At 62.0% G+C, this 56,458-nt stretch carries 51 protein-coding genes, 3 tRNA genes and 1 riboswitch (1 of these 55 only partly in view); of the genes, 14 read left to right on the forward strand and 40 right to left on the reverse strand.

Features of this window, described 5'->3' with window-relative positions:
* From ACB033_RS14075 to ACB033_RS14090, 4 genes are all read left to right on the forward strand, one after another.
* On the forward strand, positions 1-195 hold the end of the coding sequence (locus ACB033_RS14075; protein ID WP_017787710.1) for a PAS domain-containing hybrid sensor histidine kinase/response regulator. Its footprint begins 3,306 nt before the window's first position; 195 of the gene's 3,501 nt are visible here — the last part of the coding sequence; its start codon lies off the left edge, out of view; it ends in the stop codon at positions 193-195.
* Between the two features lie 174 nt (positions 196-369).
* Positions 370-457, forward strand: a riboswitch (cyclic di-GMP riboswitch).
* Positions 458-567: 110 nt separating this feature from the next.
* Positions 568-3,177, forward strand: a complete 2,610-nt coding sequence (locus ACB033_RS14080; RefSeq protein ID WP_139725268.1) for a glycosyl hydrolase family 18 protein — start codon at positions 568-570, stop codon at positions 3,175-3,177.
* Positions 3,178-3,245: 68 nt separating this feature from the next.
* On the forward strand, positions 3,246-5,624 hold the full coding sequence (locus ACB033_RS14085) for a M66 family metalloprotease (RefSeq protein WP_139725270.1): 2,379 nt from the start codon (positions 3,246-3,248) through the stop codon (positions 5,622-5,624).
* A 75-nt stretch (positions 5,625-5,699) separates the two neighbouring features.
* A complete protein-coding gene (locus ACB033_RS14090; protein WP_338325301.1) occupies positions 5,700-7,622 on the forward strand; it encodes a glycoside hydrolase family 19 protein in 1,923 nt (640 codons plus the stop codon).
* Between the two features lie 59 nt (positions 7,623-7,681).
* Here ACB033_RS14090 and ACB033_RS14095 read toward each other — a convergent pair whose 3' ends face one another.
* Together ACB033_RS14095 and crp are read right to left on the reverse strand one after the other, a co-directional pair.
* Complete coding sequence (locus ACB033_RS14095) at positions 7,682-8,482, reverse strand: putative RNA methyltransferase (RefSeq protein ID WP_005304051.1); 801 nt, start codon at positions 8,480-8,482, stop codon at positions 7,682-7,684.
* A gap of 126 nt (positions 8,483-8,608) precedes the next feature.
* Positions 8,609-9,247 carry a cAMP-activated global transcriptional regulator CRP gene (gene crp / locus ACB033_RS14100; RefSeq protein ID WP_005304048.1) on the reverse strand — a complete coding sequence of 213 codons (639 nt, stop codon included), beginning with the start codon at positions 9,245-9,247 and terminating at the stop codon, positions 8,609-8,611.
* A 311-nt stretch (positions 9,248-9,558) separates the two neighbouring features.
* Between crp and ACB033_RS14105 the strand changes: the two genes are divergently transcribed.
* Both ACB033_RS14105 and ACB033_RS14110 read left to right on the forward strand, forming a co-directional pair.
* Positions 9,559-9,963 carry an OsmC family protein gene (locus ACB033_RS14105; RefSeq protein ID WP_005304045.1) on the forward strand — a complete coding sequence of 135 codons (405 nt, stop codon included), beginning with the start codon at positions 9,559-9,561 and terminating at the stop codon, positions 9,961-9,963.
* Between the two features lie 49 nt (positions 9,964-10,012).
* The gene (locus ACB033_RS14110) at positions 10,013-10,309 is read left to right on the forward strand and encodes an MliC family protein (RefSeq protein WP_017763891.1); all 297 of its coding nucleotides are present in this window, start codon (positions 10,013-10,015) and stop codon (positions 10,307-10,309) included.
* A 62-nt stretch (positions 10,310-10,371) separates the two neighbouring features.
* On the opposite strand, the gene ACB033_RS14115 is transcribed toward ACB033_RS14110, so the two are convergent.
* From ACB033_RS14115 to arnB, 9 genes are all read right to left on the reverse strand, one after another.
* The gene (locus ACB033_RS14115) at positions 10,372-10,905 is read right to left on the reverse strand and encodes a DUF4136 domain-containing protein (protein ID WP_010634906.1); all 534 of its coding nucleotides are present in this window, start codon (positions 10,903-10,905) and stop codon (positions 10,372-10,374) included.
* Between the two features lie 15 nt (positions 10,906-10,920).
* A complete protein-coding gene (locus ACB033_RS14120; protein WP_019840217.1) occupies positions 10,921-11,790 on the reverse strand; it encodes a phosphoribulokinase in 870 nt (289 codons plus the stop codon).
* 166 nt (positions 11,791-11,956) lie between these two features.
* Entirely contained in the window at positions 11,957-12,370 is a 414-nt protein-coding gene (gene arnF / locus ACB033_RS14125) for a 4-amino-4-deoxy-L-arabinose-phosphoundecaprenol flippase subunit ArnF (protein WP_017779161.1), read from the reverse strand.
* Entirely contained in the window at positions 12,367-12,711 is a 345-nt protein-coding gene (locus ACB033_RS14130; protein ID WP_139725272.1) for an EamA family transporter, read from the reverse strand. The genes arnF and ACB033_RS14130 overlap by 4 nt, the downstream gene beginning before the upstream one ends.
* The gene (gene arnT / locus ACB033_RS14135; RefSeq protein WP_139725274.1) at positions 12,711-14,354 is read right to left on the reverse strand and encodes a lipid IV(A) 4-amino-4-deoxy-L-arabinosyltransferase; all 1,644 of its coding nucleotides are present in this window, start codon (positions 14,352-14,354) and stop codon (positions 12,711-12,713) included. The genes ACB033_RS14130 and arnT overlap by 1 nt, the downstream gene beginning before the upstream one ends.
* An 87-nt stretch (positions 14,355-14,441) precedes the next feature.
* Entirely contained in the window at positions 14,442-15,341 is a 900-nt protein-coding gene (gene arnD, locus ACB033_RS14140; protein WP_139725276.1) for a 4-deoxy-4-formamido-L-arabinose-phosphoundecaprenol deformylase, read from the reverse strand.
* Positions 15,334-17,325, reverse strand: a complete 1,992-nt coding sequence (gene arnA / locus ACB033_RS14145) for a bifunctional UDP-4-amino-4-deoxy-L-arabinose formyltransferase/UDP-glucuronic acid oxidase ArnA (RefSeq protein ID WP_139725278.1) — start codon at positions 17,323-17,325, stop codon at positions 15,334-15,336. The genes arnD and arnA overlap by 8 nt, the downstream gene beginning before the upstream one ends.
* Positions 17,322-18,302, reverse strand: a complete 981-nt coding sequence (arnC, locus tag ACB033_RS14150; protein WP_025202153.1) for an undecaprenyl-phosphate 4-deoxy-4-formamido-L-arabinose transferase — start codon at positions 18,300-18,302, stop codon at positions 17,322-17,324. Before arnC ends, arnA begins: the two co-directional genes overlap by 4 nt.
* A gap of 6 nt (positions 18,303-18,308) precedes the next feature.
* Positions 18,309-19,445 (reverse strand): UDP-4-amino-4-deoxy-L-arabinose aminotransferase, encoded by a 1,137-nt coding sequence (gene arnB / locus ACB033_RS14155; protein ID WP_139725280.1) that lies wholly within the window; start codon positions 19,443-19,445, stop codon positions 18,309-18,311.
* Positions 19,446-19,666: 221 nt separating this feature from the next.
* Between arnB and ACB033_RS14160 the strand changes: the two genes are divergently transcribed.
* The gene (locus ACB033_RS14160) at positions 19,667-21,013 is read left to right on the forward strand and encodes a UDP-glucose/GDP-mannose dehydrogenase family protein (RefSeq protein ID WP_010634898.1); all 1,347 of its coding nucleotides are present in this window, start codon (positions 19,667-19,669) and stop codon (positions 21,011-21,013) included.
* Between the two features lie 422 nt (positions 21,014-21,435).
* Here the strand turns inward: ACB033_RS14160 and ACB033_RS14165 are convergent, their stop codons facing one another.
* From ACB033_RS14165 to ACB033_RS14180, 4 genes are all read right to left on the reverse strand, one after another.
* Entirely contained in the window at positions 21,436-21,678 is a 243-nt protein-coding gene (locus ACB033_RS14165) for a YheU family protein (protein WP_017779166.1), read from the reverse strand.
* Positions 21,679-21,785: 107 nt separating this feature from the next.
* Positions 21,786-22,769, reverse strand: coding sequence for a hydrolase (locus ACB033_RS14170; protein WP_024943057.1), 984 nt, complete (start codon positions 22,767-22,769; stop codon positions 21,786-21,788).
* A gap of 56 nt (positions 22,770-22,825) precedes the next feature.
* Entirely contained in the window at positions 22,826-23,725 is a 900-nt protein-coding gene (locus ACB033_RS14175) for a chemotaxis protein (RefSeq protein WP_005304001.1), read from the reverse strand.
* A gap of 182 nt (positions 23,726-23,907) precedes the next feature.
* Entirely contained in the window at positions 23,908-24,594 is a 687-nt protein-coding gene (locus ACB033_RS14180) for a hypothetical protein (protein WP_139398212.1), read from the reverse strand.
* A 39-nt stretch (positions 24,595-24,633) separates the two neighbouring features.
* Between ACB033_RS14180 and ACB033_RS14185 the strand changes: the two genes are divergently transcribed.
* Both ACB033_RS14185 and ACB033_RS14190 read left to right on the forward strand, forming a co-directional pair.
* Complete coding sequence (locus ACB033_RS14185; protein WP_005303994.1) at positions 24,634-24,840, forward strand: YheV family putative zinc ribbon protein; 207 nt, start codon at positions 24,634-24,636, stop codon at positions 24,838-24,840.
* A 232-nt stretch (positions 24,841-25,072) separates the two neighbouring features.
* Positions 25,073-25,711, forward strand: a complete 639-nt coding sequence (locus ACB033_RS14190; RefSeq protein WP_005303992.1) for a peptidylprolyl isomerase — start codon at positions 25,073-25,075, stop codon at positions 25,709-25,711.
* Positions 25,712-25,771: 60 nt separating this feature from the next.
* Here the strand turns inward: ACB033_RS14190 and ACB033_RS14195 are convergent, their stop codons facing one another.
* Positions 25,772-25,987, reverse strand: a complete 216-nt coding sequence (locus ACB033_RS14195; RefSeq protein WP_005303987.1) for a SlyX family protein — start codon at positions 25,985-25,987, stop codon at positions 25,772-25,774.
* Positions 25,988-26,001: 14 nt separating this feature from the next.
* On the reverse strand, positions 26,002-26,970 hold the full coding sequence (locus ACB033_RS14200; protein ID WP_017784365.1) for a WD40 repeat domain-containing protein: 969 nt from the start codon (positions 26,968-26,970) through the stop codon (positions 26,002-26,004).
* A 119-nt stretch (positions 26,971-27,089) separates the two neighbouring features.
* Between ACB033_RS14200 and fkpA the strand changes: the two genes are divergently transcribed.
* Both fkpA and ACB033_RS14210 read left to right on the forward strand, forming a co-directional pair.
* Positions 27,090-27,896, forward strand: coding sequence for an FKBP-type peptidyl-prolyl cis-trans isomerase (fkpA, locus tag ACB033_RS14205; protein WP_005303977.1), 807 nt, complete (start codon positions 27,090-27,092; stop codon positions 27,894-27,896).
* A gap of 140 nt (positions 27,897-28,036) precedes the next feature.
* Positions 28,037-29,443, forward strand: a complete 1,407-nt coding sequence (locus ACB033_RS14210; RefSeq protein ID WP_042009157.1) for a sigma-54 dependent transcriptional regulator — start codon at positions 28,037-28,039, stop codon at positions 29,441-29,443.
* A gap of 81 nt (positions 29,444-29,524) precedes the next feature.
* On the opposite strand, the gene ACB033_RS14215 is transcribed toward ACB033_RS14210, so the two are convergent.
* From ACB033_RS14215 to ACB033_RS14240, 6 genes are all read right to left on the reverse strand, one after another.
* On the reverse strand, positions 29,525-30,394 hold the full coding sequence (locus ACB033_RS14215; protein ID WP_139725281.1) for a tetratricopeptide repeat protein: 870 nt from the start codon (positions 30,392-30,394) through the stop codon (positions 29,525-29,527).
* A gap of 113 nt (positions 30,395-30,507) precedes the next feature.
* Positions 30,508-30,843, reverse strand: a complete 336-nt coding sequence (locus tag ACB033_RS14220) for a hypothetical protein (RefSeq protein WP_005303968.1) — start codon at positions 30,841-30,843, stop codon at positions 30,508-30,510.
* Between the two features lie 126 nt (positions 30,844-30,969).
* Positions 30,970-31,311, reverse strand: a complete 342-nt coding sequence (locus tag ACB033_RS14225; RefSeq protein ID WP_139725283.1) for a DUF2956 domain-containing protein — start codon at positions 31,309-31,311, stop codon at positions 30,970-30,972.
* A gap of 86 nt (positions 31,312-31,397) precedes the next feature.
* Positions 31,398-33,236 (reverse strand): bifunctional UDP-sugar hydrolase/5'-nucleotidase, encoded by a 1,839-nt coding sequence (locus ACB033_RS14230; protein WP_005303962.1) that lies wholly within the window; start codon positions 33,234-33,236, stop codon positions 31,398-31,400.
* Between the two features lie 233 nt (positions 33,237-33,469).
* Positions 33,470-35,011, reverse strand: a complete 1,542-nt coding sequence (locus ACB033_RS14235; protein ID WP_371140565.1) for an EAL domain-containing protein — start codon at positions 35,009-35,011, stop codon at positions 33,470-33,472.
* A 158-nt stretch (positions 35,012-35,169) separates the two neighbouring features.
* Positions 35,170-36,030: a Tim44 domain-containing protein gene (locus ACB033_RS14240; protein ID WP_005303956.1), complete on the reverse strand. Its 861-nt coding sequence runs from the start codon at positions 36,028-36,030 to the stop codon at positions 35,170-35,172.
* A gap of 445 nt (positions 36,031-36,475) precedes the next feature.
* Here ACB033_RS14240 and dnaB point away from each other — a divergent pair, with 445 nt between their 5' ends.
* Positions 36,476-37,870, forward strand: a complete 1,395-nt coding sequence (dnaB, locus tag ACB033_RS14245) for a replicative DNA helicase (RefSeq protein ID WP_039040054.1) — start codon at positions 36,476-36,478, stop codon at positions 37,868-37,870.
* A gap of 150 nt (positions 37,871-38,020) precedes the next feature.
* Positions 38,021-39,094 carry an alanine racemase gene (gene alr / locus ACB033_RS14250; RefSeq protein ID WP_139725287.1) on the forward strand — a complete coding sequence of 358 codons (1,074 nt, stop codon included), beginning with the start codon at positions 38,021-38,023 and terminating at the stop codon, positions 39,092-39,094.
* A 78-nt stretch (positions 39,095-39,172) separates the two neighbouring features.
* On the opposite strand, the gene ACB033_RS14255 is transcribed toward alr, so the two are convergent.
* The 7 genes from ACB033_RS14255 to ACB033_RS14285 all read right to left on the reverse strand — a co-directional run bounded on the left by ACB033_RS14255 (position 39,173) and on the right by ACB033_RS14285 (position 43,212).
* Entirely contained in the window at positions 39,173-39,421 is a 249-nt protein-coding gene (locus ACB033_RS14255; protein ID WP_005303946.1) for a YfhL family 4Fe-4S dicluster ferredoxin, read from the reverse strand.
* Between the two features lies 1 nt (position 39,422).
* Entirely contained in the window at positions 39,423-40,787 is a 1,365-nt protein-coding gene (gene yegQ / locus ACB033_RS14260; protein WP_042024772.1) for a tRNA 5-hydroxyuridine modification protein YegQ, read from the reverse strand.
* Positions 40,788-41,006: 219 nt separating this feature from the next.
* Positions 41,007-41,744, reverse strand: a complete 738-nt coding sequence (locus tag ACB033_RS14265) for an EAL domain-containing protein (protein ID WP_139725289.1) — start codon at positions 41,742-41,744, stop codon at positions 41,007-41,009.
* A gap of 744 nt (positions 41,745-42,488) precedes the next feature.
* Positions 42,489-42,761 carry a hypothetical protein gene (locus tag ACB033_RS14270; RefSeq protein WP_005303800.1) on the reverse strand — a complete coding sequence of 91 codons (273 nt, stop codon included), beginning with the start codon at positions 42,759-42,761 and terminating at the stop codon, positions 42,489-42,491.
* A 134-nt stretch (positions 42,762-42,895) separates the two neighbouring features.
* Positions 42,896-42,980 (reverse strand) — tRNA-Tyr (locus tag ACB033_RS14275).
* Between the two features lie 31 nt (positions 42,981-43,011).
* A tRNA-Tyr gene (locus ACB033_RS14280) sits at positions 43,012-43,096 on the reverse strand.
* A gap of 31 nt (positions 43,097-43,127) precedes the next feature.
* Positions 43,128-43,212 (reverse strand) — tRNA-Tyr (locus ACB033_RS14285).
* 335 nt (positions 43,213-43,547) lie between these two features.
* Here ACB033_RS14285 and ACB033_RS14290 point away from each other — a divergent pair.
* On the forward strand, positions 43,548-44,780 hold the full coding sequence (locus tag ACB033_RS14290) for a cysteine desulfurase-like protein (protein ID WP_162519863.1): 1,233 nt from the start codon (positions 43,548-43,550) through the stop codon (positions 44,778-44,780).
* A 47-nt stretch (positions 44,781-44,827) separates the two neighbouring features.
* Here ACB033_RS14290 and ACB033_RS14295 read toward each other — a convergent pair whose 3' ends face one another.
* The 10 genes from ACB033_RS14295 to ACB033_RS14340 all read right to left on the reverse strand — a co-directional run bounded on the left by ACB033_RS14295 (position 44,828) and on the right by ACB033_RS14340 (position 56,175).
* Complete coding sequence (locus ACB033_RS14295) at positions 44,828-45,889, reverse strand: chemotaxis response regulator protein-glutamate methylesterase (RefSeq protein WP_005303794.1); 1,062 nt, start codon at positions 45,887-45,889, stop codon at positions 44,828-44,830.
* Positions 45,890-45,899: 10 nt separating this feature from the next.
* Entirely contained in the window at positions 45,900-46,370 is a 471-nt protein-coding gene (cheD, locus tag ACB033_RS14300; RefSeq protein ID WP_017779177.1) for a chemoreceptor glutamine deamidase CheD, read from the reverse strand.
* 11 nt (positions 46,371-46,381) lie between these two features.
* Complete coding sequence (locus ACB033_RS14305; protein WP_017779178.1) at positions 46,382-47,185, reverse strand: protein-glutamate O-methyltransferase CheR; 804 nt, start codon at positions 47,183-47,185, stop codon at positions 46,382-46,384.
* A 56-nt stretch (positions 47,186-47,241) separates the two neighbouring features.
* Positions 47,242-49,413, reverse strand: coding sequence for a methyl-accepting chemotaxis protein (locus tag ACB033_RS14310; RefSeq protein WP_139431490.1), 2,172 nt, complete (start codon positions 49,411-49,413; stop codon positions 47,242-47,244).
* A gap of 65 nt (positions 49,414-49,478) precedes the next feature.
* On the reverse strand, positions 49,479-50,051 hold the full coding sequence (locus ACB033_RS14315) for a chemotaxis protein CheW (protein ID WP_017763910.1): 573 nt from the start codon (positions 50,049-50,051) through the stop codon (positions 49,479-49,481).
* A 12-nt stretch (positions 50,052-50,063) separates the two neighbouring features.
* Positions 50,064-51,986, reverse strand: a complete 1,923-nt coding sequence (locus tag ACB033_RS14320) for a methyl-accepting chemotaxis protein (RefSeq protein WP_139725292.1) — start codon at positions 51,984-51,986, stop codon at positions 50,064-50,066.
* Positions 51,987-52,001: 15 nt separating this feature from the next.
* The gene (locus tag ACB033_RS14325) at positions 52,002-54,215 is read right to left on the reverse strand and encodes a chemotaxis protein CheA (protein ID WP_139725294.1); all 2,214 of its coding nucleotides are present in this window, start codon (positions 54,213-54,215) and stop codon (positions 52,002-52,004) included.
* A 26-nt stretch (positions 54,216-54,241) separates the two neighbouring features.
* Positions 54,242-54,568 (reverse strand): STAS domain-containing protein, encoded by a 327-nt coding sequence (locus ACB033_RS14330; RefSeq protein ID WP_017779183.1) that lies wholly within the window; start codon positions 54,566-54,568, stop codon positions 54,242-54,244.
* 14 nt (positions 54,569-54,582) lie between these two features.
* Complete coding sequence (locus ACB033_RS14335) at positions 54,583-54,951, reverse strand: response regulator (protein ID WP_005303778.1); 369 nt, start codon at positions 54,949-54,951, stop codon at positions 54,583-54,585.
* Positions 54,952-54,960: 9 nt separating this feature from the next.
* Positions 54,961-56,175 (reverse strand): methyl-accepting chemotaxis protein, encoded by a 1,215-nt coding sequence (locus tag ACB033_RS14340; RefSeq protein WP_139725296.1) that lies wholly within the window; start codon positions 56,173-56,175, stop codon positions 54,961-54,963.
* Between the last annotated feature and the right edge of the window lie 283 nt (positions 56,176-56,458).

Here is a 56,458-nt window from a genome sequence, read left to right on the forward strand (position 1 = left end):
CACGGCAACCACATCGGCGGCATCATCATCAGCGCGGATCGCAAGAGCGAGCTGCAGGCACAGATCCGGGAACACGGCTACGGCTACATCAGCAAACCGGTCAAACCCCTCAAGCTGCGGGCGCTGATGAACAGCATCTTGCGGCCGGCCAAACTTGATGGTGATCACGAATCCGGGAATTCGTCCGATTTTTAATCGGCAGCCCCCAAGTGGCAAGATCGGCACTTTCCGACCCGGAAATGTGCCTTTTCTTCTCGTTTGAGGCTCAAAATCGGTAAAAAGTGACTTATTAATAATCAATCAGGGGTTTGCCCTCTCTCCTTTGACTCCCTTATAGTCAGGTCGCGATTATTTTTATCGCAAATCAAGTTGTGCAAAAGGCAAACCGGACGAAAGTCCGGGACGCAAAGCTTCCGGTCTAAGGGTCAGCGGTACCTAGGATAGCGGGGCCACCACAGGTTGTTTCGTCCATGGGCCAAGCCATGGTGCGATGTTGTCTGCGTTACCTGTCAGGTTGCGTTGCCTTTTTCGTTATCTATTCCAAGAACGAAATAAGGATATTCAACTATGTTAAGTCCAAAACCCTCCGTACTGGCACTGATCGTCGGGGGGCTCTGCGCCTCCTCCGCCTTCGCTGCCGCCCCCGGCAAACCCACCATCGGCTGGGGCGAAACCAAGTTCGCCATCGTCGAAGTGGACCAGGCCGCCACCTCCTACAACAAGCTGGTGACGGTTCACAAGGATGGTGCCCCGGTCAGCGTGAGCTGGAACCTCTGGTCCGGTGATGTCGGCCAGACCGCCAAGGTGCTGCTCGACGGCAAGGAGGTGTGGTCCGGCGCTGCGTCCGCCTCCGGCACCGCCAACTTCAAGGTCACCCAGGGGGGCCGCTACCAGATGCAGGTGGCCCTGTGCAACGCCGACGGCTGCACCCTCTCCGACAAGAAAGAGATCCTGGTGGCCGACACCGACGGCAGCCACCTGTTGCCGCTCAAGGCGCCGCTCAAGGAGAACAACAAGCCCTACGTCAACAAGACCGGCAAGGTGATGGGGGCCTACTACGTGGAGTGGGGGGTCTATGGTCGCAAGTTCACCGTGGACAAGATCCCGGCCCAGAACCTGACCCACATCCTCTACGGCTTCACCCCGATCTGCGGTGGCAACGGCATCAACGACAGCCTCAAAGAGATCTCCGGCAGCTTCGAGGCGCTGCAGCGCTCCTGTGCCGGCCGCGAGGACTTCAAGGTCTCCATCCACGATCCCTGGGCCGCCATCCAGATGGGGCAGGGCAACCTCACAGCCTATGACGAACCCTACAAGGGCAACTTCGGCAACCTGATGGCGCTCAAGAAGGCCTATCCGGACCTGAAGATCCTCCCCTCCATCGGTGGCTGGACTCTCTCCGACCCCTTCTTCTTCTTCGGTGACAAGGCCAAGCGCGACACCTTCGTCGTGTCGGTGAAGGAGTTCCTGCAGACCTGGAAATTCTTCGACGGGGTGGACATCGACTGGGAATTCCCGGGCGGCCTCGGGGCCAACCCCAACCTCGGCAGCCCCTCCGATGGCGAGACCTACGTGCTGCTGATGAAGGAGCTGCGCGCCATGCTCGACGAGCTGAGCGCAGAGACGGGCCGCACCTATGAGCTCACCTCCGCCATCAGTGCCGGCGGCGACAAGATTGCCAAGGTGGACTATCGCGCCGCCCAGCAATACATGAATCACATCTTCCTGATGAGCTACGACTTCAACGGCGCCTGGACCAACACCGGGCTGGGTCACCAGACCGCGCTCTACGAGTCGAGCTGGGATCCCAACACCAAGTACACCACCGACAAGGGGGTCAAGGCGCTGCTGGGTCAGGGCGTCGAGCCCGGCAAGGTGGTGGTGGGGGCCGCCATGTATGGCCGCGGCTGGACCGGCGTCAGCGGGTATCAGGGCAACAACCCCTTCACCGGCACCGCCACCGGCCCGATTGCGGGCACCGAAGCGGAAGGGATCTGGGAGAAGGGGGTCATCGATTACCGCGGCATCGCCAAGAGCAAGATGGCCGGCGACTGGCAGTACAGCTATGACGAAGTGGCCGAGGCACCGTCCGTGTTCAAGGCTGCCACCGGCGAGCTCATCACCTTCGATGACGAGCGCTCGGTCAAGGCCAAGGGGCAGTACGTGCTGGCCAACCAGCTCGGCGGCATGTTCGCCTGGGAAATCGACGCCGACAACGGTGACATTCTCAACGCCATGCACGAGGGGCTGGGCCACGGCGATAGCACACCGCCGGTCAACAAGCCGCCGGTGGCCAATGCCGGCACCGATCTCGCGGTGACCGGCCCGGCCGAGCTGGTGCTGGACGGTTCCTCCTCCCGCGATCCGGAGGGGGCGGTACTGAGCTACAGCTGGGCCCAGATCTCCGGTCCCAAGGCAACCCTGAGCGACGCCACCCAGGCCAAGGCCAAGGTAGCCGTCGATGCAGTGAGCCAGGACGTCAACCTGGTGTTCGAACTGACCGTGACCGATGACCACAACCTCAGCGCCAAGGATCAGGTGGTGGTGACCAACAAGGCGCCACAGCCCAACCTGCCGCCGGTCGTTACCGTGCAGGACAAGGTCTCGGTGCAGGCCGGCAAGCAGGTGAGCATCACCGCCAACGCCAGCGATCCCAACGGCGATACCCTGAGCTATCAGTGGAGCGTGCCGGCCGGGCTCACCGCCAGCGGCCAGAACAGCAAGACCCTGGTAGTGACCGGCCCCAGCGTAACCGTGGAGACCGGCTATGACCTCACCGTCACCGTGACCGACGGCGCACTGGATGCCCAGGCCGCTACCCGCCTCACCGTGACTCCGGTCAGCGGTGGTGGCGACTGCAACGCCACCGATCCGGATGCCGCCAACTGGCCGGCCTGGAAAGCCGCGACCACCTACAACGGTGGCGAGAAGGTGAGCCACAACCAGCTGGTATGGCAGGCCAAATACTGGACCCAGGGCAATGAGCCGAGCCGCACCGCCGATCAGTGGAAGCTGATAAGCCAGGTGCAGCTGGGTTGGGATGCCAATGTTGCCTACAACGCAGGTGACGTGACCAGCCACAACGGTCGCCAGTGGAAGGCCCAGTACTGGACCCGCGGCAACGAGCCAGGCAAGCACGACGTCTGGCAGGACATCGGCGCCGCCAGCTGCAAGTAATTCACCATCCACAGGGGCATGCAGGACATGCCCCTCCTTTTCCCCCATAACAACAAAAGAGCACCACCATGACCACATGCACCACACGTCTTGCCTGCCTGATCGGCGCAGCCCTGGCAAGCGGCCCGCTGCTGGCCGCCGTTCAGCCACCCACGCCACTGGTCTTTGACACCACCCGGCCGCAGAACGATCTGCAGGGATCGCTGCAGGCCGGGGTCCAGTTTGCCCAGAGCCAAATCCTGCCCGCCCATCCGCGGGAGGGTGACAACCAGCCCCGTCTCACCGCCCTGCGCAAGAGCCTGCTGCTGGTGCGCCCGCTGCAGACCGGCAACGAGGCGCCGCTGGCGCTCGAGGCCCGCGACGGCGCCGGCAAGCTGCTCGGCAGCCTCACGCTGGAGCCGCCTTCCCGCCTGCCCAAGACCGCCTACTACCTAGAAGGAACGCCGGAGGAGGGGGTCGACTTCACCCCGGGCCCCGGCACCAGTACCGTCATCAACAGCAGCAGCGAGCTGGCCAGGCTGAGCGATCCGAGCGGCGCCTTCCTGCTCGGCAAGTTGCAGCCCCATGCCCTGGTCACCATCCAGACCGCAGACGGCCGCTGGGTGCGCGACATCTTCTTGCCCCGCGATGCGAGCCTGGAGGGCAAGATGGTGCGCCTTTCCTCCAATGCCGGTTACAACTCCACCGTCTACTTCAGCGGCCGTCAGGTGACCCTCTCCCGCGGCCAGAGCCAGCAGTTCAAGTTCGTGCGCGGCCAGTGGATCCGCGATGGCGAGCTGGAAAACAACGGCATCACCTATGCGAGCGACGCCTGGAGCGCCGTGCTGCCGGCCGAGTGGATCATGCCCGGCCTCACCCTGCGCCTGAGCCAGGGGGATCTGAGCGGCGAGCTGAGCGACCTCAAGGTGGGGGCGCCGGGGGAGCTGCTCATTCACACCATCGACATCGGCATGCTGACCAGCCCGCGCGACCAGTTCGCCTTTGCCAAAGATAAAGAGGCCCAGCGGGAGTACTTCCAGACCATTCCCGCCAGCCGCCTCGTCGTCAGCCAGTATGCGCCGCTGGCGCTGCCGGAAGTGATGCTGCCCGATGGCACCCTGCTCACCGACTTTGATCCGAGCGAGGGGGGCTGGCACACCGGCACCATGCGCCAGCGCATCGGCAAGGAGCTGGTCTCCCTTGGCATCGACAACGCCAACTACGGCATCAACAGCACCGCCGGGGAGGGGGAGAGCAGCCACCCCTACGTGGTGGCCCAGTTGGCGGCCCACAACAGCCGCGGCAAGTACGCCAACGGGGTGCAGGTGCATGGCGGCTCCGGCGGGGGCGGCATCGTCACCCTGGACGCCTCCCTTGGCAACGAGTTCAGCCACGAGGTGGGCCACAACTACGGCCTCGGCCACTACGTGGGCGGCTTTGCCGGCTCGGTGCACCGCAGCGCCGACCAGATCAACGCCACCTGGGGCTGGGATGGCGACAAGAACCGCTTCATCCCCAACTTCTTTGCGAGCCGCAGCGGCCAGAGCGCCTGCCTGGACGGCCAGTGCCAGGCCCCGTTTGATGGCCGCAAGTTCGGCTTCGACGCCATGGCCGGCGGCGAGCCGCTCTCCGGCTTCAACCGCTTCACCCTCTACACCCCCAACTCGGCGGCAATCATCCAGCGCTTCCTCGAGAGCAAGGCGGTGTTTGACGCCAGCTCGCCCACCGGCTTCAGCAAGTGGAACGAAAGCCAGGCGAAGATGGAGCCCTACCGCCACCGGGTCACTCTCGCCGAGCAGATCACCGCGCCGGTGAGCGACCTGGGTGAGGTCAGGCTGGCCGCCCTGCTGGCCGAGTACGATCTGGTCAAGGTGGCCATGTGGGATGGCAACTGGACCCGCAACATCCAGCTGCCGGCGGCCTCGGCGGTCAATCGCGGCCGCATCGTCAGCATCGACCACAATGCCGGCTACAACAGCACCCTCTTCATCAACGGTCAGCAGATCACCGTCTCGCGCGGCTTCAAGAAGAGCTACACCTCCGACGGCAGCCGCTGGAACGAGGGGGCGCCGGCGGATCTGGCGGTAGATCGCAAGCCCGCCGCCTTCGGCGTGCCGGTGACCACCCTGGTCGGCTACTACGACCCGCAGGGTCAGCTGCCGAGCTACCTCTACCCGGCGCTGCACGGCGCCTACGGTTTTGCCTATGGCGATGACGGCGAGCGGCTCGGCAACAGCGACTGCCAGCTGCAGGTGGAGACCCGCGACGGTCTGCTGCGCTTCAAGCTGGCCAACCACAGGCTGAACGCCAGCGTGATGAACAAGTTCCACGTCAACGTGCCGACCGCGAGCGAGCCGCGCAGTGCCAGCGTGCTGTGCCGCAACCAGTCACAGGCCGAGGCCCAGCTTGCGGCTGCCCCGGCCGGGCTCGGCTACACGGTCAACGGCATGCCGTTGGCGACGCGCTGATCCCTTTTCGCCTCGCGCAACGCGAGGTGCCACGGGCGGGGGCCAAGCCCCGCCCTTCTCTAGCAAGAGGTAAATATGATGACAAGAAAGTCCTCTGTGGCCACCCTGCTGGCCGCGCTCTGTCTGAGTGGCCAGTTGTGGGCCGCCACCCCTTATGACATCAATCAGGGCTATGCCGGCGGCAGCCAGGTCAGCTTCAACGGCCAGATCTACGAGGCCAAGTGGTACGCCAATCCGGGCCAGAGCCCGGGGGTGCAGGTGGCCAACGAGTGGGACTCGCCGTGGGCGCTGATGGGGGAGGGTGAGGTGACGCCCCCCAGCGGCGGAGAGGGGGTCACTCCGCCCGCGCAGGGAGGCAGCGGCGCCGCCGACGGCAGCACCGTCTACCTGAGCCAGAGCGAGCTGGATGCCAAGGAGCAGGCGCTCACCGACTTCCCGGCCATGACGGCGGTCAAGGCCTCCATCGCCACCCGCGACAATGCCGTGGTCGAGGCGGTGGCCCCCGGTCTGCCGCTCAACCCCGCCAACGTCAAACGGGTGGAGGGGTTGCTCAGCGAGTCGCAGTTCAACTTCCTGTTCCCGCTGCGGGCGCCGGAGTACACCTATCGCGGCTTCCTGCAGGCGGTGGCCAAGTTCCCGGCCTTCTGTGGTGACTACAGCGACGGGCGCAACGCCGAGGCCATCTGCCGCAAGTCGCTGGCCACCATGTTCGCCCACTTCGCCCAGGAGACCGGCGGCCACGAGAACTGGCGACCCGAGCCCGAGTGGCGCCAGGGGCTGGTGTGGGTGCGGGAGATGGGCTGGACCGAGCAGATGCGCGGCGGCTACAACGCCGAGTGCAACCCCGAGGTGTGGCAGGGTCAGCAGTGGCCGTGTGGCAAGTTCGACAACGGCGAGTTCAAGAGCTACTTCGGTCGCGGTGCCAAGCAGCTGTCGTACAACTACAACTACGGCCCCTTCTCCGAGGCCATGTTCGGTACTGTGCGCACCCTGCTGGACAACCCGGAGAAAGTGGCAGACACCTGGCTCAACCTGGCCAGCGCCGTCTTCTTCTTCGTCTATCCGCAGCCGCCCAAGCCCTCCATGCTGCACGTGGTTGACGGCACTTGGCAGCCCAATGCCCACGATCGGCAGAACGGCCTGGTGCCGGGCTTCGGGGTGACCACCCAGATCATCAACGGCGGGGTGGAGTGTGGCGGTGTGGCCGAACATGCCCAGTCCCAGAACCGCATCACCTACTACCAGGCCCAGGCCCAGTATCTGGGGGTGCCGGTGCCCGCCGACGAGGTACTCGGCTGCAAGAACATGAAGGTCTTTGACGAGGCCGGTGCCGGCGCCCTGCCCATCTACTGGGAGAACGACTGGAGCTATGTGCCTGGCAACCCCAACGGCGGCAAGAGCTACGCCTGCAAGCTGGTGGGCTACCAGACCCGTTTCAGCGCTTTCAAGGAGCGTGACTACAGCCGCTGCGTACAGCACTTCTTCCCCGAGGTGGTGATCGAGGACAACGGCGGTGGCACCAACCTGCCGCCGGTGGCCAGCATCAGCGGCCCGAGCGAGGCGCTGGGCGGCGCTACCGTGCTGCTCTCCGGCCAGGGCTCGAGCGATCCGGAAGGCAAGCCCCTCAGCTACGCCTGGACCCTGCCGGCCGGGGCCAGCGCCTCGGATCTGACCCAGTCCACCCTGAGTGCCACCCTGCCGCCGACCCCGGCCAGCGACACCCGCTACGGCTTCGTGCTCAAGGTGACCGACGACAAGGGGCTGAGCCGCAGCGCCACCCACGAGATCCTGATCAAGGGCAGCGGCGGCACCACGCCGCCGGATGGCAATCCGCCTTACAAGGAGGGTACTGCCTACAAAGCCGGTGACAAGGTGAGCAACCTGGGGGGCAACTACCAGTGCAAACCCCATCCCTACACCGGCTGGTGTGCCGGCGCGGCCTGGGCCTACGAGCCCGGCAAGGGCACGGCCTGGAGCGATGCCTGGATCAAGCTGTAACGACATCTCCGCGCAATAAAAAAGGCCCGTCAGGGCCTTTTTTCATGGGATGAATGCGCTTACAGCGGCTTTTGCCACAGGCTCAGCAGCAGATCCTGCTCCAGCGCGTCCGGCCCCTGGTGGGTGAAGGCGTGGCGCTGCTCGCCGCTGGCACGCCAGCCGAGGCGGCTGGTCTCCAGAATGTGCTCGCGCAGGCCCTGATCCATCTGCATGCTGAACTGGCAGCGTAGCTGACCCATGGGGTCGAGGCCGGCCAGGCTCGGCCAGCTCAGCGGGTGCTCCATGCTGACCGGGTTGAGGCTGACCCTCAGCTGCCACTGGTGGCGTGGCCCCGGCTGCAGGTAGAGCAGATAGCCGCCCGGTGCCAGCCAGTTGACCAGCAGCTCGGTCTTGACCTTGAGATCGTTGACCAGCAGCAGCTGGGCCGTGCCCGGCATGATGGGGGCACGGGCCGGATCGGCGATGACGAACTGACCCTCCGGCTGCGCTTTGTTGGCGGCGAAGATGGTGTTCTTGGCGATGTCGACGCCGGCAAACTGCCAGCCCGGCAGCCGTTCGGCCAGGGCGCGGCAGTAGTAACCCTCGCCACAGCCCAGGTGGATCAGCTCGCGTGGTTCGAGGGGGGCGAGCAGGCTGGCCATCGCCTCGACCAGCGGCAGTTGGTGGCCCTGCTCCAGGAAGTGACGCTTGGCGCGCATCAGGGCGCGGCTGTCGCTGTCCTTGGGATTCTTCTTGCCGGGGATGAGATCAAGATAGCCTTCCGGGGCGGGATCGAAGTGGTGCTTGTTGGCGCAGTAGCGCCCCTTGGAGGCGTCATGCAGTTGAAGGGGGCTGCGGCAAATGGGGCATTGAAGGTGCATAGGATCTCTCTTGGCGAAAGCCGTGCTGGCAGGGGCGTTCGGGATTATAGGGGAGGCGATCAGAAAAGGCTGCCGTGGCAGCCTTCTTTATCCGGCGGCCCAGTGCGGGGCCGCCAGTAGCGGGGATCAGCGGGTGCCGAACACCACTATGGTCTTGCCGTGGGCGGAGATCAGCTCCTGCTCTTCGAGCATCTTGAGGATCCGGCCGACGGTCTCGCGGGAGCAGCCGACGATCTGGCCTATCTCCTGACGGGTGATCTTGATCTGCATGCCGTCCGGGTGTGTCATGGCATCCGGCTGTTTGGCCAGGTTCAGCAGGGTCTGGGCGATCCGGCCGGTCACGTCCAGAAAGGCGAGGTTGCCGACCTTCTGGCTGGTGTGCTGCAGCCGCTTGGCCATCTGGCCGGAGAGGCGCATCAGGATTTCCGGGTTGACCTGGATCAGCTGGCGGAACTTCTTGTAGGAGATCTCGGCCACTTCGCAGGAGCCTTTGGCACGCACCCAGGCGGAACGCTCGGGATTCTCGTTCTCCTCGAACATGCCCATCTCGCCCAGGAAGTCGCCCTGGTTCAGATAGGAGAGGATCATCTCCTTGCCTTCATCGTCCTTGATCAAGACGGCCACAGTGCCCTTGACGATGTAGTAGAGGGTTTCCGCCTTCTCACCCGCGTGGATCAGGGTGCTCTTGGCGGGATACTTATGAATGTGGCAGTGCGACAAGAACCATTCCAGGGTGGGATCGCTTTGCGGTTTGCCAATGACCATGAGAATTCCTCTGTAGTGTCTTTTTATGGACTCGTGCGTCCGGGCAAGCTGCCAACCTTGCCATTCCTTGTATTAGTCGCAGTAGGATAAGAGCCTTTGTCTGTGCTGACAAGGCTTTGAGGGCTTTTGCCAGCTCCCCTTGCAACCCCTGCTGCGCTCCGTTCGCCATTGTAAGGAAGCTGGGGGCATCAGATGTTGATTTTGATCTAGTTAGCCCGGAAGTTCGTGAAAATGGCGGATATGTGCCGCTGTCGCGCCGTCTGGGGTATGCTATGTCGGTCAGATCTGTCGTCATCAAGAGGAAAAGTGAAATGAAAGCCAAGGTCAGCTGGGTGGAAGGCATGAAGTTTGTGGGCGAGAGTGAGTCCGGTCACCAGGTGATCCTGGACGGCGCCAACCCCGGCGAGGGTGCCAGCCCGATGGAGATGATCCTGCTGGCGGTGGGTGGTTGCAGCTCAATTGATGTGGTCTCCATTCTGGAGAAGGCGCGTCAATCCGTGACCGCCTGTCATGTGGAGCTGGCCGGAGAGCGGGCTGACTCGGTACCGCGGGTGTTCGAGAAGATCCACCTCAACTTCGTGGTGACCGGCAAGGGGCTGGCCGAGAAACAGGTGGCCCGCGCGGTGGATCTGTCGATGGAAAAATATTGTTCAGTTTCCCTGATGTTGGAAAAAGCGGTAGAAATTACCCATAGTTATCAAATTGTTGAAGCCTGATAGCCGTGATTATTCCGATCGAATAACGCCATGACATAAGGAAAGTGCAATGAAAAAAATGATAGTGTTGCTCCCCCTGCTGGGACTGGCGGCCTGCAGCATGCCGCAGCCGACCCAATACCAGTTCAGCCAGTACCAGTGTGGTGAAGAGATGCTGGCCGTGACCTATGACGCCCAGGCCGACATGGTGCAGTTCCCCTATGCCGGCGTCTACCACAAGCTGGGCCGGGTCGAGGCGGAGTCCGGTGCCAAGTATTCCGACGGTGTCACCACCTTCTGGAACCAGGAGAAGCAGGCCATCCTCAGCCAGAAAGGGGTAACCCTGCTGACTTGCCAGCGCAAGTAACTGTCATGGTGTGATCGCAACGGCCTGCTTGATGCAGGCCGTTTTGCATTCAAAGGAAGGGATCAGCGGGTGGGCAGGGAGTCGAGCATCTTGGCGGCCAGCTGCCGGCTCAGCTGCTGGCGATCCCCTTCGGCGATGGCCACGTCGCTGGCCAGGGAGATGGCGCTGCTCCACACCGCCTGCTGGGTACGCCGGTCGAGCAGCACGATGGCCAGGGTTCCCTTGCGGGCATCGGCCTTGGCCTGCAGCCCCGGCGTCATGCCAAGGCGGGCGAAGATCTCGCCGTCGCTCAGATCCTTGCTGCCGGCCACCCCGATGGCGACCCAGAGGTCGGCCTCGTCGAGGGGCACGCTCTGCCACCCCTTGCTGCCCAGCGCCTGGTTGACCGCCTGCTGGACCGGCTCCAGCCAGCCCTCGGCGCTGTCGCCGGCATACTGGAACTGCTCGGCCAGCGCATAGCGCGGTGTCGCCCCGAACGGCCAGCTGGCCGCCGGGCGCACCACCATGGTGCCCGCCTCCAGGGTCGGTGCAGCGGGGCCGCTGCTGCAGCCGCCCAGCAGGGCGGCCAATCCCACAGAGATAAATGCTAACCGCATCGTCAGCTCCTTGGCTCAGGTGATCTTGCCGGTTTCGAGCAGCTGCTGGATCAGCGGGCGCAGGATCAGCTCCATTGCGAAGCCCATCTTGCCGCCCGGCACCACTATGGTGTTCATCCGCGACATGAAGGACCCGTCGATCATCGACAACAGGTAGGGGAAGTCCACCTGCTTGATGCCGCGAAACCGTATCACCAGCATACTCTCGTCCAGGCTCGGGATCACCTTGGCGCTGAAGGGGTTGGAGGTGTCCACCGTCGGCACCCGCTGGAAGTTGATGTGGGTGCGGGAGAACTGGGGGGTGATGAAGTTGATGTAATCATCCATGGAGCGGACGATGGAGTCGGTTACCGCCTCGCGGGAATGGCCGCGCTCCGAGGTGTCGCGAATGAGCTTCTGGATCCACTCCAGGTTGACGATGGGCACCACCCCGATGAGAAAGTCCACGTGGCGGGCCACGTTGTGTTCCTCGGTGACCACGCCGCCGTGCAGCCCCTCGTAGAACAGCAGGTCGGTGTCGTTTGGCAGGTTTTGCCAGGGGGTGAAGGTGCCCGGCATCTGGTTGAAGGGCACCGCCTCGTCGAAGCTGTGCAGGTAGCGCCGATACTGGCCGCTACCGTTCTGGCCGTACTCCTGGAAGAAGCTCTCCAGCAGGCCGAAGTCATTCGCCTCGGGTCCGAAATAGCTGATGTGGCGCCCCTGTTCGCGCGCCTTGCGGATCGCCACGTCCATTTCCGGGCGGGTGTAGCGGTGAAAACTGTCCCCTTCCACCACGGCCGCCTGATATCCGAGCTGATGAAACATGGAGCGAAAGGCGATGGTGGAGGTGGAGGTGCCGGCACCGGACGAACCGGTAACCGCAATGATGGGATGCTTGGCCGACATAGAATTCTCTCTTCCTTGGGAGTTTCCGTTATAAGGGCATGTTCCGAGTACGGTCAAGTGTGCGGTCTGACAGTACCGCCGCGCAACTGCTTCGCTGGCGTGCCAGCATCGGCGGCAGACGAAAAAAGGGCTGCCATGGCAGCCCTTGCGACAAACAAGAGAAAAACTAGTCTGCCTGCTTGTTGCCGGCAGCAGGCTTGATCCCCACCAGCACGGCCCCCAGCAGGATAAACAGCACCCCGAGCGCCTTGCCCGGCTCCAGCGGCTCGGCGAAGAGCGGGATGTTGACCGCCAGCAGGTAGACCAGCGCATAGCTGGTGCTGAGCAGGGGGTAGGCGATGTTGAGCGGGGTGGAGTGCAGCGCCGCCAGCCAGCAGAGCAGCGACAGGGCATAGCAGCCGATGCCGGCCAGGATCACCAGCAGCGGCAGCGGATGGGCCAGCATCAGGGCGAGATCCGGCTGCCAGGCCGGCAGCTGGATCGCCCCCCACTTCATGCCGAGCTGGGCCACCGTCACCAGCACTATGCTGCCGAGCACGTAGAGATACCCCTTCAGCGCCTGCTGATGGCCGCCGCTCATAGCAAACCTCCCAGCAGCAGGGCGCCCACTATGATGGCGCCCACCCCCAGCCAGTTTTGGTAGCTGATCTGCTCGTGAAAGAACAGTCTGGAGCCCACCAGCACCAGCACCAGATTGATGCTGAGCATGGGGTAGGCCATGCCGAGCGGCAGCCGCTGCAGCAGGTAGATCCACAGCAGCATGCCGCTGCCGAGGGCCGCCACGCTGGCGATGAGCCAGGGGGAGCGCAGCTTCTGCCAGTGGTTGCAGGGGCGGCGCTGCCAGCTGATGACCGCCTGCTTTTGCAGCATCTGGCCGCTGCAGGTCAGCAGACACACCAGCAACAGCAGCAGCATGTCCATCACTGGGCCCCGTGGTAGATGAGCAGGGTCAGCCGGTGGCTGACGATGGTCTCGTCGGCAGGGGGCACGGGCCCGGTGTTGCCGTTACGATCCGTCTTCATCAGCAGGGCCACCTGGCCATTCTTGCGCGCCTGTGCCAGCCAGGCCGGGAAGTCGGCGCGGGCCACGTAGCGCCCCGCTGCATCCGGGTAGCCGAGGCCGTAATGGACCTCGCCCTTGCTGTCGAACAGGTTGATCTCGCTGCGCCGGGTGCCCCAGGCGAGGGAGGAGGCCAGCCCGACGTCGTTGGCCAGCAGGGTACCTGACTTCATCAGTACGGCCTGATTGGCCTCGATGAAGCGCTCCGGCAGCTTGGAGTCGATCAGCGATTGCGGCAGCGCCCAGGGCAGGCCGATGGCCAGCACCATGGGACAGAGCGCACTCAGGGTCCAACGCTGGCTGATGGCCTTGAGCTGAACGAAACCGAGCAGACTCCAGCCGGCGAAGATGATCATGGCCACCGCCAGCGCACCGTGATCCTCCTCGCCGTAGACGGCATGGCGGGGGGAGAAGGCCAGCACCGCCAGCACGATCAGGCAGATGAGGCCGAACAGGCCGTTCAGCCAGGCGTTGACCTTGAAGGCCCGCTCTTTCCCCTCCTTGAGCAGGTCGACGGCGCTGGCGGCCATCAGCATGGCCAGCGGGGCGAAGCAGGGCAGTATGTAGGTGAGCAGCTTGCCCTTGGCCACGCTGAAGAAGAGGAAGGGCAACACCACCCAGGCCAGCAGGTAGAGGGTCTCCGGGTTTATCTTGCGCTCCTGCCAGCCCTTGCGCAGGGCGCCGGGCAGCAGGCCGAGCCAGGGCAGGGTGCCGAGCAGCCCCATGGGCAGGTAGTACCAGAACGGCGCCTTGTGCTGGGCGTTGTCGGCGGCGAAGCGCTGGATGTGCTCAATCCAGAAGAAGTAGTGCCAGTAGTCCGGCTCGCGCAGGTGCACGGCGATGGCCCAGGGGGCTGCCAGCAGGGCCGCACTCAGGATGGCCAGCGGCCCGAAGCGCACCAGCTCGAGCAGGCGGCGCTGATAGATGACGTAGGGCACTATGACCACCACGGGCACTGCCAGGGCGATGAAGCCCTTGGTGAGAAAGCCCATGCCGCAGGCGAGGCCGAACAGCAGATAGCCGCCGACCCTGCTGGCAAGGGAGCCCTCCTTGCGGATGATGTAGAAGCTCACCATGGCGGCGTTGAGCCAGAGGGTCACCATGGCGTCCAGTACGCTGTAGGTGCCGATGCCGTAGACGATCAGCAGCGACAGATAGATGAGCCCGGCGAGGAAGGCCTTGCGCCGGCACTGCCAAAGCTGCAGGGCGAACCAGAAGACTAGCACGGCACTGAGGCCGGTGGCGGCGGCCGAGGCGAAGCGCACGGCGAAGTTGGTGTCACCGAACAGCTGCTGGCTGATGCTGTTGAACCAGTAGCCGGCGATGGGCTTCTCGAAGTAGCGCAGGCCCAGGAAGTGGGGGACGACCCAGTCTCCGGTGCTCACCATCTCCCGGCTTATTTCGGCGTAGCGGTTTTCGTCCGGACTCCAGAGCGGCCGCTGGTCGAGCGGCAGCAGGTAAAAGAAGAGAAAGAACAGGGGCAGGGCCCACTTGGTCAACGTCATGACATCCTCTGTTGCATGGTGTGATTAGCGCGATGGTTAGTCCTGCCACCCGAGGTGGCGTCATTTATCTCAGGCATCTCAGGCATCTCAGGCCTCGGCCTTGCAGCCGAGCCAGCCCTCCCGCCCGGGCAGGGTGCCGCGCACCAGCCGGCCGGTAGGTAAGCCGGTCGGGTCCGATGGTAACAGATCCCCGAGCGGCACGAAGCGGATGCCGCGCGCCCTGGCTTCGCCGAGCAGGGCATCGAACTGATCCGCCATCACGATCCCTTCCACTTCGGCGTGGATGGTGTAGACGTGAGGGCCCTGCACCGGCGGGGTCGCCAGCTGATCCAGCAGAAAACGGTTGAAGCCGTCGACCGTCACCTGATGGCCCACCACCTCGTCGAAGGTGGGCAGGTTGACCGGGATCTGCGGGGTGCCGGGGAGACCGTCCTGCAGCAGGGGCCGGAACAGGCCGCTGCCGCGACAGTCGCTGTTGTAGCGAAAGCCGAACAGCTCCTTGGCCTGGGTGGTGAGCGGGTCGGCCCGCCAGCCGGCGGCGGCGGAGCAGTCCACTTCGCGCCCCAGGATCTGGTTGAGCGCATCCACCCCGAGCCGAGTCTGACGAATCAGCTCGGCTTCGTCCCAGCGGCCGGTGTTGGCCTGCCAGCCGTGGTGATCCCAGGCGTGCAGCCCCACCTCGTGATGGGCGCTGTCGGTGTCGCGCATCAGGGAGCCGAGCTGCTTGCCGATGGACTTGCCGGGCCAGGCGGTGCCGGCCAGCAGGATGTCCAGCCCATAGAGGGATGCTGCGTTGGAGCGCAGCATCTTGAGCAGAAAGCGGGGTTTCAGCAGGCGCCACAAGTGGCGCCCCATGTTGTCCGGTCCGACCGAGAAGAAGAAGCTCCCCTTGACCTGATGCTTGTCGAGCAGTTGCAGCAGGCGGGGCACCCCGTCACGGGTCCCCCTGAAGGTATCGACGTCGATCCGCAGACCTACCTCAGTCATGCTCGACTCCCGTGGTGACCGCCCCTTGCAGGAAGAAGTCGAGGGTGTTGCCGATGGTCTGTTCCATCTCGATGGTCGGTTCCCAGTCCAGCAAGCGGCGGGCATTGGCGATGCTCGGCCGGCGGTGGGAGACGTCCTGATAGCCGTCGCCGTAGAAGGATTTGCTCTCCACCAGCTTGAAGCCGGCAAACGGCGGGAACCGGTCGCGCAGCGGGTGAGCCTCGAACTTGGCGAGCAGGATCTCGGCCATCTGCTGGATGCTGGCCTCGTTGTCCGGGTTGCCGATGTTGATGATCTGGCCGTCGCAGCGGTTCCCCTTGTTCTCGATGATGCGGAACAGGGCCTCGATGCCGTCCTCGATGTCGGTGAAGCAGCGCTTCTGGGCGCCACCGTCCACCAGCTGGATCGGGGTGCCGTCCACCAGGTTGAGGATCAGCTGGGTGATGGCGCGGGAGCTGCCGATGCGGGCGGAGTCCAGGCTGTCCAGACGCGGCCCCATCCAGTTGAAGGGACGGAACAGTGTGAAGTTGAGCCCCTCTTTCTTGCCGTAGGCCCAGATGACGCGGTCCAGCAGCTGCTTGGAGACCGAGTAGATCCAGCGCTGCTTGTTGATGGGGCCGACGATGAGGCGGGAGCTGTCTTCATCGAAGCTGTGATCGTCGCACATCCCGTACACCTCGGAGGTGGAGGGAAAGATGATGCGCTTGTGGTACTTCACGCAGTAGCGGACGATCTTGAGGTTCTCCTCGAAGTCGAGCTCGAACACGCGCAGCGGGTTGCGGGTGTACTCGATGGGGGTGGCGATGGCCACCAGCGGCAGGATCACGTCGCACTTCTTGATGTGGTACTCGATCCACTCGGTGTGGATGCTGATGTCCCCCTCCACGAAGTGGAAGTTGGGGTGACCGATGAAACGATCCACCGCGCTGGAGCCGATGTCGAGGCCATACACCTCGTAGCCGCCATCCTGGAGCAGGCGCTCGGTCAGGTGGTTGCCGATGAAGCCGTTGACGCCGAGGATCAGCACCCGGGTCAGCCGCGCCTTGCGCAGGGCATTGCTTGCCTTGGCGCCGATTTTCATCCCTTCCACCAGCCCCAGTTCACGGGCCAGCTGGGCGCCGCGCACATAGAGACCCCCTTCGGCCTGACCGGCCACTATCTCCAGCACCCCTTCACCGCAGGCGATGCGCAGCGGCTCCTGGCTCAGGATGGTGCCCGGCTGCTTGTCGCTCTGCTGGGCCAGCCAGTGGCTCTTCCACACCGTCAGCTTGCGATCACCGGCGAAGCTGAAGGCGCCCGGGTAGGGCTGGGTGACGGCGCGGACCAGGTTGTGCAGTTCGCGGGCCGGGCGGTGCCAGTGCAGCTCGCCATCGGCCGGGGTGCGGCGGCCATAGTAGCTGGCCTTGCTCTCATCCTGCGGGGTGAGGCGGATGTCGCCGGCGCGCAGCTTGGGCAGCTCCTGCTCCAGCAGCGCCCGGGCGGCGAGGCGCACCTTGCCGTGCAGGGTCAGCGCGGTGTCATCGTCGGCAATGGTTACCGCCTGCTGGGCGACGATGGCGCCGGCATCGGGTTTGGCGGTCATCTGGTGCAGGGTGATGCCGGTCTGGGTCTCGCCGTTGACCAGGCACCAGTTGATGGGCGCGCGGCCGCGGTAGGCGGGCAGCAGGGAGCCGTGCAGGTTGAAGGCGCCGACGGTCGGGATGTCGAGGATCGCCTGCTTGAGCATGTTGCGGTAGTAGAAGGAGAAGAGGGCCTGGGGCGCCAGCTCCTGAATGCGCTCGATCCAGAGCGGGTGGTTCACGTCCTCGGGGGAGTAGACCGGCAGGTTGTGCTCGGCGCAGAGCTGGGCGACCGAGCCGAAGAAGCGGTTCTCGCCCGGATCGTCGGCGTGGGTGAAGACGGCCTGGATCTCGTAGCCTGCCTCGAGCAGGGCCTCGATGCCGGTGCAACCGATATCGTGATAAGCAAAGACGACGACTTTCATTGTTCAGCTTCCTGTTGCGAAGGGGTGGTGGCGGTGCGCACGATCCGGTGGATGAAGTAGCGGGGACGGGCGCGCACGTCTGTGTACATGCGGCCTATGTACTCTCCCAGCAGCCCCATGCCCAGCAGCTGCACGCCGACAAAGGTGAAGAGAATGGCAAAGAGGGTGAAGACGCCATCGGCGGCCCAGTCGGCGCCCAGAATGAGGCGCATCAGGATCAGCAGGATGGAGAAGGTAAAGCCGATGCCCGCCACCACGCTGCCGACGATGCTGAGCAGACGCAGCGGGGTGGTGGTCATGCAGGTGACCAGGTCATACATCAGGTTGATGAGGTGCATCAGCCCGTATTTGGACTCGCCATGGGCCCGCTCGGCATGGCCCACTTCCAGCTCTATGGTGCGGCGGGCGAAGCTGTTGGCCAGGATGGGGATGAAGGTGCTGCGCTCCTGGCAGCAGAGCATGGCGTCGATGATGTGGCGGCGATAGGCGCGCAGCATGCAGCCGTAGTCGCTCATGTGCACGCCGGTGGCCTTTTGCACCGACTTGTTGATGAGCTTGGAGGCGGTCTTGCGAAACCAGGAGTCCTGCCGGTTGCGGCGCATGGTGCCCACCACGTCGTAGCCCTGCATGGCGGCTTCCACCAGACGCGGTATCTCCTCCGGCGGGTTCTGCAGATCCGCATCCAGGGTGATCACCAGGTCTCCCTTGGCGGTCTCGAAGCCGGCCATGATGGCGGCGTGCTGACCGTAGTTGCGGTTGAGTAGCACCCCGACCAGCTTGCTGTCCTCGCGGGCGGCGGCTTCGCTGATGAGCTCGGTGGAGCCGTCGTGGCTGCCGTCGTCGATCAGGATCACTTCGTAATCCTGCGACAACTGATCGCAGGCGGCGGTGACCCGGCTCAGCAGCACGGGCAGGCTGGCCTCCTCGTTGTAGACGGGGATGACCACCGAAACCAGCTTGATGTCAGTGTTGTTCACGTTTGGTTACTCCAATATGTCGATAAGGGCCGCGACCACGCGGTCAACGTCGGCCAGCGTCATGTCCGGGAAGAGTGGCAGGGTGCACAGGCGTGAGGAGTTCCACTCGGTATGGGGCAGGCTGAGGGTCGGGTAGCGTTCGCGGTAGTACTTCTGGGTGTGGGCTGCCCGAAAGTGCAGACCGGTGCCGATGCCGCGCTCCTGCAGCGCCTGCATCAGCTGATCCCGATCGAGGCCGCAGCGCTCGGGATCGACCCGCACCATGAACAGGTGCCAGGCGTGCAGGTGGGGGTAGCCGGGCACGGCGAGGGGGGCCAGCGGCAGACCGGCCAGCCGCTCCTGGTAGCGGGCCACCAGTTCGACCCGTCTGGCATTGAGCTCGGGCAGGCGTGCCAGCTGCACCAGGGCGATGGCGGCGTTGATGTCGGCCAGGTTGTACTTGAAGCCCGGGGTGATCACCTCCGCCTGCGGCTTGCGGCCCAGGCTCATGCGATCAAAGGCATCCACTCCCAGACCGTGGAATTTGAGCATCCGCACCTTGTCTGCCAGCGCCTTGTCGTCGGTCACCAGCATGCCCCCTTCGGCGCAGGTCATGTTCTTGATGGCGTGGAAGGAGAAGATGGCGGTGCCGCTGGCGCCGATCCAGCGCTCCCGATAACGGGTGCCGACCGCGTGGGCGGCATCTTCGATGACCGGAATGCCGTGCCGGCCGGCCAGCTCGAGGATGGGGTCCAGGTCGAGGGGGGCACCGGCATAGTGCACCGGGATGATGGCCTTGGTCCTGGCGGTGATGAGCGGGGCGATCAGCTCGGCGCTGGTCATCAGGGTATCCGGGTCCACGTCGACGAAGACTGGCTCGGCCCCCAGCAGGGTGATGATGTTGATGGTGGAGACCCAGGTCTGGGAGGGGGTGATCACCTCGTCTCCCGGGCCAATGCCCAGCGCCATCAGGGTGACGTGCATACCGGCGGTGGCGGAGCAGAGGGCGACGGCATGCTGGCAACCGAAGGTATGGCAGAATTGCTGCTCCAGTTCATGATTCTTCGGGCCCGTGGTGATCCAGCCCGATTTCAATACATCACAGACAGCACTTATCTCGGCATCGCCCATGGCTGGCCGTGAAAATGGCAGAAAATCTTGCATATGAGATCCAACAAAGAATATTAATCAGTGCCCATTAAATTGGGCTCCCCCAAACTGTTTTACTCAACATACGGATATAAAAGCGGGCCTGCAATAGTCCAGAAACAGCTGGTAACAATTAACTGGTGTGGACATCTTAGGTAGTGTGATAAATATTTATAACCCCCCAAACTCTTTGTTTTTCCAAATTACAAATTCTCTGACATTCTGGTTGTATCAATATGAACATTACTGTATTTGGAAGTGGCTACGTGGGCCTGGTTCAGGCCACCGTGCTGGCCGACGTCGGTCACCAGGTCATTTGTGTCGATGTCGATGAACAGCGGGTGGCTGCCCTGATGGACGGCCATGTCCCTATCTATGAACCCGGGCTCGACACCCTGCTGCAACGCAACATCAAAAGCGGCGCCCTGGTGTTCACCACGGATGCCGTACAGGCCGTCGAACACGGTGATGTGCAGTTTCTGGCAGTGGGGACACCACCGGGGGAAGATGGCTCCGCCGATCTCAGCCACGTGCTGACGGTGGCCGAAACCATCGCCCGGCATCGTGACCGGCCCGTCATCATAGTCAACAAGTCGACCGTGCCGGTGGGCACCGCCGACAAGGTGACCGCCAGGGTGAAGAGCATCTTGCAGCAGCGGGATCAGTCGTTCGCCTTCGACGTGGTCTCCAACCCCGAATTCCTGAAAGAGGGCTCCGCCATCCAGGATTGCCTGCGGCCGGATCGCATCGTGGTGGGCACCGCCAACGAGGCTTCCCGCCAGTTGATGCGCGAGCTCTACGAGCCGTTCAACCGCAACCATGACCGCATCCTGTTCATGGATGTGCGCAGCGCCGAGCTGACCAAGTACGCCGCCAACTGCATGCTGGCCACCAAGATAAGCTTCATCAACGAGATGGCCGGACTGGCCGAGCGGGTCGGTGCCGACATCGAGATGGTGCGCCAGGGGATAGGCTCGGATCAGCGCATCGGCTATCAGTTCATCTACCCGGGTTGTGGTTATGGCGGCTCCTGTTTTCCCAAGGATGTCAAAGCCTTGCTGGCCACGGCCCAGGAGCTGGAGTACGACACGCCGCTGATCCGGGCGGTGGAGCGGGTCAATGAATTGCAAAAATCGCGGCTCTTTCAGCTGCTGTCAGCGTTCTTCCGCTCCGAAGGGGAGACCCTGGCCGGCAAGACCATCGCCCTGTGGGGTCTGGCGTTCAAGCCCAACACCGACGACATGCGCGAGGCGCCGAGCCGGGCCCTGATGGAGGCGTTGTGGCAGGCCGGTGCGACCGTGCAGGCCTATGATCCCGAGGCGATGCAGGAGGCCCAGCAGATCTACGGCAACTGCGACAAGCTGCGTTTGATGGGTACCAAGGAGGCCGCATTGTTTGGTGCGGATGCCCTGGTGATCTGCACCGAGTGGAACCACTTCAAGGCCCCCAACTTTGCCGCCATCAAGCAGGCGTTGAAGCGACCCCTGATCGTGGATGGTCGCAATCTGTTTGATCCAGGTCGCATGAAAGATCATGGGTTCCATTATTACGCCATCGGCCGGGGCGAATCGGTAATGAAATAATATCTTGTCATATTGGGCCGCCATCAATAATCAGCTGTGTGGCGGATTAATCTGCTGGATATTGGCTGAAGCGAGATATTGCTCTCACTATTTTTATGGTGAGGGCGAGTTTTGTCATCATAATTTAATATTGTGAACCGTTTCACTTTATTTATTCTATTTTGTCGATATGGCCAGGCGCTTAATTATTGCGGTCACCCTTGTCGTTATCCGCTATCGGGGAGCGAGGGCAGGCCGCGCCAGGGGCGCAGGGTGTTTGCAGAACCGGCACGAACAAGATCTGGCAAGATGGCAGCAATGCCAGTCAACATGGCCCTGCGCAGTTGCGCAGGGCCATGTTGTTTTATCGGGGGCGGGGAGATCCGGCGGGAACTGCGCGAGAAGGGCGGTTAGGGGGCAGGCCCGCAACGGCGATGGGCAGGCTATTGCGGTAGGTCGTCCACCTGCGCCCTGTCGAGGGTCGCCTTGGGCACTATGTTCACGCTCTCGTGCAGCTCGCTGTACACGATTACCGCCACGCCCTGCTGCAGCTGCGTTCTGACATCGTCGACCTTGTCGGCCAGACTGACATCCTGTTCGCCATACTCGGTGCCTTCCTGCAGCACGAAGTGCTCGAGCAGGTTGTTGAGGGTGTCTGCATCCAGCTCTTGCCAGGGGATTATCATGGTTTCATCTTCCGTTACCAGAGAGCGGGTATTGTCTATCTGTGGTCGGCCAGCGCAAGGGATTTATCTGGCCGCCAGCCGATGAGGTGAGAGAGCGGCCGCCATGGCTACCGGCCCGTACCTTGAGTCTGCTCCTGCAGCCACTGGCTAATCCGCTCCTCCAGCCAGAATCTTGGCCGCCAGGGCGTGCCGTGCAGGAAGCCCACGTGGCCGCCCCGCCGGCTCAACTCGTAACGCACCATGGGGGAGAGCTGCTCCGCCTGCGGGATCACCGCCTCGGTCATGAAGGGATCGTCGGCGGCGTGGATCACCAGGGTGGGGATGGGGATCTGCGCCAGCATCCCCAGGCCAGAGCAGCGCTGGTAGTAGTGATCGGCGCTGTCAAAACCGTGCAGCGGCGCCGTGACCTGCTCGTCGAAGTCGCGCAGGGTGGCGATGGCGCGCACCTGCTGCGGCTGCCAGCGGGCGCTGGCCGCCGCCTGCCGCCGGATCTTCTGTTGCAGGTTGTGGCGCATGGTGCCCAGCAGATAACGCTGATAAACCCGCGAGAAGCCCTGATTGACCCGATCGGCGCAGCTGTCCAACCGCAGCGGCGCCGAGATCACCACCGCCGCCGTCAGCTCGCGCGGGCAGGCGCGCGCCAGCAGATTGACCAGCATGTTGCCCCCCAGCGAATAGCCGATGGCGATGAGCGGCTTGCCGGGAAAGCGGCGGCCGAGCTCGGCGATCACCGCCTGGGCATCCTCGATGGCACCGGAGTGATAGGCCTGCAGCAGCCGGTTTGGCTCGCCGCTGCAGCCGCGAAAGTGCATCAGCACCGCCTCGTTGCCCTGGCGTTGCAGGTGGGCGAACAGCCCCTTGGCATAGTGGGAGTGAATGCTTCCCTCCAGCCCGTGAAACAGCACGATGAGCGGTCGCTCATCCCGGCTGATCTCGCCGCTCCAGGCGAGATCGACGAAGTCGCTGTCCGCCAGCTCGAAGCGCTCGGCCACGAAGCGGGCCGGCTGGCGGCGCAGCCACTTGGGCAGGATGGTTTGCAGGTGGGGATTGCGCGCCCACCAGGGGGCGTGAAAGTGGCTTTCGATCAGCATGCTGGGTCCGGGACAGAAAAGGAAACGGCGAGCAGCCGGGCTGCTCGCCGTCGGGATCAGGCCGGCAGGCTGTCGTGGTGCTCGGCACCGCGCAGCATGGCCTGGATCAGCTCGTTGGCTTCAAACTTGGTCAGCGCCTCGTGGGCACCCACCTGGTGGGCCCGCTCCACGCTGATCTCGCTCGAGAGCGAGGTGTGCAGGATGATGTAGGCACCCGCCAGCTTGGCGTCGCTCTGCACCTCGAAGGCCAGCTCGTAGCCGTCCAGCCCCGGCATCTCGATGTCGCTCACCAGGATGTCGATGGGGGTCTTCTGGGCGGCACGGGTCTGCATCAGGGTCAGCGCATCCTTGCCGTTGGTGCACACCTCGTAGGGGATGTTGATGTAGTCCAGCGCCGCCATCAGCTGGCGGCGGGCGACCGAGGAGTCATCCACCAGCAGGATCCGCATCGGCTTGATCCGCTCCCGCTGCACGTCGGTCAGCACCGGGTAGAGGTGACTGGGGTCGTCCGGGTAGACCCGGGAGAGGATCAACTCCACGTCCAGCAGCTGGATCAGCTGGTCATTGACCCGGGTCACGCCGGTCACGAACACGTTGTGACCGAGGGAGGCGGGGGGCGGCGCTATGTCGCGCCAGTTGCATTCGGTGATCTTGTCGATGCCGCGCACCAGAAAGCCCACCAGGGTGCGGCGGCAGTCGGTGATGATGATGAAGCAGTGCGGCATCTCTTCCTGGCTGATCGGGCGATAACCCACCGCCATGGCCATGTCGATCACCGGGATGGTAGTGCCACGCATGCTGGCGGCGCCGAGCACGGTCGGGTGCGAGTGCGGCATGGCCGTCAGCTGGGTGTAGGGCACTATCTCTTTTACCTTGAGGGTGCCGATGGCGAAGGATTGCTTGGCCGAGAGATGAAACAGCAACATGCCCTGGGATTGGTTGGCCTTGCTTTTCATGGCAGATGTCCTGTGAGTCAAAACGGTATCAGTCGATTCAGGCCCCTAGCATAAAGGATTATAGGAGAAATGGCCCTTCCGTTATTAACGACCGTTTGCCGTAAAACTGGACTCATTTCATCCATTTATTGCGGCGATCCGCCCTGGTGCGAACCGCCGGGGGCCGAGCTGCGAGGGGGCGGTCAGAGCGCGAGCAGGGTCGCCAGCGGGCAGCCGAGCCACTGCTGGCAGGCGCGATCGAGGGCGCGCTCATCCTCGTAACCGAGCTTGCTCGCCACCTGGGGAGCCTTGCTGCCGCTCTTGAGCAGACGCACCGCCTGCAGCAGCTGCCACTGCGCCCGCAGGGCATCGGCCGCCAATGCCGGTTCGCTGAGACCGCGCTGCGCCAGCGCCTGCTGCCATGCCTCGTTGCCGCCAGCCTGGCCAGCGGCCAACCCCTGCCAGGCGGTCTGCAGCGCAACATCCGCCTGCGACTGGATGGGGCAGCCCTGCAGCTCGTCGAGCAGCACCTGCAGCCGGTGACCGTAGGCGCCGTGCCAGTCGCGGGGGCGCTGCCAGTCGGCCAGGCTGTCGAACAGGGGATCCAGCAGCGGGCCGGGTTGCAGCCAGCCCGCCTGGGCGGGCTGGTCGACACGCACCGAGCAGGTCAGCAGATCGTAACGGCAGCCGGCCAGCGGGCTGAACGCGGCAAGGGCATCGGCACAGAGCCAGAAGTGGCTTCCCGCCGTCAGCAGCAGCTCATGGGCGCCGAGTCGCAGCAGCGCCGCACCCCGTGCAATCCGCAGCAGTTGCCCTGCCGGTACGCGTTTGCGAACGCCGACTTGCAGATGGGGGGTGAAAAAATGCTGATGTTCGATGGCGTGATGCATGTAAAAACCCTGATATGATGCTGCCCGGAGGTAACGAAAATGGAAACCAGACGTAAAAAACGCTTCATTGCCGGAGCTGTCTGCCCGGCGTGCGGCAAAATGGACACCATGATGCTGTATATGGAGCATGGAGTCGAGAAGGTGACCTGCGTCGAGTGCGGGGACACCCAGGTGCAGACCGAGGCCGAGGTGGCCAGGGTAACCCGCGAGACCGAGCAGGTGATCGGGGTGTTTCGCCCGGAATAATGGAGGGGCAGAGCGCGGACTGTGCCCATCCCTCGGGCTGATGGCGGTCGCCGGCCTGCACGGACCACCGCGCCGCTCACTCCCATGAGTGCCGGCCAACGGGATGGCGGGCTGCTTTGCATTGCCATCCCCTGCTGGCTTTTTCATCACGACTGAGCCGGGCCCACCATATGCTTGTCTGCCTTTTTGAGGTATTCTGGGCCCGTTTTTTTCTATCCGCAGGATCCCTGACATGAAAGTAGCTCCCCTGAGCGTGGTTACGCTGGAATACACGGTCACCGACGAACACGGTGAAGTCATCGACACCACTGTCGGTAAAGAGCCTCTGGTGTATCTGCACGGTACCCGTTATCTGGTCTCCGGCCTCGAAGCCGAGCTGGAAGGGCGCAGCGTGGGCGAGGCGTTCGACGTCACCCTGACGCCGAGCCAGGCCTATGGCGAGTACGACGAGAACCTGGTGCAAGAAGTGCCGGGCGAGCTGTTCGACGGCATGGAAGTGTCTGAAGGGGATACTTTTGTGGCCGAGACCGACGAAGGTCACCGTCCGGTGACCGTGGTCGAAGTGTCCGAAGAGTTCGTCAAGGTGGATGGCAACCATCCGCTGGCCGGCGTGACCCTGGGCTTCAAGGTCGAGATCAAGGACGTGCGCGCCGCCACTGCCGAAGAGCTGGCCCACGGCCACGTGCACGGTGCCGGTGGTTGCGGTCACGATCATGGCCACGACCACGATCATGGTCACGACCATGAACACGGCGGTTGCTGCGGCGGTGGTCATCACGGCCACGATCACGGTCATGACCACGGCGACGACCATGGTCACGGCGGCTGCTGCGGTGGCGGCGGTTGCGGTGGCAAGGGCCATCAGCACTGATCTCGGCGTTGCCGATGATAAAAAACCCGCGCCTGGCGCGGGTTTTTTATGGCTGCGCACTCAGTAGTGCGGCGGCGGGGTCTCTTCGGCCATGCTGGCGATCTGGCTTGGCTGCACGCTCTGCAGCTTGTCCACCAGCAGCTGGATCCGATGCTTGAGCCGATCCAGCTCGCGCCCCTGGGTAGTGACCTCCTCGTTGAGCTGCTCCACCGTGTATTCGGCAAAGGCGAGGCGGCTTTCCAGGGTTTCGAGGCGATCGTTTAATTGCTGACTCATGGGCCTTTTGGTCCTTACTTGATAGTCCAGATTTCGGCCAGGCCGCTGGAGCTGGCACTGACAAGATGGCTATTGTCGCGCAAAGCCACGCCGTAGACCACTGCGCTCGGTGGTTTCACCTTGGGATGGGGCGAGACGCGCCAGCTCTGCAGCAGGCTGCCGTCGCTCACCTGCCACAGGGAGAGCTGGCGGGAGGGGGCGCCGGTGATGAGCCACTTGCCGTCGTTGGCAAAGCGCGCCGTGGTGTAGACCTCGAAGCGGTGGTCGAACTGCAGCCGGCTCAGCTCCTTGCCGGTTGTCAGATCCCAGATGCTGGCCTGGCGGCTGTCGGCGGTGAAGGCGAGCCGTCCGCTCGGGTCTAGCCGGGCCAGTACCACCCGGCCGGCGTGGTTGAAGCGCCACACCACCTGGCCGCTGCGGGTATCCCACAGATAGGCGCTGTAGTCGTTGCCGCCGGTGAGGGCGTAACGGCCGTTGGGGGAGATGTCGACTGTGTTGACCTGCTCGGTGTGGCCGAGGAATTGCAATCTGCGGCCGGTGCGGGTGTCCACCACCTCCGCCTTGCCGTCTTCCCGGCCGATCAGCACCTGGCGACCGTCGGCGGAGAGGGCGATGTCCCTCAGCCTGGATTCAGGAAGCGAATAGTAGCCTTGGGACTGGCCATCCTTGAGGCGCCAGATCCCGAAGGTATTCAGGCTGGCGGTCACGGCGTGGCTGTTGTCCGCCGAGAAGCGGGTAATGATGACGAAGTCGTCCGGATTGTCGGACTGGCGCCAGCGCCAGCGCTCCTTGTCCTGCTCCAGGTCCCACACTACCGTGCCCTGGCCCAGGCTGGAGACGATGGCTTGCTTGCCGTCACTGGCCAGATCGGCGCTCAGCAGCCCCTGGCTGGCGAGGGTCAGTTGCCGGTCCGGCGATGAGCTCTGTTCGCAGCCTGTCAGTATCAGGCAAACCGCGACGAGATAAATGGCACTTTTTATCATTTTTCCTGTCTCATGCTTTCGTTACCTGCGATCACGGCGTTAGTATAAGGCGCTTATCACGATAAACCTCTCATTTCACGAAGGAACCGAGAGCGGTATTTAGAGTTTTGGAGAAACTGATGAACAATTTTCTGAAGGTGTCCCTGTTGGCTGCGGCGGTTGCCGTAGGTCTGACTGCTTGCCAAAAAGACGAGAAGACTGCTGCGAATACTGCAGAGGTCAAGGCAGAAGCCAGCAAGCCGGCAGAGGCCCCCAAGGCTGAAGCCAAGAGCTTTGAAGAGCAATCCGGCTATGCAATTGGCCTCTCCATGGGTCGTTATATCGCCAATACCCTGGAGCGCCAGCAGGAGCTCGGCATCAAGCTGGACAATGCCGTGATCCTGAAGGGCGTCACCGACGGTCTGGGCAAAGAAGCCAAGATGACCGACGAGGATATCCAGAAGGTTCTGCAGCAATACGATGCCAAGATCAACGAGCTGACCAAGGCCAAGGCTGACAAGGATGCGGTGGAAAACCTGAAGAAGGGTGAAGAGTACTTGGCCGCCAACGCCAAGAAAGAGGGCGTGAAGAGCACCGAATCCGGCCTGCAATACCAGGTCGAGAAGATGGGGACCGGCGCCAAGCCGAAGGCCACCGACATCGTCAAGGTACACTACACCGGTACCCTGACCGACGGCACCAAGTTTGACAGCTCCGTCGATCGCGGCGAGCCGGCCACCTTCCCGCTCAACCAGGTGATCCCGGGTTGGACCGAAGGCGTGCAGCTGATGCCGGTCGGTTCCAAGTTCAAGTTCTTCCTGCCGTCCAAGCTGGCCTATGGCGAGCACGGTGCAGGCTCCATTCCGGCCAACGCCGTGCTGGTGTTCGACGTTGAGCTGCTGGCCATCGAGAAGCCGGCTGCCGATGGTGAGAACGCCAAGAAGTAAACGGCCCGCGTTGAAAAAAACGGCTCCTTAGGGAGCCGTTTTTGCTTGTATATCCTGCCGAATGGCGGGATAAAAGAGAGAGTCGCCAACTGTGCTAAGATGGCGAAATAGACAACAAAATCAATTGCAAGGATGGCGCCGTGGCGGAAAGCAAACCCCGAGTCCTGCTGGTGGAAGATACCCGCAGTCTGGCAGTGGTCTATGAACAGTATCTGGCCCAGGATGGCTATGAGGTGCTGCGGGCCGACTGTGGCCAGCAGGCCCTGGCCCAGCTGCTGAGCAGCCCGCCCCCCGTGGTGCTGCTGGATCTCGAGCTGCCCGACATGTCCGGCATGGACATTCTGCAGCAGATCACCGAACAGCAGCTGCCCTGCTCTGTGGTGGTGATCACCGCCCACGGCTCGGTGGACGTGGCGGTGGAGGCGATGCGGCTCGGTGCCTTCGACTTTCTGACCAAGCCGTTTGACGGCAAGCGGCTGTGCGCCACCGTTCGCAACGCCTTCAAGCACCAGCAACTCAGCTCGCTGGTGGCCCAGTACCGGGAGAACTTCGAGCGCAGCTCGTTTGCTGGTTTCATCGGCGCCTCCATGCCGATGCAGGCGGTCTATCGCATCATAGAGAGCGCGGCGCCGAGCAAGGCGACCGTGTTCATCACCGGCGAGAGCGGCACCGGCAAGGAGGTGTGCGCCGAGGCCATCCACCAGTGCAGCCCGCGTCGGGAGCAACCCTTCATCGCCCTCAACTGCGCCGCCATCCCCCACGACCTGATGGAGAGCGAGATCTTCGGTCACGTGAAGGGGTCGTTCACCGGCGCCCAGGGGGATCGCAAGGGGGCGGCCAGCCTGGCTGACGGCGGCACCCTGTTCCTCGACGAGATCTGCGAGATGGATCTCGACCTGCAGAGCAAGCTGCTGCGCTTCATCCAGACCGGCACCCTGCAGCGGGTTGGCAGCGGCAAGCTGGAGACGGTGGACGTGCGCTTCGTCTGCGCCACCAACCGGGATCCCCTGGTGGAGGTAAAAGCAGGGCGTTTTCGCGAGGATCTCTACTACCGGCTGCACGTGATCCCGCTGAGCCTGCCGCCGCTGCGCGAGCGGGGCGAGGACATACTGCTGCTGGCGCGCAACCTGTTGCAGAGTTACGCCAAGGAAGAGAGCAAGCGTTTCAAGGATTTCGATGCCGAGGCGGCGCGGGTGCTGCTCGACTACCCCTGGCCCGGCAACGTGCGCGAGCTGCAGAACGTGGTGCGCAACATAGTGGTGCTCAACGACCGCGAGCTGGTGAGCCCTGACATCTTGCCGCCGCCCCTCAACGGCAGCCGGGGGGGCCTGCCGCTGGCGGTATCCGCACCGGCGCCGGTCGGCAGCACCGAGCCTGTGGTGTCCAATGCCCCGATCCGCCCGCTCTGGCTGGTGGAAAAAGAGACCATAGAGCAGGCCATCGCCAGCTGTGACGGCAATATTCCCAAGGCGGCGGCCCTGCTGGAGATCAGCCCCTCCACCATCTATCGCAAGAAACAGAGCTGGGAGGAGGCGAGCCTGGTCTGACGTCCTGGGGCTACCCCCTCGGGGGATGAAGCATGCGGGGCGGCCCATTGGCCGCCCCGCTGCGTTTTTGACGATGGTTGACTAGAGCTTGCCCAGCGCCTTGAGCCTGGCCAGCCGCTCGGCCTCGTTGGCCTTGAGCCAACGATCCTGCGACAGCAGAAACCAGGCACGGGCGAAGTATTCGGCGGCGGCCGGATCATCCAGCGCCAGCGCATTCTCCCCCAGCTCTTCGAACACATAGCCATCCTCGGGCGCACCGGCGGCGGCCATGTCGTCCTTCAGCTGGGTCAGCTCGGCCCGGGCCTGCTCGTGTTGTCCCTGGGCCCGGCTCAGGCGGGCCAGACTCCAGCGGGCGATAAAGGCCTTGGCCTGATTGTTGTGCTGCTCGTGCCAGGCCAGGCATTTTTGCTGACATTGGCGGGCCTCTTCCAGCCGGCCCAGTTCGAACAGGGTCCAGCCCTGATTGTTGTAGAGGGTGGCGAGCCAGCCGCGCACCTTTGGATCCGGACTGCGCTCCGCCAGCTCCATCGCCAGCTGATGCCAGCGGCTCTGCTCCTCCAGCGGGGCGGCGATGGCCACCATGTGGGCCGCATCGATGGCGAGATAGAGCTCCTTGTGCTTGAGCCCAAGCTGCCACGCCTGTTCAAACAGCGTCCTGGCGCTGGCCTTGTCGCCGGCGGAGTTGAAGGTGCGGCCGCGCTCCAGCAGGGCGCGCAGGCGGGCCCGCGGGGTCGCTTCGGTGAGGCGGGGCTCTATCTCGTCGAGCAGCTGGTGCGCCTCGGCAAACTGGCGTTGCAGCGAATGGGTGCGGGCTATCTGGGTGAGCAGCTCCAGCTCGTATTGCAGGTCGGCGGCGGCGCGCGCCTCGGGCAGCAGAGCATGAAAACGCAGGGCGGTGGCGGCGGGGTCCTTGTAATCCCACTGCGCCATGAAATCGGGCGGATTGTCCATCTGGCCTCCTTGCTGGCGATCCTTTCACCAAGATGCCTGCAAGCCATTGTTTGTACAAGGGGCCCTCGTCACAGAGCGCCCCTTGAGTAATGGCAACGGCTGCGGCCAGCCGGTCAGTAGACCATGGCCAGGCTCATCAGCATCAGGCCGAGGGCGGCGAAGGCTCCCTCCTTGATGGCGAGGCGCGGCACCAGTGCCTTGGGCAGAGCCGGAAACAGGCTGAGGGCAAAGCCGAGCCCCGGCATCAGCCAGTGGAAGGCCGGGTTGCGCAGGCTCGGGTCTGCCGCACCATTGATGATGATGAGCAGAATGAAGAGGGTGAAGGCGGGCAGGATGAACCAGCGGGCGCTGCCGGCCGCGACCGCTCGCAGCGGCGAGATGCGATAGAGCAGCAGGGTCACGATAAACAGCACCAGGGGGGCCAACAGGTAGAGGGGAGCCGGGTTCATAACGGGTATCCTGAAAAAGGGGGGTAAACAGCAGTGGCGGGATTTAATCAGCCCGCAGCCGGGATGACCAGCCACAAGGGCCCGGGCTGTGAAGAAGATCCCAGGCAAAGGTTTGCCGGCGGCGTCTCAGCGCAGCCAGTACCAGGCGGCAAAGCCGAGCCAGCTCAATACCAGCAGCAGCCAGGGCAGGGGATGCTGGCGGGTCACTTCCACCAGTTCGACGATGTCGTCCTGCTCCTCATCCTGCTGCGCTGGGTGAGACTGTTTGGCCTTGGCCTGCAGTTTTTTCTGGCGATTGGCCTCGCGGGCCCGCGCCTTCATCTGCTTCTTGTATTCGTCTATGCCTTTCTGGATCCCCTGGGCGATCAGCTGGGTCTGCTCCTTGGTCTGTCCCGGTTTCTGGTTGGCACGGGCAATGTTCATCGCCTCCTGCTGGGTCTCGGGGGAAATCTTGTCGTACTTCGCCATCAAAGGGTCTCCTCGGCATCGATTGGCGGGGAGTATGCCATAAAAACGGCGCCCTCAGGCGCCGTTGCAACAGCTTGTGAGCCGGATCAGGGCTTGTAGTAGGTCACGGTCGCATAGGGCAGCGGATTGAGGGTGCCCTGGGACTCGGCGTACTCCATGAACATCTCGTTCTCGCCCACGCCGGAGTCGACGTAGTCACCCTTGTTGGGCAGCTCTTCGCGCTTGAGCAGACCGCTGTAGCCATCCTTGCCGGAAGCGATGTAGGTGTTGGCACCAACGCGGTAGACCTTCTCGTCATCCAGCGGCAGCCACTGGCCGTTGGCGTCCAGCATCTCCAGCTTGGTGATGCGGGAGCCCTTGGCCAGCTTGCCGTCGTAGGTGTAGCTCAGGTGGCCGACGTAGGGGAAGGCACCGCTGGAGGCGGCGATCCCGGTCTCCAGACCGATGGAGTAGTCAACGGCATACTCCAGGGTGGCACGCACGTCCTTGCCCTTGAGGTTGAAGGCGGCGATCTTGTTGCCAAACGGCAGCAGGGTCCCCATCACGTAACCGACCGAGAGCGGGCCCGCGTTCACGTCGGCACGCACGCCACCGGCGTTCTGGATGGTGAAGTCCACCTTGGTGTTGAGCTTGTTGAGCTTCCAGTAGAGCGACTCGGCCACCAGGGGATCGATGAGGCCGGCGCCGTCCGGGGTGGTCGGTACGCGCACGTGGGGCAGCTTGGTCGGCACGTCGGCGATGATCTTGGCCTCGAGCTCGGCCACGGCCGGCTTGTACTCGGTGTCGATCACGTCGCGCATGGCGGTGTCTTCCGGCACGATCTCGATGACCGGGGACTTGCTGATGAAGTCGACCACGTTGGTCTGCTCGGTGCCGCTCAGCGGAACCTTCTTCTTGGCCACTTCCTTGGTGAAGTCGTCGCCGGTCATCAGGGTGTTGCGCCCTTCACACTTGGTGAGCTCGCCTTCCTTGCTCAGGGAGACGTTGACCAGGCCGTAGCCCTTGGCCCATTCACCGGCCTGCACGATACAGGTCTTGCCACCGTCCGGGTTGTTGACGATCTGGGCATAGGTGTTGTCGTCGGCCGGGTTCTGGTTGTGGGCGGTGTAGCCGATGCTGTTGAGCTCGGTGATGTCGCCGAGGAAGGTCTGGGAGTGACCGCCGACGATCAGGTCGATGCCGTTGACGGCCCTGGCGACCGCCTGGTCATTTTGCAGGCCGATATGGGTGACCATGATGATCTTGTTGGCACCCTTGGACTTGAGGGTATCGACCATTTTCTGGGCGGTCTCAATCATCGGCAGGAATTGGGTGTCTTTGTCCGGTGAGGAAATATCATGCATATTTTCCAGCACCAGTCCGAAAATACCTACGCTCTCGCCATTGACTTCCTTAATGACATATTCGTGAATATTCTCGCTGTCCTTCAGGGTGGCGCTACTGGATTTCACCATATTGGAAGCCAATACCGGGAAATTCACCCGTGAGACGAAGTCTTTAATTGCCTGGTTGCCCAGATCGAATTCATGGTTTCCGAGCACCATGGCATCGATACCCATGTCGGAGAGCAGTCGGGACTCCTCTTCCCCCTTGAACTGGGTGAAGTAGAGGGTGCCCTGGAAGGCGTCACCACCGTTGAGCACCATGAAGTTGCGGCCTTCGCTGGCCGCCTGGCTGCGCAGCTCGTCCAGCTTGAACTTCAGGCGCGGATAGCCGCCCAGCTTGGCGTTGAACTTGAACAGCTCCTGCCCGCTCGGCTGGATCGCCAGGGCATTTTCGGTCGGGTCGAGGTGGGCGTGGGTATCATTGATGTGGGCAATGGTCAGATCCAGCGGAATATGTTCCTTGCTGCTGTTTTCTGAATTGCAGGCGGTCAGCCCGAACAGGGTAATAGAGACGGTGACGGCCAGTAGCGTCTTCTTCATCGGTAATATTCCTCTTGTTGTTATAGTCCTGTATATCGTTCCTGCATGACAGGAGTGTGGCGATTCTAGGCAAAAAGTAATAATTGGAAATAAACAGAGCTGATTCCTTTGAGCTACTGCACATTAATAAAGCAAATAAACGTTTGCGTGATTTTGCGCAGCAGGACTGGGGCGCGGCGGGGATTTTCCATCAGCACGGCGGGTGATGCAACCCTGCCGTGCCCAGCCGGGATTCAGGGTGCCGAAATGATGTTCAGCCGCTGCAGAAATTGTTGTGGGGTGAGCGGGCGGCCATAGAGATAGCCCTGCAGGTAGTCGACGTGACGCTCGGTGAGAAAGTCCGCCTGCTCCCGGGTCTCGACCCCCTCGGCGATGGTTTTCAACCCCAGCCGGGTCGCCAGATTGATGGTGCTGTCGAGAATGTGGCGGGAGAGGGCGTTGGTGCCGATCATGGCGACGAAGCTCTGGTCGATCTTGAGATAGTCCACGTGAAACTGCTGCAGGTAGGTGAGGCTGGAGTGGCTGGTACCAAAGTCGTCCAGCCCTATCCTGACCCCCATCTGCCGCAACTCGTCAAACAGCCGCCCGGTGAGCTGGTTGGGGGTTATGAGCTCGCGCTCGGTCAGCTCCAGCACCAGGGTGACCTCGTTGGCGGCGAAGGCGGCGAGAAAGGTGCGGCAGTCATCCACCAGGCTCAGCTGCTGGCAGTGACGGGCACAGATGTTGAAGCTGAAGTGGAAGCGGGGTGGCAACGCTGCCGCATGGGGGGCGAACTGCAGCCGAACCTGCTGCATCAGGGTCTGGGTCATCAGGATGATGAGGCCGCTCTCCTCCGCCAGCGGGATGAAGAGATCCGGCCGGATCAGCCCCTGGCTGTGATGCTGCCAGCGCATCAGCACCTCGCAGCCGTGCAGCTGGCCACTCTGGCTGACAACGATGGGTTGCAGATAGGGGATGAACTCCTGCTTGATGATGGCGCGTCTGAGCTCCTGGGTCGGGGTCGAGATATGGCTCCACCAGCGGTAGGTGGCGAGGCCGGCCAGCCCTCCCAGGAGCAGGATCAGCAGTATGATGGTGCTCTGTTTTTGCAGGGTGGTGGTCAGCACTGCGCTCAGCGGAAATCCCTGATTGAGGCTGTAGTTGAATGCCGCCGAGTCGAGCCGGTAGTTGAAGCCCCGCAGCCTGGGGGGTTGGCCATCATGCACCTTGCCACGCAGGTCGAGCCACTGCTCGCCTATCTGTACCCAGCTGTTCGCCCCGGCGAGGCGCCACTGCAGCGGCTTGCTCAGGTGATAGGGGTTGATGGCGACCACCACGGCGTTGCTCCCCTCGCTCAGGTGATAAAACAGCAGCGACGGCTTGCGTCCGAGCCGGGTCACGGCCTCCAGCCTGAGCCGCTCGTGGCGATCGTCCTGCAGCCGGTCCTCGAGATCGATCTCGTCGAAGATGGAGGAGCAGTAGAGGCGGCCGTTGCGGGAGAGGTTGATCGAGCGCACATAGGGGGAGGTGGCGACCAGCACCCGTAGCTCGCGGGCCACCTCGCGACAGGGGCGGCTGGCCAGTGGCAGGGCCGCCCTGGCCGCCTGGGTCGAATGGGAGAGAGCGCTGTCGATCTGCGTGATGGCGCGCTCGGCGGCGGTCTGGGCCTGCTGCCGGGTCATCGACCAGGTTTGCCAGTAGAGGGTGGCAAGGGAGATGAGGATCAGGGTGGCGCAGCAGAGCAGGCTGGCCAGGAGACGAGGCATGTTGCTGCTACGCAGAAAGGGGAACACCATGTACCACGCCTCGTGAAGGTTCAATTGAACAAAAAAAGGTCGGACATACTACACAATCACACCTCAATCTCCTAGCCACTACAAGGGGCTTCAGCGACCTCCAAAAAGCAAAGGCGGCCCGCAGGCCGCCTTTATCCGTCATCACTGGCTGGTCGAGCTTACAGCTGCTCGATGCCGACGATGTGCCAGGGTGCATTGTCCTTGGCCAGGTTGCGCTCGAGGTGCCACACCTCCTTGATGTCCTCCTCGACCTGCTCCTGGCGATCCATGTAGCGGCCGCTGAAGCGCACGCTCACCTGGGCCCAGTCGCTGCCGTAGTCGGCGCGCACCAGCTGGGTATCCACATACATCACCTCGGTGTGCTGCTCACCGGTCAGCTCGGCGCGGTCGGCCTTGAGCTGCTCGAACAGCTCGGGGCTGACGTATTCGCGGATCTTCTCCAGATCGTTCTTGTTCCAGGCTTCCTGCAGGGTGCGGTAGTGATCGCGGGCGCCGGCCAGGAAACCGTTCATGTCAAAACCTGGCGGCAGGCGGAACGGCACATCGCTGTCGGCGAAACCGGTGGCCTGCGGGGCGCTGTGGTTCTGCTCGAACTGCTGGGGAGCCGCACTCTGGGGCGGCTGATAGCCGGCATAGGCCGTCTGTTGCTGCTGCGATGCCGCCATCTTGCCCTTGCGCAGGGTGCGGAACAGGAATACGCCGCCCAGTGCCAGCAGGGCGATCAGCAGGAAGTCCATCCCTTGCAGGCCTTCGAAGGCACCGCTGCCCAGCAGGTAGGCGAACAGGCCGCCGGCCAGCAGGCCACCCAGCAGACCACCCATCATGCCGCTCTTTTTCGGCGGGGTCTGGGCGCCCACGGTGGGGTTCTTGGTGTCGACCGGCTTGGCGGCGGGCTGGGCCGGCGCCGTCTTGTAGCTCTTGCCGAAGGATTTGCCGCCGCCAAACTTCTTGGCTTCGGCGTGAGGTGCCCCCAGGCCAATGGCCAGGATCACGGCAAACAGGGTCAGCATCTTTTTCATTTTGACTCTTTTCACTCTCGTCTGTGGGTGGGGCATGCTCTGCTTTGGCAAGCTCAGCGAGGCGCATGGCAGGCTGCATGTCCCTAAATGTGTCGCAGCTTGGGCCGATATGTACCATGATTGGCATGAATTATTCATGAACGAAGAACCACGTCGTGTGGGTGTCAATGGCAGGAGTGTGTCCCATGAAAAACAGACGGTTGAGCCGCAAGGAGCGCAAACTGCGCAGCAAAACCAGACAGAGCAAGGGTGAACTGACCCTGGTCTGGCCCTTTATCGTGGTTTGAGCCCCGTTTTGCGCGGCAACGGTCATCAGGAGGCGATGGCAGCAACCAACAGGAGGGCGGTTGGGCCACAGAGAAGTGAATAGCGCGTATTTGCGCTCGCGATGGCGGGGTTTCTTTTGTAAAATTCCCGTCCCCTTCCCGCTGCGGTTTTTATGTGTATGGCAGAGCAAGTGACGGCGAAAAAAGACGCCAAGACACAACAGCTGAAAGTACCTCCCCACTCTTTTGAGGCCGAACAGTCCGTACTGGGCGGCCTGATGCTGGACAACGAGGCCTGGGATCGGGTCGCCGAACGGGTGATCGACAAGGATTTCTACAGCCGCCCGCACCGCCTGATCTTCCAGGCCATGACCCGCCTCTCCAATGCGGGCAACCCCATTGACCTCATCACCTTGCAGGAGGAGCTCGAGCGCTCCGAGCAACTGGAAGAGGCCGGTGGCTTCGCCTATCTGGTGGAGATCGCCAAGAACACCCCGAGTGCCGCCAACATCAGCGCCTACGCCGAGATCGTGCGTGAGCGGGCGGTGGTGCGGGAGATGATCTCGGTCGCCAACGAGATAGTCGAAGCGGGTTACGAGCCCCAAGGCCGTACCTCCAACGATCTGCTGGATCTTGCCGAGAGCAAGGTGTTCCAGATCGCCGAGCAGCGCACCAGCGCCAACGAGGGCCCCCAGCCGCTCAAGCTCATCCTCGAGCAGACCGTCGACAAGATTGAAGAGCTGTTCAAGACCCCCCACAACGGGGTGACCGGCGTGTCGTCCGGCTACAACGATCTGGACAAGATGACCGCCGGCCTGCAGCGTTCGGATCTGGTCATCGTCGCCGCCCGTCCTTCCATGGGCAAGACCACCTTTGCCATGAACCTGTGCGAGCACGCGGCCCTCACCGCCGACAAGCCGGTGCTGATCTTCTCCCTCGAGATGCCCTCCGAGCAGATCATCATGCGTATGCTCGCCTCGGTGGGGCGCATCGACCAGACCAAGGTGCGGACCGGCCAGCTCGACGACGAGGATTGGGCGCGGCTCTCCTCCACCATGGGGCTGCTGCTGGAGAAGGGGAAGATGTACATCGACGACTCCTCCGGCCTGACCCCGACCGAAGTGCGCTCCCGTGCCCGCCGGGTGGCGCGGGACAACGGCGGCATCAGCATGATCATGGTGGACTACCTGCAACTAATGCGGGTGCCGGCGCTGTCTGACAACCGTACTCTGGAAATCGGTGAAATCTCCCGCTCCCTCAAGGCGCTGGCGAAAGAGCTGCAGTGCCCCGTGGTGGCGCTCTCCCAGCTGAACCGAAGCCTGGAACAGCGTGCCGACAAGCGCCCGGTCAACTCGGATCTGCGGGAATCCGGCTCCATCGAGCAGGATGCGGACTTGATCATGTTCATCTACCGCGACGAGGTCTATCACGACGACAGTCCCGACAAGGGGATCGCCGAGATCATCATCGGCAAGCAGCGTAACGGCCCCATAGGACGAGTGCGGCTCACCTTCCAGGGTCAGTTCTCGCGCTTTGACAACTATGCGGGCCCGGCGTTTGATGATGACTACTAAGTAAGCCGGGAGCCTGCTCCCGGCATCCATAAACAGTTTTCCCGGTTCGACAATTCTGCCGGTCCGGCCTTAGACGATGAGATTTGAGGGCTGACACCACCCGGTGCCTGACGCGTTGGCGCGTTATCATGCCCTCGTAAGGGAAAACAGATGAAAGCGGCTATCGCCCAAATCAATACAGCGGCCCTGCGCCACAACCTCGCCGTGGTCAAACGCCACGCTCCCCAATGCAAGATCATTGCGGTGGTCAAGGCCAACGCCTATGGCCATGGCTTGCTGCCGGTCGCCCGCACCCTGGTGGATGCGGACGCCTACGCGGTGGCCCGCATCGAAGAGGCGCTGATGCTGCGCTCCTGCGCCGTGGTCAAGCCCATCGTGCTGCTGGAGGGCTTCTTCAGCGCCGCCGACCTGCCGGTGCTGGCAGCCAACAACCTGCAGACCGCGGTGCACACCTGGGAGCAGCTCGAGGCGCTGGAGCAGGCGGACTTGCCCGCTCCCGTGGTGGCCTGGCTCAAGCTCGACACCGGCATGCACCGGCTCGGGGTACGGGCCGACGAGATGCCTGCCTTTATCGAGCGGCTCGGCAAGTGCAAGAACGTGGTGCAGCCGTTCAACATCATGACTCACTTCAGCCGCTCCGATGAGCTGGAGCAGCCCACCACCCGCGAGCAGATCGACTTGTTCAGCCAGCTGACCGCGCCGCTCAAGGGTGAGCGGGCCATGGCCAACTCGGCGGGCATCCTGGCCTGGCCGGATTCCCACTGCGACTGGGTGCGTCCGGGTGTCATCCTCTATGGCGTCTCGCCCTTCCCCAATACGGTGGCGGCGGATTACGATCTGCAGCCGGTGATGACCCTCAAGACACAACTGATTGCGGTGCGGGATCACAAGGCGGGCGAGCCGGTGGGCTATGGCGCCAACTGGGTGGCGGATCGCGATACCCGGCTCGGGGTCATTGCCATCGGTTACGGCGACGGCTATCCGCGCATGGCCCCCAACGGCACACCTGTGCTGGTCAATGGCCGCATCGTACCCCTGGTAGGACGGGTCTCCATGGACATGACCACGGTGGATCTCGGCCCAGGCGCCACCGACAAGGCCGGCGACGAGGCGGTGCTCTGGGGTGAAGGGCTGCCGGTGGAGCGGGTGGCCGACCAGATCGGCACCATTCCCTACGAGCTCATCACCAAGCTTACCTCCCGGGTCTTTATGGAATACGTCTAGCTGCCGTGAGCGCCAAACGTGAAAAAGCCCCGCATGCGGGGCTTTTTTTATGATGTTGTTGCGACCTGCAGCTTCTTCTTACTGCCTGTGCATCCGCACGAACTTCTCCATCAGCTGCTCTTCGGTTTCCACATGGGCGGGATCCCAGATGATGCAGTCGATAGGGCAGACGCTGATGCAGGTCGGCTTCTCGTAGTGACCGACGCACTCGGTGCAGCGACTGGGATCGATCTCGTAGATCTCCTCGCCAAGGCTGATGGCCTGGTTCGGACACTCGGGATCGCACATGTCACAGTTGATGCACTTGTCGGTGATGAGCAGGGACATCTCAGGCGGCCGAGTGGGGCTGACGGGTATCCTCGCGCTCGCCGAGGTTGCGCAGCAGGATGCCGTAGTCAACGTCCACTTCCTTCGGTACCGGCACGTAGACCACGTGGCCGTTGCCCGGCGCGGTGTCGATGAGCTCGCCCTTGCGGTTCTGCATCTGCTCCAGATTGAAGCTGAGGTTGCCCTGCGGGGTCATCAGCTCCAGGCTGTTGCCCACCAGGAACTTGTTCTTCACCTCGACTTCGACCATGTCGCCGTTGCGACCGGTGATTTCGCCGACGAACTGCTGGGTATCGGAGACCGAGTAGCCGTAGTCGTAGTTCTGGTATTCGCTGTGGTTGTGACGGCGCAGGAAGCCCTCGGTGTAGCCGCGGTGGGCCAGGTTCTCCAGGGTGCCCATCAGGCTGCGGTCAAACGGCCGGCCGGCTACCGCATCGTCGATCGCCTTGCGATAGACCTGGGCGGTGCGCGCGCAGTAGTAGAAGGACTTGGTACGGCCTTCGATCTTCAGCGAATGGACGCCCATCCTGGTCAGCCGCTCCACATGCTCGACGGCGCGCAGATCCTTGGAGTTCATGATGTAGGTGCCGTGCTCGTCCTCGAACGCGCTCATGTACTCGCCCGGACGGTTGGACTCTTCCAGCAGCACCAGCGCATCGGTCGGTTTGCCGGCGCCCAGGGTCGGATCCACCTTCTGCACGGCGATGGGCTCCTGACGATGGACGATCTGGCCCACCTCGTCCTCTTTACCCTCGTGCACCTTGTACTCCCAGCGGCAGGAGTTGGTGCAGGTGCCCTGGTTGGGGTCGCGCTTGTTGATGTAGCCGGAGAGCAGGCAGCGGCCGGAGTAGGCCATGCACAACGCCCCATGGACAAACACTTCCAGCTCCATCTCCGGCACCTGCATGCGGATCTCTTCGATCTCGTCCAGCGACAGCTCGCGAGAGAGGATGGCACGGGTCAGGCCCATCTGATGCCAGAACTTCACCGTGGCCCAGTTGACCGCGTTGGCCTGCACCGAGAGGTGAATGGGCATGTCCGGGAAGGCTTCACGCATCATCATGATGAGACCGGGGTCGGACATGATCAGCGCATCCGGGTTCATCTCCACCACGGGGCGCATGTCGCGGATGAAGGTCTTGAGCTTGGAGTTGTGGGGCTGGATGTTGGCCACCACGTAGAACTGCTTGCCGAGGGCATGGGCTTCGTTGATGCCGAGCTGCAGGTTCTCGTGATCGAATTCGTTGTTGCGCACCCGCAGGCTGTAGCGGGGCTGGCCGGCATAGACGGCATCGGCGCCATAGGCGTAGGCGTAACGCATGTTCTTGAGGGAACCTGCGGGGGAGAGCAATTCTGGTTTAAACATGTCGGACTCTTATGTCTGATTGCAAATCAGGACGGCGCCACCTGATGGCGTCGTATGGGTTGAGCTGCGCCGGGAGTGGATACTCACACCGCACACCCGGTCACGGCATACCCGGCATCGGCCGGATAAACGGGGTGCGAGATTGTACTCGCCCTCACCGCATCATGCAATTTGGCAGGGAATCATCCCCGGCGCGAGTCGACGGGTAAAATGGGCCGCTCAGGCACAGCGGGAGAGGGGAGAAGGCATGGCGTAGGCATAGCCCTGCTGATATTCACAGCCGAGCCGGTTGGCTGTCTCGATGTGCTGCAGGGTTTCGACCCCTTCGCACACCACCTTGATGCCAAGCCGCTGCAGGTACTCCACCAGACCGGTCAGCATGCGCAGGGCATGGGGTGTCTTGCTGGCTTGCAGCAGCAGGGAGCGATCCAGCTTGATGATCTCGTAGGGTAGCGCCATCACTCGCTGGAAGTTGCAGGCCTGGGTGCCAAAATCGTCGCAGGCGATGTGGGCACCGTGCTCACGCAGCACCTCGATCAGCGCCCGATGCGGAGGGTGCAGTGGGGCGTGCTCCAGCACCTCGAACCAGATCTCGATCCCCAGCTTGCGCGCCTGGATCAACACCAGCAACAACAGGTTCTGATAGGTGGGGCTGCTCAGGGTCGGGTTGAGGTTGATGGAGAGCAGATAGGAGCCCGCCTTTGCCAGGGTCGGCAGATCCCGCATGACGGCTCTGAGCATGACGATGTCCAGATGCAGGGATTGATCCTCACTGAGGGAGAGAAAGTCGATGCCCTGATAACTCAGCTGAGCCGGATCCCAGCGTCTGGCCAGCACCTCATAACCCTTGACCTGATGGTCCCGCCCTATGATCGGCTGATAGAAGGGCACAGCAAGCTCGGCCGCCGGGATGCTTGCCATGTCACTCATTGGGTACTCTTCTTGAAATGCAAACACGGCACTCACCTGTTGACGGATATGGCTGTGGATAATAGCGGATGGAGCGCGGAATGTTCTGTAGGAATCCTCTGATAATATGGGTGAGCTAGCCGGATTTATATATGGACGTGTCTCGATGAAATATATTTTCATATAAGTTCAATACTTCCTGACTGCATGTGATAATGCAGAGAAGAAGTTAACCGGATGCTGGTATTAAATAACAGCGCATAAATGTCGGCTTGAACAAGTATGTCAACGCTGTATGGCAGGTCAGCATGATTTGGTAACAATTGGGCACGCAAACTGTCGGGTGCCAAGCTGTTGGCGAGAGTTGCCATTCATTGGATTACCCGCTAGCCGGCCTGCCTTGGTCACCACCTGAGCAGAGCAAAGCCGGCAGGGTTTAGGTGGTGTACCCTCTGGGGTCATCAACCAGGCCTGCAGGGGAGGGGAAAATAGAATGTTTATGAGAAACAGGCTTGGTGACTGACCAAAAATATTGATGGCGAGCTTTCGATGTATTTTATCAAGGTTGTTTTCATGGAATCATAGCTTGGCGGGATATTTCGCAGGGGGCATGATGAGTGGGGGGGATGATGGTTGGAATTAAAGAAATGTGCTGCTTGGTTGAGAAGATATATCCCGCCGCATGGCCAGCTATAGTGAGTAGCTTGTGGTAAAAGTCTTGGAGAGAATTTTTAAAATAAATACCGATATTGAGTTCATTTCTACATGTAACGGTATCGCGGGCGCTGACTATCAGCGGGCAACGGCCTCAAGCGGCAGCAATGGGGTTTTGCGCTGTTCTGGCTCTATGGCCTGTGCCAGCCAGTCCCAGTCGAGCAGGGGGGTGTCTGCCTTGAAACGCTGATAGGCGAGGCCCTTGTCGACCGTCAGAAACAGGGTGGTCGGCAAGCCGATGCGGTTGATATAACGCACCATCACCTCACCCCGGTAGCTGGTCAGCCGCTGCTGCAATTGCTGCAGGTTCAATCCTTTCGCCTGCCCTGCTTCATCCCAGATCTCAAACATGGTCATGTCCTTGAACGATATGGCAATACTGTTTCCAAAAGCGGGCCCAAAGGCAATTGTCAGATCTGACAGTGTCAAATGGATAGATGCGTGAAAAGCGAAAACCCGGCACTAGGCCGGGTTTTCTTGAATGATGGTGGAGGGAGAAGGATTCGAACCTTCGAAGGCAGAGCCGTCAGATTTACAGTCTGATCCCTTTGGCCGCTCGGGAACCCCTCCACAGGGGTACTACACAAATTGTTCAGGAATATGGTGGAGGGAGAAGGATTCGAACCTTCGAAGGCAGAGCCGTCAGATTTACAGTCTGATCCCTTTGGCCGCTCGGGAACCCCTCCACGGGGTATTTTCCTGATTGTTGCACTTGAATGGTGGAGGGAGAAGGATTCGAACCTTCGAAGGCAGAGCCGTCAGATTTACAGTCTGATCCCTTTGGCCGCTCGGGAACCCCTCCCCAAGTGCGAGGCGCATACTATCAGATCTTCGCTCTTTGTGAACCCCTTGCGGGCATATCTGGCGACAAAAAAGTATCATTCGGTCATTTTTTGATATTTGTCGCTCATTTTTCACGCTTATCCACGACTTCCCTGCTGCTGTCTGGCATTGATCACGATGGTGGCGAGGCGAGGTGCCGTACCAGCCGGTAGCCATCAGGCAGCGTTTTATACTGAAAAACTCACCTTATTTTGTAAGTGTGATGGCTGACCGCTTCACTGATGGACATTGCTGCTGCCGCATTTTACTCTCGCCATGTTATTCAACTGTTAACATGGATTGTGGACTTCTCCTATGCAGGCTCTCGATATCGCCGTGTTGCGCGGCCAGTTCCCCGCTCTCAATCAGCTGGTTGAAGGCAAAACCCCCGTTTTTTTTGACGGCCCCGGCGGGGCCCAGGTGCCACACGCCGTGCTCACGGCCATGACAGATTACCTCGGCCGCTTCAACGCCAATCTGGGCGGCCCCTTTTTCTCGGCCAGGGCGACCGAGCAGCAGGCCCTGCGGGCCAGGCTGGCGGTGGCGGCCTTGCTGGGGGCGGAGTGGGCTGAAGAGATAGTGTTCGGCGCCAACTTCACCACCCTGACCTTTGCGCTAAGTCGTGCCTTGGCCAGAGAGTGGCAGGCGGGGGACGAGATTATCGTCAGCGCGCTCGATCACTACTCCAACGTCTCCAGCTGGCAGCAAGCGGCAGCGGATCGCGGCGTGGTAGTGCATCAGGCAAGAGTAGATGTGACGACCGGCGGACTGGACTATGCGCATCTGTTCAGCCTGCTCGGGCCCAAAACCCGGCTGGTGGCGGTGACGGCGGCCTCCAACACCACAGGCACTCTGGTCGATATTCCGCGTATCGCCGATGCGGTGCACGGGGTGGGTGCCCTGCTCTACGTAGATGCGGTGCACTTTGCGCCCCACGAGCGCATCGACGTGCAGGCCTGGGATTGCGACTTCCTCGGTTGCTCCGCCTACAAGTTTTTCGGCCCGCACCTCGGCATCCTCTTCGGCAAGCATCGCCACCTGGCGCATTTCACCCCCTACAAGGTTGAACCGGCCAAAGATGTGACGCCCTACAAGTGGGAAACCGGTACCCAGAGCTGGGAGGCGCTGGCCGGAGTAGAAGCGACCGTAGAGTATCTGGCCTCCTTGTCCGGGCTGGACGGCGCCGAGCATGAGCTGGAAGCTCGCCTCGATCTGGCGTTTGCCCGCAGCCAGGCCCATGAGCGGCAGCTCAGCGAGCATCTGCTGGCCAGGCTGGCCGAGCGCCCCTGGTTCACCCTGCACGGCATTCAGGGCAGCAAGGGGCGCACTCCTACCTTCGCCCTCACTTCAAGCCGTCATAGTCCGGCCGAGATGGCCGAGTTTCTGGGGCAACATCAGGTATGCAGCTGGGCCGGCCACTTCTATGCGCTGGCGCTGGTGGAGCAGCTGGGGGTGAGCGACGGTGTGCTGCGAATAGGTTGCATGCACTACAACACCTCGGCGGAGATTGATCGCCTGTTCGCCCTGCTCGACGACATGCCGCATTGAAACAACACAGCCCGGGTCAGGCCGGGCTGTGTCACCTCATCTGTCTGCTAGCGGCCCACGATGGCGTGATGGATATCCTGCAGCGGCAGGACATGGCGGGCGGCGCCGAGCTTGATGGCCTCCTTGGGCATGCCGAAGACCACGCAGGAGGCCTCATCCTGGGCAAAGGTATTGGCGCCTGCCTCCAGCATCTCGCGCAGCCCGCGCGCACCGTCATCCCCCATCCCGGTCATGATGATGCCGGTGGCATTGCTGCCGGCAAACTTGGCCACCGAGCGAAACAGCACGTCCACCGAAGGACGGTGGCGGTTGATGAGGGGGCCATCCATCACGTCGACGTGATAGTAGGCGCCGCTGCGCTTGAGCAGCATGTGCTTGCCGCCGGGGGCGATGAGCGCGAGCCCGGGGATCACCCGATCATTGCTTCTGGCCTCCCGCACCTCTATCTGGCATAGGTTGTTGAGCCGCTCGGCAAAGGAGGCGGTGAACTTCTCCGGCATGTGCTGCACAATGACGATGCCGGGGCAGACCCGGGGCAGGGTAGTCAGCACGGCCTCCAGTGCCTGGGTGCCGCCGGTGGAGGTGCCGATCGCCACGATCCGCTCCGTAGTCTGGGCCATGGCATGCTGGCTGGCCGGCGCCATGATGGCGTCGGCATTGAGCTTGGGGGCGACCGTGGTGGACTGGGTTCTGGCTTGGCGTCTGACATTGGCCTGGGCGGCGGCGCGTACCGCCATGGCCAGCTCTTGCGCCGACTCCTGCAGGAAGCTTTTCAGACCGACCGTGGGCTTGGTGATGATGTCGACGGCGCCGGCGGCCATCGCCTGCAGCGTGGTTTCCGCCCCCTTCTCGGTCAGGGAGGAGCAGATCACCACTGGGGTGGGGTGCTCGGCCATGATCTTGGTGAGGAAGGTGATGCCATCCATGCGTGGCATCTCCACGTCCAGCACGATCACGTCTGGCCACTCCTTCTTCAGTTTCTCTTGTGCAAACAGCGGGTCGGAGGCGGTGGCAATCACCTTGATATCGGGCTCCTGCTCGAGAATGGCCTGCAACACCTGCCGCACCACGGCGGAATCATCCACCAGCATGACTCTTATCTGTTTCATTCCCGTCCCCTTAGCGGTGTGGCAAGCGATGATGACGCACCCAGACATTGCCGTTGGCCAGCTCGAAAATCAGACTTCTGTGTCCCGCATGGCCAAGATGGTGGGCCTTGATGGTCAGGCCCAGGTGCTGGGTCAGCTGCCAGGCCGCCTTGATGTTCTTGATGGCCACATTCATGGTGTTGAGCGTTTGCTGTTCGATAAACATGTTGCCGCCGCCAAACAGCTTGACCTCGTATTCGTGGATGGGGGCGGGGTGCTTGCCTATTTCGTGGATAAACAGCTGGATTGCCTCATCGGCATAACGACCGTCCAGACCCGGTGCGCTGTGGCCGCGGCTGGGCAGCATGTAATGGCACATGCCACCTCGCTTCTGCTCAGGATGCCACATGGTAATGGCCACGCAGGAGCCAAGATGGGTGCGGATGATGGCGTCATCCTGCCCAAAGAAGAACTCGCCCGGTTGCAGCATGACCTCTTTCATACTGAAAAAACTCAAGGTTTCAAATAGATGGAAGGGGATACCAGTTGCAGGCCGTGGGGCAGGCCGTTCAGGCTCTCGGCGTGACTGACGATGAGGTAGCCCCCTTTTCTCAGGCGCGGCACCAGCCGTTGCAGCACCTGTCCCTTGGTTTCCCGGTTGAAATAGATCATCACGTTGCGGATCAGGATGACATCGAACAGCCCGATGTCAGGCAACTCCTGATTCAGGTTGATATGGTAAAACTGCACTTTCTCGCGCAGCTTGCGATCGATGATGAAGGTGCCTTCCTGAAAGCCGACCCCCTTCAGGCAGTACTTCATCAACAATGGCAGCGGGATGTTGTGGGCCCGTTCGATGGGATAGAGCCCCGTTCTCGCCTGTTCCAGCACCCGGGTCGAGATATCCGAGGCGATCACTTCCCAGTTACCCAGCTCCAGATGGTCGGCCAGGGTCATGGCCAGGCTGTAGGGCTCTTCGCCGGAAGAGCTGGCTGCGCTCCAGATCCGAACCATCCGCTCTTTTGGCAACTGGCGCAGCACCTTGTTACCGAGAAATTCGAAGTGCTTGGGTTCGCGAAAAAAGTAGGTCTCGTTGGTGGTGAGCAGATCGAGCGCAATCTGCAGTTCACTGCCGCGGTTGTGCATGATCAGGCTGAAATAGTCGCCATAGCTCTCCAGCTCATAGTAACAGAGTCGTTTTGACAATCGGCTGGCGACCAGGGCCTTCTTGGCCGGCGACAGATCGATCCCCGCCGTCTGGTGGATCCAGCGTTGAAACTGCGCAAATTCATCATCATGCAACTGGGTCTGATACACGGAAGGACTCCCGAAACAAACGGGGTGCGGGTGAGCTCCACTGACCCGCATCCGAGTTAGAAGCGAACAAAGTCGCCGTCATTGTGGGGCCGGGGCAGGTTGCCATTACCCTCTGCGGCATTGTTCTCGAGCATGAAGCGGCCGCGGGGGCCGGTGCGGGTGGCAGCCACCTTCTGGCCGGCATTGAGCTTGTGCCGCTCAAGGGTGAAGAACTCCATCGCCAGTTGCAGCTGTTCGGCCTGGCTGCTCATCTCCTCGGCGGTGGCGGCCAGCTCTTCGCTGCAGGATGCGTTCTGCTGGGTCACCTGGCTCAGCTGGTTCATGGCGATGTTGATCTGGCTGACGCCTGTTGACTGCTCGGCGGAGGCGGCGCTGATCTCCTGCACCAGATCCGAGGTCTTGTTGATGGAGGGCACCATCTGATCGAGCAGGCGTCCCGCTTTCTCCGCCATGTCGACGCTGCTTGATGCCAGCTCGCCAATCTCCTGGGCCGCTACCTGGCTGCGCTCCGCCAGCTTGCGTACCTCGGCAGCCACCACGGCGAAACCCTTGCCGTGATCGCCTGCCCGGGCCGCCTCGATGGCGGCGTTGAGGGCCAGCAGATTGGTCTGGTAGGCGATGTCATCTATGATGCCGATGCGCTTGGCAATCTGCTTCATGGCATCGACCGTGAGCTTGACCGCCTCGCCGCCTTCCACCGCCTCCTTGGCCGCCTTGCTGGCCATGCCATCGGTAACCTGGGCGTTGTCGGTGTTCTGGTTGATGCTGGCGCTCATCTGCTCGATGGAGGCGCTGGTCTCCTCCATGCTGGAAGCCTGTTCGCTGCTGGACTGGCTGATGGACTGGGCGGTGGCGCTGACCTGCTCGGCTGCGCTGGAGAGGTTGTCGGATGCCCCCAGCACCTCGGTGACAATGTTGGTGAGCGAGACGATGGTCTGGTTGAGGGAGTCCTTGGTCGTGCCGAATACGCCGGGGTAATCGGCCTCTATGTGCTGGGTCAGATCCCCGCGCGCCAGTGACTGAACCACCCTGATCACGTCGTTGAGACTGGTGTCGATCACCTCGGCGATACGGTTTATCCCCTCCCCAAGGTTCTGGAAGAAACCGCTCTTGCCGGTGAGGTCCATGCGGCGGTGCAGTTCGCCATTGATGACGGACTGGACGATTTCCGACATCTCCCGCTCGATGGCGACCTCCTTGGTGCGATCCGACCACTCGACCACGGAGCCCAGCCGCTCGCCATCGTCGCCGAATACCGGGTTGGCAATGAGGGCGAAAGTGCGTCCCCCCAGCATGATCTGGGTACGATAGGTGTTGTTCAGCTTGGCCAGCATGCTGCGTTGATGGCCCGGATTCTTGTGAAAGCTGTCGATGTTGGCGCCCATCAGGTTGGCCGAATTGAAGTGGTGCAGCTCCTTGCGGATGTCGGTTTCGGCCTGGCCCAGCATTTCCCTGACCGCTTCGTTCATGTAGATGATGTTGAGATCGGTATCGGCGATCATCACGTTGGTGCTGGCCCCGTCGAGCGCCTTCTTGACTCGCAGACTTTCGGCGGCCGCCTGCTTGGCGGCGGCATTGGCAGCTTTCACTTCATTCTCGATGGCGATCTCCTTGGTGCGGTCGGCCCACTCCACCACGGAGCCGAGCCGCTCGCCACCGTCATTGAAAACGGGGTTGGCGATCAGGGAGAAGGTGCGGCCTCCGACCGTGATCTGGGTGCGGTAGGTCTTGTCCAGCTTGGCCAGCATGTTGCGCTGGTGGGAGGGCTCCTTGTGGAAAGTATCGATGTTCTTGCCCATCAGGTGCCTGACGTCGAAGCTCGGCAGATCCTTGCGAATATCCGACTCTGCCAGTCCCAGCATGGCCAGCACGGCTTCATTCATGTAGACGATGTTCAAATTGGTATCGGCGATCATCACATTGGTCGAGGCACCATCCAGCGCCTTGCGCACTCGCAGGTTTTCTTCGTAGAGCGCCTGATTGGCCTCGCGAGCGGCGAGCGCACTGCCAAGGCGATCTCCCAGCAGCCCCAGTACGGCATTGAACTCCTGGCAGAGCTCCTTGAGAGGGCCGGTGAGCGTATCCAGCTCTAGCTGGGCGGACTGTTTGCCTTGCTGGATCCCCTGAGCCAGGGTGCGGGTTGCACCAGTCAACTGGCGCAGTTGTTCCTGCAGCAAGGCATGAGCATTGCCGTTGCCAAACAGATTGCCAAAGAGTGATTGAGTCATGGGCCTTATCCTTGTGCGACATGTCATTGCTGTGTGGTGGAGCGAAACGCTGATTTATGTTGTTGTCATGGCGTTTGTGGTTTTTGTTCCAGCAGCCGTTCCTGCTGCTGGGTCAGTTCGCTGAGCTGGGCCATCTCGTCGATGGAGAGCACCTTCTCGGTATTGATGAGAATGACGAACTTGCCGTTGACCTTGCCCATGCCGCTGATGAAGTCGGCCCGGATGCGGGCCCCGAAGCTTGGTGGCGGCTCAATCTCGTTGCAGGGGATGGTCAGTACCTCGGAGACGGAGTCCACCACCACGCCAATGTCCTGATTGCCGTGTTCCGGGTCGTCCGGGTGCACGTTCTCGATGATCACGATGCAGCTGCGGCGAGTGATGCTGGAGGGGGCATTGCCAAAACGGGCGTTGAGATCCACCACAGAGACGACGGCGCCCCTCAGGTTGATCACACCCCGGATAAAACTCGGCATCATGGGGATGGGGGTGATGTTGCCGTATTCGATGATCTCTTTGACCCCGAGAATGTTGATGGCAAACATCTCGCCGTTGATGAGAAAAGTCAGGTACTGGGCATCACCCTGATTGTCATGTACCAGCGTGCCAGGCTGGGCGACCACTTCGGTAGACATGCTCATGAGGCTCTCCGGTTAAAAGCGGACAAAATCGGTTTCGTCAACCTGCGCTTGCGCAGCCACATTGCCATGCAACTGGGGTTGGGCCGGCATCACAAACTTGCCTCTGGGAGGCACCCCCTTGTGCAGGTTTTCGACCTGTCTGGGTGAGCGGCCGCTGCCTAGCAGGGAGAAAAAGTCCATGGTCTGCTGCAGCTCGTTGGCCTGGGAGCTCATCTCTTCTGCAGTGGCGGCCAGTTCCTCGCTGCTGGCAGCATTTTGCTGGGTCACCTGATTGAGCTGGCTCATGGCAAGGCTTATCTGGTTGGCGGCGCTGGCCTGTTCCCCGGAGGCGGCGTTGATCTCCTGCACCAGATCCGAGGTCTTGCGAATGGAGGGCACTATCTTGTCGAGCAGACTGCCCGCCTTCTCGGCGGTATCGACGCTGCTTGACGAGAGTTCGCCTATCTCCTGCGCCGCGATCTGGCTGCGTTCGGCCAGCTTGCGGACCTCGGCGGCGACCACAGCAAAGCCTTTGCCATGTTCACCGGCCCTGGCCGCCTCAATGGCGGCATTGAGCGCCAGCAGATTGGTCTGGTAGGCGATGTCGTCGATGATGCTGACCTTGCGGGCGATCTGCTGCATTGCGGCAACCGTCTGTTGTACCGAACGGCCCCCTTCGGTGGCCTCCAGTACGGCGCTGCTCGCCATGTTGTCGGTCACCTTGGCGTTGTCCGTGTTCTGGTTGATGCTAGCGCTCATCTGCTCGATGGAGGCGCTGGTCTCTTCCACGCTGGCCGCTTGCTCACTGGTGGCCTGGCTGAGGGACTGGGCCGTGGTGCTGACCTGATTGGAGGCGTTGGTCAGGTTGTCGGCGGCGTTGCGTACTTCCTCGATGATGGCGGTCAGCGCGGCGATGGTGCTGTTGAGGCCATCCTTGGTCTGACCGAAAATCCCCGGATAGGGCTGCTCAATCTTCTGGGTGAGGTCACCCTGCGACAGGGCGGTGGCAATGCGCATCACGTCGTTGAGGCTGGTGTCGGTCACGTTGGAGAGACGATTGAGCAGTTCGGAGAGGCGCTTGATGTAACCCTGCCGTCCGTCCAGTTCAATCTTGTAGCTGAAATCCCCCTGTTCGACGGCGGCAGTCACCAGCGTTTCTATGTCTGTAATGAGGGACGTCAGCTTGTTGACCATGTTTTGCATGGCCAGCAACAGCTGGCCGGCTTCATCGTGGGCACCGATGTCGATAGTGACGTCGAGATTGCCGTCCGCCAGGTGGTTGGCAACCTGCAGGGCCTGGTTGATGGGAGAGATGATGCTGCGAATGAGGACGATGCCAAACCAGGCTGCGGCCACCATGCCGGCGGCGACCACAGCCATCATGGTAAGCAGCATGACGTCATACCAGGCCTGGGCCTGTTCGTATTCGGATTTGGCAACGTCGAGCTGCAGACTGACCAGCTCGGTTATCTTGCTGCCGATGGGGTCGATGGAGCTGTAGAGTTTGCCGTCAAACTCATTGAGCGTATCAGCAATGACACCATGTTGATTTGAGAGAAAGACCTCCAGCCTGGTGATGTCTCGATCCGCGGTATTGAACAGGCTGTTGGCCTCGGCCGACAGCTTCTGTTCGGCTGCGGTCAGCTTGGTGGCCTGATAGTGTTGCCACTCCAGCTTGATCTGCTGCTGGGCATGCTGGATCTGCTGCAACGCCTCCTCGGCGCTGACGAGACCGGCATTGGCCTTGTTGACATTGTCTATGATGGCGACGGCGTAGTTGTCCGAGATGGTTTTGAGCTGCTTGAGCGGCACCACCCGGTCGTTGTAGACCCGCTGCAGCCCTTTGTTGCTGCTATGCATGTTGTAGAGCCCAAGCACTCCTACGCCAAACAGCAGTACGCAGAGCAGGCATAGCAGAATGGTGAGTCGCAGTTTGATGGTGGAGTTTTTGAACATGTCAGGCTCCTGATGTTAATTGACTCTTGGTTGGGATTGCAGACGTGGAATGGCGTACTGGCTCAGTTGGCCCAGCTCTTGGTCGATGGCATGCTGGATTAGAGAGGGAATATCCAGAATGAGGGCTACCTCGCCGCCACCCAGAATGGTGGAGCCGCTGATCCCCTGCAGGCGCTGGAACAGCTTGCCGAGCGGCTTGATGACGGTCTGGAACTCCCCCAGCAGCTCGTCGACCACCAGCCCTGACTTCTTGCCGCCATGGCTGACTACCACGATATTTTCCCGGCGGCCACGGGTTCCCTCGACATCGAAGTAGTGCTGCAACCGGACGAATGGCAGCACTTCACCACGCAGATTGATGTAGTTGCGCCCCTGGGTATCGGCCAGCGCGCTCTGGGTCAGCTCCACGCACTCGATCACCATGTCGAGGGGGATAACGTAGTAAGTGGTGCTGACGCGCACCAGAAAACCATCGATGATGGCCAGAGTCAGCGGCAGCCGGATCTGTACCCGGGTGCCGAGGCCGGGCTTGCTGTCCAGCTCGACACTGCCACGCAGGGCCTGGATATTGCGTTTGACCACATCCATGCCCACCCCACGCCCGGAGAGATTGGTGATGGCCTCCGCGGTGGAGAAGCCGGGCTCGAAGATGAGCTGGTAGATCTCCTGATCCGACAGGGTGGCATTGGCGGCTGCCAGCCCCCGCTCCTGCGCTTTTTGCAGGATCCGAGACTTGTTGAGGCCGGCACCATCGTCCTGGATCTCGATGACGATGCTGCCGGAGTCGTGATATGCGTTGAGGGTCAGGGTGCCCCGTGCCGGCTTGCCGGCCGCCAGCCGTTTCTCGGCCGCTTCTATGCCGTGGTCCATGGCATTGCGCACCAGATGCATCAAGGGATCGCCGATCTTCTCCACTACAGACTTGTCCAGCTCGGTGTCGCCGCCGGTGATCACCAGCGCTATGTCCTTGTTCAGCTCGTGGCTGACATCCCGCACCACCCGCTGGAAGCGGTTGAAGGTATCGCCGATGGGCACCATGCGCAGGCGCAGGGCACCATCGCGGATCTCCTCGACCAGCATGGCAATGGTGGAATTGGCCTCCTGCAGCTGGCTGTCCCGTGAACGCTGGGCCAGCAGGTTGGCGCCGGAGCTGGCCACGACCAGTTCTCCCACCAGATTGATCAACTCATCCAGCTTGTCGGCGTGGACCCGGACATAACGCCCTTCCTTGTTCTTGTTCTCCTTGCTCTGATTCTGTTTCTTGAGCGCGGCGTCCACCACCACTTCATTGACGGCACCCTGGGCTATCAGGATCTCCCCCAGCTTGTTGGTGTCGGCCTGCGGCTGCTCATGTTGGGCTTGCAGGCCGAGCGCAAGCTCGCTGGCCGTCAGTGCGCCTGTTTTGACCAGCAGTTGCCCCAGCATCTCGTTGTCTTCCGGCAGGGCGTTGATGAGCGCTATGTACTCGGCGATCTTGCTGTGGGGCGGCAAGATGCTGATGAGACAGTCATCTCGCACGAATTCGAACACGTCGCTCAGGGCACTCTTGTCGGCCTGGGAGTCCAGATCGATCTCGTAGCCGAGGTAGCAGCTCTCCGGATCGAAGTGTTCCCACTCCGGCAGGGCATGGTGAATGGTCTCGATGGCGCAGAGGGTGCCCATGGTACCTAGGTAGCGCAGGAAAGAGGTGGGATCCATGCCGTTGCGCAGCACGTCAGGACCAAAGCGCAGGGAAATGTGCCACAGGGAGGTAGCGCTGACATGACTCTCCTCCTTGCTGACCGGATCGGCATCGGTAGGCTGGGTCCGCTCCGGCAGCGTGGTCTGGTTGCCGCTTTGGTGACGAGCCAGATTGCGCCGTAACTGCTCATCCTGAGCCTGTTCATCCGCACTAAGGGTTTCCCCTTGCTCAGCCACCAGGCTGACCAGGCGTTCGATGTGATCCCGACTCTCCAGCAGATCCCTGATGAGGGGGGTACTTATCGCCAGTTGCTGGTTGCGCACCTGATCGAGCAGGTCCTCGACGATGTGGGTGAAGCTGACGATGGGTTGCAGGCCGAACAAGCCGGCGGAACCCTTGATGGTGTGCGCCGCCCGGAAGATGGCGCCGATGAGCTCGCCATTGTCCGGGTCGTTCTCCAGGGTCAGCAGCGCGGACTCCATCTCCTCCAGCAGCTCGCGCGCCTCGGCGATATAGGTTTGCAGGGCCTGATCAAGATTGATGCTCACGAATGACTCCTTGTCCGCGGAACCGGTTAGGCGTGATCGGCGTGGGGAATGAGGGTGGGATCACCGAAGAAGGCCGCCAGCTGGCATAGCTCAAGGGCATCGAGTACGGCATGGCTGTGCATGACCAGATGCAGTGGATAGCCTCCCTGCTGCGCCGTCTTCTTGGCCGCCAGCAGCAGCTGCAAACCGGCGCTGTCCATTTCGCTGACCTGGGAGAGGTTCAGTTCCAGCTCCTGCTGGCGATAGAGCAGGGGTGTTAGCGCCTGTTTCAGCTCGGCTGCTGTGTAGATGGTCATCTCGCCCGAGATGGTCACGACACACTTGTGCTCACCCGTTTCGATTTGCAGCGGCATGAACGCCTCCCGGCTCAGGGCATGATGAGCTTGGCCACGGCAGCCAGCATCTGATCCGGCTGGAACGGCTTGACCACCCAGGCCTTGGCTCCAGCGGCCTGTCCCTCCTGCTTCTTGCTGTCCTGGGACTCTGTCGTCAACATGATTACCGGAGTGAACTTGTAGCTGGCCAGCTTCTTGGCCTCCTTGACGAAACTGATGCCGTCCATGTTCGGCATGTTGACGTCACTGATGATGAGGTTGATCTTCTTGCCGTCGAGCTTTTTGAGGGCATCCTTGCCGTCACTGGCCTCCATCACCTCGTAACCGGCTCCCTTGAGCGTCATGCCGACGACCTGGCGTATGGTGGCCGAGTCATCCACGATCAGGACTGTTTTGGGCATATCTCTCTCCTAGAAAAAAGTGACATCAGCATTGCTGGATGGGGTTGCCGCCTGGTGTTGGCGACCATGATGAATGTTGCGTTGTTCATCGGTGGCGTATGAGAGCTCCATGTCCGCCAACCAGCTCTCCGCATCGATCCGGATGGGGCCTGACTGGTGTGTTCTGTTGCGAGACGAGACCAGGTGGTCGTTGAGGCTGTCCATGTTTTGACGCACATGGCTGAGGATTTGACTGACCCTATCCTGGAACTGTAACGAAACGATGACATCGGATATCTCGCGATGGATCCCGCTGCTCTCGCTCTGCAACAGGGCTGCGGATTCTGCCAGGCTGGTGGTGGCCATCCGAAAGCGTTCCAGTACCTGCTCGATGGCGTGTTCGGCGTCGCTGACGGCAACCTGGTCGCGCCCGGCCGCGCTCTCGGCAATCTGGAAGGCGCGGCCGATGCCGGCATTGATGGTGTCAACCTTGTCGGTCATCTTCTGGGCGGTCTCGCTGGAGAGGCGCGACAGGGTGCGCACCTCGTCAGCTACCACGGCGAAACCACGACCAGCCTCACCGGCCCGGGCCGCTTCGATGGCGGCATTGAGGGCCAGCAGGTTGGTCTGGGAGGCTATCTTGGCCACGTCGAGCGCCATGGTGTTGAGCTCTATGGTGTAGGCGGTGAGCGTCTTGATCTCCGCCAGCATGGCATCGCGGTTGGCCTGGGTGGAGTGCATGATGGTGATGACCTGATTGAGCTGGGCCTGACTCTGGGCCAGCACGGCGGCCATGCCGGCCGATTTTTCACCACCCAGATCGCCGGCGGCATTGTGGGAGGCGGCGACCGCCTCTTCCAGTTTGGTGGTCAGGCCGGCGAAGCGCTGGGTGAGATCGATCATGGCTCCTTCGGTTTGCTGGCGAGAGTTTTCAATCTGTTGTGACCAGATAGGCATCGCTTTTTCACATACCTGCTCGAGCCCGATGATGGAGTGGTTGAGTCCGTTATCGGCAAATGGGGGGGTCTGCTTTGCCTCACTCTCTAGACCGGTGGGTTTGGCGTGGTAGTGGCGGGCGCTCCAGAGAGTGGCGGCCAGTGCAGCCGCCAGGTTGGCCAGCAGATAAGGAAGGGGGCTGCCCGCGAGCAGCAACAGCAGGGTGCTGAACAGGCCCAGGCCAAGGCCGCAAGCCCAGCTGACCGGCTCCCAGAAGGCTAAGGTGTGTGCCCGTGTGTTGTCTGTCATACGCAAACTCGCCCCTGCTCTTGAATGTGAAGAGGGTGAGCCGTCATTTCAGTCAGACCGAATGAGCCAAGCGCAACCCGCTAATTATCAATAACTCAGTAAGGTTAGCGCAAAAAAATCGCCTGGTTACAAATTGCTCTTTCTTGCTTGGTGTTACTGAGAAAAATGGAATATGGAGGGGCGTTTGGCGGCTTGCCGCCCCTTGCTGGCGGGGAATGGCGTATCTGCACAATAAGGAAGGAGGGGAGAACGAAAAAGAGCCTGCATATGGCAGGCTCTCGGC

Origin of the sequence: Aeromonas sp. S15(2024) (assembly GCF_041402265.1) — a bacterium.
In the GTDB taxonomy this organism is placed as follows: Bacteria; Pseudomonadota; Gammaproteobacteria; order Enterobacterales; family Aeromonadaceae; genus Aeromonas; species Aeromonas dhakensis.

Excerpts from the sequence above, each read along its gene's own strand:
- ACB033_RS14080 (WP_139725268.1), top strand. The coding sequence starts at position 568 with ATGTTAAGTCCAAAACCCTCCGTACTGGCACTGATCGTCGGGGGGCTC.
- ACB033_RS14085 (WP_139725270.1), top strand. The coding sequence starts at position 3,246 with ATGACCACATGCACCACACGTCTTGCCTGCCTGATCGGCGCAGCCCTG.
- ACB033_RS14090 (WP_338325301.1), top strand. The coding sequence starts at position 5,700 with ATGATGACAAGAAAGTCCTCTGTGGCCACCCTGCTGGCCGCGCTCTGT.
- ACB033_RS14095 (WP_005304051.1), bottom strand. The coding sequence starts at position 8,482 with ATGCACCTTCAATGCCCCATTTGCCGCAGCCCCCTTCAACTGCATGAC.
- crp (WP_005304048.1), bottom strand. The coding sequence starts at position 9,247 with ATGGTCATTGGCAAACCGCAAAGCGATCCCACCCTGGAATGGTTCTTG.
- ACB033_RS14105 (WP_005304045.1), top strand. The coding sequence starts at position 9,559 with ATGAAAGCCAAGGTCAGCTGGGTGGAAGGCATGAAGTTTGTGGGCGAG.
- ACB033_RS14110 (WP_017763891.1), top strand. The coding sequence starts at position 10,013 with ATGAAAAAAATGATAGTGTTGCTCCCCCTGCTGGGACTGGCGGCCTGC.
- ACB033_RS14115 (WP_010634906.1), bottom strand. The coding sequence starts at position 10,905 with ATGCGGTTAGCATTTATCTCTGTGGGATTGGCCGCCCTGCTGGGCGGC.
- ACB033_RS14120 (WP_019840217.1), bottom strand. The coding sequence starts at position 11,790 with ATGTCGGCCAAGCATCCCATCATTGCGGTTACCGGTTCGTCCGGTGCC.
- arnF (WP_017779161.1), bottom strand. The coding sequence starts at position 12,370 with ATGAGCGGCGGCCATCAGCAGGCGCTGAAGGGGTATCTCTACGTGCTC.
- ACB033_RS14130 (WP_139725272.1), bottom strand. The coding sequence starts at position 12,711 with ATGGACATGCTGCTGCTGTTGCTGGTGTGTCTGCTGACCTGCAGCGGC.
- arnT (WP_139725274.1), bottom strand. The coding sequence starts at position 14,354 with ATGACGTTGACCAAGTGGGCCCTGCCCCTGTTCTTTCTCTTCTTTTAC.
- arnD (WP_139725276.1), bottom strand. The coding sequence starts at position 15,341 with ATGACTGAGGTAGGTCTGCGGATCGACGTCGATACCTTCAGGGGGACC.
- arnA (WP_139725278.1), bottom strand. The coding sequence starts at position 17,325 with ATGAAAGTCGTCGTCTTTGCTTATCACGATATCGGTTGCACCGGCATC.
- arnB (WP_139725280.1), bottom strand. The coding sequence starts at position 19,445 with ATGCAAGATTTTCTGCCATTTTCACGGCCAGCCATGGGCGATGCCGAG.
- ACB033_RS14160 (WP_010634898.1), top strand. The coding sequence starts at position 19,667 with ATGAACATTACTGTATTTGGAAGTGGCTACGTGGGCCTGGTTCAGGCC.
- ACB033_RS14165 (WP_017779166.1), bottom strand. The coding sequence starts at position 21,678 with ATGATAATCCCCTGGCAAGAGCTGGATGCAGACACCCTCAACAACCTG.
- ACB033_RS14170 (WP_024943057.1), bottom strand. The coding sequence starts at position 22,769 with ATGCTGATCGAAAGCCACTTTCACGCCCCCTGGTGGGCGCGCAATCCC.
- ACB033_RS14175 (WP_005304001.1), bottom strand. The coding sequence starts at position 23,725 with ATGAAAAGCAAGGCCAACCAATCCCAGGGCATGTTGCTGTTTCATCTC.
- ACB033_RS14180 (WP_139398212.1), bottom strand. The coding sequence starts at position 24,594 with ATGCATCACGCCATCGAACATCAGCATTTTTTCACCCCCCATCTGCAA.
- ACB033_RS14185 (WP_005303994.1), top strand. The coding sequence starts at position 24,634 with ATGGAAACCAGACGTAAAAAACGCTTCATTGCCGGAGCTGTCTGCCCG.
- ACB033_RS14190 (WP_005303992.1), top strand. The coding sequence starts at position 25,073 with ATGAAAGTAGCTCCCCTGAGCGTGGTTACGCTGGAATACACGGTCACC.
- ACB033_RS14195 (WP_005303987.1), bottom strand. The coding sequence starts at position 25,987 with ATGAGTCAGCAATTAAACGATCGCCTCGAAACCCTGGAAAGCCGCCTC.
- ACB033_RS14200 (WP_017784365.1), bottom strand. The coding sequence starts at position 26,970 with ATGATAAAAAGTGCCATTTATCTCGTCGCGGTTTGCCTGATACTGACA.
- fkpA (WP_005303977.1), top strand. The coding sequence starts at position 27,090 with ATGAACAATTTTCTGAAGGTGTCCCTGTTGGCTGCGGCGGTTGCCGTA.
- ACB033_RS14215 (WP_139725281.1), bottom strand. The coding sequence starts at position 30,394 with ATGGACAATCCGCCCGATTTCATGGCGCAGTGGGATTACAAGGACCCC.
- ACB033_RS14220 (WP_005303968.1), bottom strand. The coding sequence starts at position 30,843 with ATGAACCCGGCTCCCCTCTACCTGTTGGCCCCCCTGGTGCTGTTTATC.
- ACB033_RS14225 (WP_139725283.1), bottom strand. The coding sequence starts at position 31,311 with ATGGCGAAGTACGACAAGATTTCCCCCGAGACCCAGCAGGAGGCGATG.
- ACB033_RS14230 (WP_005303962.1), bottom strand. The coding sequence starts at position 33,236 with ATGAAGAAGACGCTACTGGCCGTCACCGTCTCTATTACCCTGTTCGGG.
- ACB033_RS14235 (WP_371140565.1), bottom strand. The coding sequence starts at position 35,011 with ATGGTGTTCCCCTTTCTGCGTAGCAGCAACATGCCTCGTCTCCTGGCC.
- ACB033_RS14240 (WP_005303956.1), bottom strand. The coding sequence starts at position 36,030 with ATGAAAAAGATGCTGACCCTGTTTGCCGTGATCCTGGCCATTGGCCTG.
- dnaB (WP_039040054.1), top strand. The coding sequence starts at position 36,476 with ATGGCAGAGCAAGTGACGGCGAAAAAAGACGCCAAGACACAACAGCTG.
- alr (WP_139725287.1), top strand. The coding sequence starts at position 38,021 with ATGAAAGCGGCTATCGCCCAAATCAATACAGCGGCCCTGCGCCACAAC.
- ACB033_RS14255 (WP_005303946.1), bottom strand. The coding sequence starts at position 39,421 with ATGTCCCTGCTCATCACCGACAAGTGCATCAACTGTGACATGTGCGAT.
- yegQ (WP_042024772.1), bottom strand. The coding sequence starts at position 40,787 with ATGTTTAAACCAGAATTGCTCTCCCCCGCAGGTTCCCTCAAGAACATG.
- ACB033_RS14270 (WP_005303800.1), bottom strand. The coding sequence starts at position 42,761 with ATGTTTGAGATCTGGGATGAAGCAGGGCAGGCGAAAGGATTGAACCTG.
- ACB033_RS14290 (WP_162519863.1), top strand. The coding sequence starts at position 43,548 with ATGCAGGCTCTCGATATCGCCGTGTTGCGCGGCCAGTTCCCCGCTCTC.
- ACB033_RS14295 (WP_005303794.1), bottom strand. The coding sequence starts at position 45,889 with ATGAAACAGATAAGAGTCATGCTGGTGGATGATTCCGCCGTGGTGCGG.
- cheD (WP_017779177.1), bottom strand. The coding sequence starts at position 46,370 with ATGAAAGAGGTCATGCTGCAACCGGGCGAGTTCTTCTTTGGGCAGGAT.
- ACB033_RS14310 (WP_139431490.1), bottom strand. The coding sequence starts at position 49,413 with ATGACTCAATCACTCTTTGGCAATCTGTTTGGCAACGGCAATGCTCAT.
- ACB033_RS14315 (WP_017763910.1), bottom strand. The coding sequence starts at position 50,051 with ATGAGCATGTCTACCGAAGTGGTCGCCCAGCCTGGCACGCTGGTACAT.
- ACB033_RS14320 (WP_139725292.1), bottom strand. The coding sequence starts at position 51,986 with ATGTTCAAAAACTCCACCATCAAACTGCGACTCACCATTCTGCTATGC.
- ACB033_RS14330 (WP_017779183.1), bottom strand. The coding sequence starts at position 54,568 with ATGCCGCTGCAAATCGAAACGGGTGAGCACAAGTGTGTCGTGACCATC.
- ACB033_RS14335 (WP_005303778.1), bottom strand. The coding sequence starts at position 54,951 with ATGCCCAAAACAGTCCTGATCGTGGATGACTCGGCCACCATACGCCAG.
- ACB033_RS14340 (WP_139725296.1), bottom strand. The coding sequence starts at position 56,175 with ATGACAGACAACACACGGGCACACACCTTAGCCTTCTGGGAGCCGGTC.